43 protein-coding genes, 1 tRNA gene and 2 pseudogenes (1 of these 46 running past the window's edge) are annotated in these 57671 nt (G+C 72.3%); 19 read left to right on the top strand and 27 right to left on the bottom strand.

The features are described from left to right. The 11 genes and pseudogenes from ACIP4P_RS34480 to ACIP4P_RS34430 all read left to right on the top strand — a co-directional run. Positions 1–2457, top strand: partial view of an amino acid adenylation domain-containing protein gene (locus ACIP4P_RS34480; protein WP_400925258.1) — the 3' end only. 5004 nt of this gene lie to the left of the window's left edge; only the last 2457 of its 7461 coding nucleotides appear in the window; its start codon lies off the left edge, out of view; it ends in the stop codon at positions 2455–2457. Further along, the gene (locus ACIP4P_RS34475) at positions 2454–2657 is read left to right on the top strand and encodes an MbtH family protein (RefSeq protein ID WP_350516080.1); all 204 of its coding nucleotides are present in this window, start codon (positions 2454–2456) and stop codon (positions 2655–2657) included. The genes ACIP4P_RS34480 and ACIP4P_RS34475 overlap by 4 nt, the downstream gene beginning before the upstream one ends. Before the next feature lie 287 nt (positions 2658–2944). After that, positions 2945–3193 carry an acyl carrier protein gene (locus tag ACIP4P_RS34470; protein WP_350516079.1) on the top strand — a complete coding sequence of 83 codons (249 nt, stop codon included), beginning with the start codon at positions 2945–2947 and terminating at the stop codon, positions 3191–3193. Between the two features lie 128 nt (positions 3194–3321). Then, complete coding sequence (locus ACIP4P_RS34465) at positions 3322–4596, top strand: beta-ketoacyl-[acyl-carrier-protein] synthase family protein (protein WP_400925255.1); 1275 nt, start codon at positions 3322–3324, stop codon at positions 4594–4596. Continuing rightward, complete coding sequence (locus ACIP4P_RS34460; protein WP_400925253.1) at positions 4596–5822, top strand: beta-ketoacyl synthase N-terminal-like domain-containing protein; 1227 nt, start codon at positions 4596–4598, stop codon at positions 5820–5822. The genes ACIP4P_RS34465 and ACIP4P_RS34460 overlap by 1 nt, the downstream gene beginning before the upstream one ends. After that, positions 5819–6547, top strand: coding sequence for a 3-oxoacyl-ACP reductase FabG (fabG, locus tag ACIP4P_RS34455; protein WP_350516076.1), 729 nt, complete (start codon positions 5819–5821; stop codon positions 6545–6547). Before ACIP4P_RS34460 ends, fabG begins: the two co-directional genes overlap by 4 nt. Before the next feature lie 23 nt (positions 6548–6570). Next, positions 6571–8331 (top strand): phytoene desaturase family protein, encoded by a 1761-nt coding sequence (locus ACIP4P_RS34450; protein WP_400925251.1) that lies wholly within the window; start codon positions 6571–6573, stop codon positions 8329–8331. A 58-nt stretch (positions 8332–8389) separates the two neighbouring features. Next, a complete protein-coding gene (sbnB, locus tag ACIP4P_RS34445; protein ID WP_400925249.1) occupies positions 8390–9436 on the top strand; it encodes a 2,3-diaminopropionate biosynthesis protein SbnB in 1047 nt (348 codons plus the stop codon). Between the two features lie 153 nt (positions 9437–9589). Continuing rightward, positions 9590–10033 (top strand): annotated as a pseudogene (locus ACIP4P_RS34440) (MaoC family dehydratase); the annotation flags it as partial. Between the two features lie 177 nt (positions 10034–10210). Continuing rightward, a complete protein-coding gene (locus ACIP4P_RS34435) occupies positions 10211–11530 on the top strand; it encodes a histidine kinase (RefSeq protein WP_400925247.1) in 1320 nt (439 codons plus the stop codon). Continuing rightward, positions 11494–12138 carry a response regulator transcription factor gene (locus ACIP4P_RS34430; protein WP_350516072.1) on the top strand — a complete coding sequence of 215 codons (645 nt, stop codon included), beginning with the start codon at positions 11494–11496 and terminating at the stop codon, positions 12136–12138. The genes ACIP4P_RS34435 and ACIP4P_RS34430 overlap by 37 nt, the downstream gene beginning before the upstream one ends. Positions 12139–12528: 390 nt before the next feature. Here the strand turns inward: ACIP4P_RS34430 and ACIP4P_RS34425 are convergent, their stop codons facing one another. The 3 genes from ACIP4P_RS34425 to ACIP4P_RS34415 are packed head-to-tail and all read right to left on the bottom strand — an operon-like array spanning position 12529 to position 18607. After that, entirely contained in the window at positions 12529–14106 is a 1578-nt protein-coding gene (locus tag ACIP4P_RS34425) for an N-6 DNA methylase (protein ID WP_400925244.1), read from the bottom strand. Continuing rightward, positions 14103–15629 carry a restriction endonuclease subunit S gene (locus ACIP4P_RS34420; RefSeq protein ID WP_400925242.1) on the bottom strand — a complete coding sequence of 509 codons (1527 nt, stop codon included), beginning with the start codon at positions 15627–15629 and terminating at the stop codon, positions 14103–14105. Before ACIP4P_RS34420 ends, ACIP4P_RS34425 begins: the two co-directional genes overlap by 4 nt. Continuing rightward, positions 15626–18607 (bottom strand): DEAD/DEAH box helicase family protein, encoded by a 2982-nt coding sequence (locus ACIP4P_RS34415; protein WP_400925240.1) that lies wholly within the window; start codon positions 18605–18607, stop codon positions 15626–15628. The genes ACIP4P_RS34420 and ACIP4P_RS34415 overlap by 4 nt, the downstream gene beginning before the upstream one ends. A 262-nt stretch (positions 18608–18869) precedes the next feature. Here ACIP4P_RS34415 and ACIP4P_RS34410 point away from each other — a divergent pair, with 262 nt between their 5' ends. Together ACIP4P_RS34410 and ACIP4P_RS34405 are read left to right on the top strand one after the other, a co-directional pair. Next, on the top strand, positions 18870–20225 hold the full coding sequence (locus ACIP4P_RS34410) for an AAA family ATPase (protein ID WP_400925238.1): 1356 nt from the start codon (positions 18870–18872) through the stop codon (positions 20223–20225). Between the two features lie 110 nt (positions 20226–20335). Beyond that, the gene (locus tag ACIP4P_RS34405) at positions 20336–20977 is read left to right on the top strand and encodes an HNH endonuclease (protein ID WP_400925426.1); all 642 of its coding nucleotides are present in this window, start codon (positions 20336–20338) and stop codon (positions 20975–20977) included. 124 nt (positions 20978–21101) lie between these two features. Here the strand turns inward: ACIP4P_RS34405 and ACIP4P_RS34400 are convergent, their stop codons facing one another. From ACIP4P_RS34400 to ACIP4P_RS34390, 3 genes are all read right to left on the bottom strand, one after another. Next, positions 21102–21668, bottom strand: coding sequence for an ATP-binding protein (locus ACIP4P_RS34400; protein ID WP_400925236.1), 567 nt, complete (start codon positions 21666–21668; stop codon positions 21102–21104). Between the two features lie 148 nt (positions 21669–21816). After that, positions 21817–22551: a class I SAM-dependent methyltransferase gene (locus ACIP4P_RS34395; RefSeq protein WP_400925234.1), complete on the bottom strand. Its 735-nt coding sequence runs from the start codon at positions 22549–22551 to the stop codon at positions 21817–21819. Positions 22552–22585: 34 nt separating this feature from the next. Continuing rightward, positions 22586–23137, bottom strand: coding sequence for a hypothetical protein (locus tag ACIP4P_RS34390; protein ID WP_400925433.1), 552 nt, complete (start codon positions 23135–23137; stop codon positions 22586–22588). Between ACIP4P_RS34390 and ACIP4P_RS34385 the strand changes: the two are divergent. Then, positions 23063–24028: pseudogene (locus ACIP4P_RS34385) on the top strand (tyrosine-type recombinase/integrase); the annotation flags it as partial. The gene ACIP4P_RS34390 and the pseudogene ACIP4P_RS34385 overlap by 75 nt on opposite strands. Positions 24029–24158: 130 nt before the next feature. Here the strand turns inward: ACIP4P_RS34385 and ACIP4P_RS34380 are convergent. Beyond that, positions 24159–24232, bottom strand: a tRNA-Thr gene (locus ACIP4P_RS34380). 204 nt (positions 24233–24436) lie between these two features. Here ACIP4P_RS34380 and leuE point away from each other — a divergent pair. Further along, positions 24437–25096 (top strand): leucine efflux protein LeuE, encoded by a 660-nt coding sequence (leuE, locus tag ACIP4P_RS34375; RefSeq protein ID WP_400925232.1) that lies wholly within the window; start codon positions 24437–24439, stop codon positions 25094–25096. Positions 25097–25113: 17 nt separating this feature from the next. Here the strand turns inward: leuE and ACIP4P_RS34370 are convergent, their stop codons facing one another. The 11 genes from ACIP4P_RS34370 to bldG all read right to left on the bottom strand — a co-directional run bounded on the left by ACIP4P_RS34370 (position 25114) and on the right by bldG (position 41595). Continuing rightward, a complete protein-coding gene (locus tag ACIP4P_RS34370; RefSeq protein WP_400925230.1) occupies positions 25114–26823 on the bottom strand; it encodes an alpha/beta hydrolase in 1710 nt (569 codons plus the stop codon). A 163-nt stretch (positions 26824–26986) separates the two neighbouring features. Next, positions 26987–28153 (bottom strand): hypothetical protein, encoded by a 1167-nt coding sequence (locus ACIP4P_RS34365; RefSeq protein WP_400925228.1) that lies wholly within the window; start codon positions 28151–28153, stop codon positions 26987–26989. A 285-nt stretch (positions 28154–28438) separates the two neighbouring features. Next, positions 28439–29650 (bottom strand): DNA polymerase III subunit delta', encoded by a 1212-nt coding sequence (locus ACIP4P_RS34360; RefSeq protein ID WP_400925424.1) that lies wholly within the window; start codon positions 29648–29650, stop codon positions 28439–28441. Between the two features lie 228 nt (positions 29651–29878). Further along, positions 29879–33265, bottom strand: a complete 3387-nt coding sequence (gene tmk, locus ACIP4P_RS34355; RefSeq protein ID WP_400925226.1) for a dTMP kinase — start codon at positions 33263–33265, stop codon at positions 29879–29881. A 283-nt stretch (positions 33266–33548) separates the two neighbouring features. Continuing rightward, on the bottom strand, positions 33549–36419 hold the full coding sequence (topA, locus tag ACIP4P_RS34350; RefSeq protein WP_400925224.1) for a type I DNA topoisomerase: 2871 nt from the start codon (positions 36417–36419) through the stop codon (positions 33549–33551). Positions 36420–36868: 449 nt separating this feature from the next. Beyond that, on the bottom strand, positions 36869–37324 hold the full coding sequence (locus ACIP4P_RS34345) for a DUF3592 domain-containing protein (protein ID WP_350516066.1): 456 nt from the start codon (positions 37322–37324) through the stop codon (positions 36869–36871). 155 nt (positions 37325–37479) lie between these two features. Next, positions 37480–39012: a methyltransferase gene (locus ACIP4P_RS34340; RefSeq protein ID WP_400925221.1), complete on the bottom strand. Its 1533-nt coding sequence runs from the start codon at positions 39010–39012 to the stop codon at positions 37480–37482. A gap of 142 nt (positions 39013–39154) precedes the next feature. Continuing rightward, positions 39155–39925 (bottom strand): small secreted protein, encoded by a 771-nt coding sequence (locus tag ACIP4P_RS34335; protein WP_400925219.1) that lies wholly within the window; start codon positions 39923–39925, stop codon positions 39155–39157. A gap of 156 nt (positions 39926–40081) precedes the next feature. Continuing rightward, positions 40082–40450: a cyclophilin-like fold protein gene (locus ACIP4P_RS34330; RefSeq protein WP_400925217.1), complete on the bottom strand. Its 369-nt coding sequence runs from the start codon at positions 40448–40450 to the stop codon at positions 40082–40084. Between the two features lie 225 nt (positions 40451–40675). Beyond that, entirely contained in the window at positions 40676–41095 is a 420-nt protein-coding gene (locus tag ACIP4P_RS34325; protein ID WP_350516062.1) for an ATP-binding protein, read from the bottom strand. A 158-nt stretch (positions 41096–41253) separates the two neighbouring features. Then, positions 41254–41595: an anti-sigma factor antagonist BldG gene (gene bldG, locus ACIP4P_RS34320; RefSeq protein WP_030289397.1), complete on the bottom strand. Its 342-nt coding sequence runs from the start codon at positions 41593–41595 to the stop codon at positions 41254–41256. A 222-nt stretch (positions 41596–41817) separates the two neighbouring features. Between bldG and ACIP4P_RS34315 the strand changes: the two genes are divergently transcribed. Then, positions 41818–44181, top strand: coding sequence for a DEAD/DEAH box helicase (locus ACIP4P_RS34315; RefSeq protein WP_400925214.1), 2364 nt, complete (start codon positions 41818–41820; stop codon positions 44179–44181). Here ACIP4P_RS34315 and ACIP4P_RS34310 read toward each other — a convergent pair. The 8 genes from ACIP4P_RS34310 to ssd form a co-directional block, all read right to left on the bottom strand. Beyond that, on the bottom strand, positions 44176–44799 hold the full coding sequence (locus tag ACIP4P_RS34310; RefSeq protein ID WP_400925422.1) for an Rv3654c family TadE-like protein: 624 nt from the start codon (positions 44797–44799) through the stop codon (positions 44176–44178). The two genes, ACIP4P_RS34315 and ACIP4P_RS34310, sit on opposite strands and share 6 nt — an antisense overlap. Positions 44800–44831: 32 nt before the next feature. After that, positions 44832–45377: a TadE family type IV pilus minor pilin gene (locus tag ACIP4P_RS34305; RefSeq protein ID WP_400925212.1), complete on the bottom strand. Its 546-nt coding sequence runs from the start codon at positions 45375–45377 to the stop codon at positions 44832–44834. Continuing rightward, on the bottom strand, positions 45367–45639 hold the full coding sequence (locus ACIP4P_RS34300) for a DUF4244 domain-containing protein (RefSeq protein WP_400925210.1): 273 nt from the start codon (positions 45637–45639) through the stop codon (positions 45367–45369). The genes ACIP4P_RS34305 and ACIP4P_RS34300 overlap by 11 nt, the downstream gene beginning before the upstream one ends. Positions 45640–45774: 135 nt before the next feature. Further along, positions 45775–46371, bottom strand: a complete 597-nt coding sequence (locus ACIP4P_RS34295; protein ID WP_400925208.1) for a type II secretion system F family protein — start codon at positions 46369–46371, stop codon at positions 45775–45777. Between the two features lie 227 nt (positions 46372–46598). After that, a complete protein-coding gene (locus ACIP4P_RS34290) occupies positions 46599–47618 on the bottom strand; it encodes a type II secretion system F family protein (protein ID WP_400925206.1) in 1020 nt (339 codons plus the stop codon). 1 nt (position 47619) lies between these two features. After that, positions 47620–47826, bottom strand: a complete 207-nt coding sequence (locus ACIP4P_RS34285) for a hypothetical protein (protein WP_400925204.1) — start codon at positions 47824–47826, stop codon at positions 47620–47622. Further along, a complete protein-coding gene (locus ACIP4P_RS34280; protein WP_400925202.1) occupies positions 47823–49160 on the bottom strand; it encodes a TadA family conjugal transfer-associated ATPase in 1338 nt (445 codons plus the stop codon). The genes ACIP4P_RS34285 and ACIP4P_RS34280 overlap by 4 nt, the downstream gene beginning before the upstream one ends. Continuing rightward, a complete protein-coding gene (gene ssd / locus ACIP4P_RS34275) occupies positions 49160–50284 on the bottom strand; it encodes a septum site-determining protein Ssd (RefSeq protein WP_350516055.1) in 1125 nt (374 codons plus the stop codon). The genes ACIP4P_RS34280 and ssd overlap by 1 nt, the downstream gene beginning before the upstream one ends. A gap of 831 nt (positions 50285–51115) precedes the next feature. On the opposite strand from ssd, the gene ACIP4P_RS34270 reads away from it, so the two are divergent. Continuing rightward, positions 51116–51913: an HAD-IB family hydrolase gene (locus ACIP4P_RS34270; protein WP_350516099.1), complete on the top strand. Its 798-nt coding sequence runs from the start codon at positions 51116–51118 to the stop codon at positions 51911–51913. Between the two features lie 401 nt (positions 51914–52314). On the opposite strand, the gene ACIP4P_RS34265 is transcribed toward ACIP4P_RS34270, so the two are convergent. Next, positions 52315–53205 (bottom strand): oxidoreductase, encoded by an 891-nt coding sequence (locus tag ACIP4P_RS34265; RefSeq protein WP_350516054.1) that lies wholly within the window; start codon positions 53203–53205, stop codon positions 52315–52317. 217 nt (positions 53206–53422) lie between these two features. Between ACIP4P_RS34265 and ACIP4P_RS34260 the strand changes: the two genes are divergently transcribed. Together ACIP4P_RS34260 and ACIP4P_RS34255 are read left to right on the top strand one after the other, a co-directional pair. Then, positions 53423–54442 (top strand): ATP-binding protein, encoded by a 1020-nt coding sequence (locus ACIP4P_RS34260; RefSeq protein WP_400925199.1) that lies wholly within the window; start codon positions 53423–53425, stop codon positions 54440–54442. Positions 54443–54959: 517 nt separating this feature from the next. Beyond that, positions 54960–57335 (top strand): SulP family inorganic anion transporter, encoded by a 2376-nt coding sequence (locus ACIP4P_RS34255; protein WP_400925197.1) that lies wholly within the window; start codon positions 54960–54962, stop codon positions 57333–57335. Positions 57336–57671 lie beyond the last annotated feature (336 nt).

Raw genomic sequence — 57671 nt, 5'->3', positions numbered from 1 at the left:
GCCCGCACCGGCGCGCCCTACCTGCCGATCGACCCGTCGTACCCCGCCGAGCGGGTGCACGGGATGCTGGCCGACAGCGGCGCCCGGCTGCTGCTCACCCAGCGCTCGCTGACCGGCCTCGCCCTGCCCCCGGCCGTCGACGCGCTGGTCCTGGACGACCCCGGCACGGAGGCCGACCTCGCCGCCCGGCCCGCCACCGCCCCCGAGGTCACCGTCCACCCCGACGACCTGCTGTACGTGATCTACACCTCCGGCTCCACCGGCGCCCCCAAGGGCGTCGCGGTCACCCACCGCGCCGCCGTCCGCCTGGTGCTCGGTCTGCCGGAGCTCGCCCCCACCGCCGCGGACACCTTCCTGTACTTCGCGCCGGTCGCCTTCGACGCCTCCACCTTCGAGATCTGGGGCCCGCTCGCCCACGGCGCCCGGCTGGCGGTCCAACCGCCCGGCCCCGCCGACCCGCAGGCCCTGGCGGACTTCCTCGACCGCGCCGGGGTGACCGTCGCCTTCCTCACCACCCAGCTGGTCAACACCCTGGCCGACACCCGCCCCCGCGCCCTGGCCCCGCTGCGCGCCCTGCTCACCGGCGGCGAGGCCCACTCCCGCGACCACCTGGACCGGCTGCGCGCCGCCCTGCCCGGCACCACCGTCTTCCACGTCTACGGCCCCACCGAGACCACCACCTTCGCCACCGGCCAGGACCTCGGCCGCGCCGACGGCACCGTCCCGATCGGCCTGCCGATCGGCGACACCGGCGCGTACGTGCTGGACGAGGCCCTGCACCCGGTGCCGTACGGCGTGGTCGGCGAGCTGTACCTGTCCGGCCCGGGCCTGGCCCGCGGCTACCTGGGCCGGCCGGCGCTGACCGCCGAACGCTTCGTCGCCAGCCCGTTCGAGGACGGCGGCGCCCGGATGTACCGCACCGGGGACCTGGTCCGCTGGGACCGGCACGGCCGGCTCGTGTACGTCGCCCGCGCCGACCAGCAGGTCAAGATCCGCGGCCACCGGGTCGAACCCGGCGAGGTCGAACGCCTGCTGGCCGCCCACCCCGCCGTCGCCCGGGCCGCCGTGCTGGCCCCCGCCGACGCCGCCACCGGCCAGCGCCGACTGGTCGCCTACCTGGTCCCCGCCGAGGGCCGGCCCGCGCCCGAACCGGCCGAGCTTCGCCGCCACCTGGCCCGCTCACTGCCCGAGCACCTGGTCCCGGACGCCTACGCCGTGCTGCCCGACCTGCCGCTGAACGCCAACGGCAAGCTGGACGTCCGAGCCCTCCCCGAGCCGACCGCCGCCCCCGCCTCCACCCGCGCTCCCCGGACGGCCGCCGAGCGGCTGCTCTGCTCGGCCGTCCAGCAGGTGCTGGAGCTGCCCCGGGTCGGCCCGGACGACTCCTTCTTCGCCCTCGGCGGGGACAGCCTGAAGGCCATCCGGCTGGTCAACGCGGCCGGTCGGGCCGGCCTGCCGCTCACCCTCGGCGCGGTCTTCGAGCACCGCACCCTGGAAGCCCTGGCCGCCACCGCTGCCGCCACCGCCTCCGCCACCGCCACCGCCACCGTCCCGACGGAAGGCCACCACCTCGACCCGCTCGCCCCCGTCCTGCCGATCCGCCCCACCGGCAGCCGCCCGCCGCTGTTCTGCGTGCACGGCGGCCTCGGCTTCGCCCTCCCCTTCGCCGCCCTCGCCGAGCACCTCGACCCGTCCCGACCGGTGTACGGCCTCCAGGCCCGCGGCCTGTCCGACGACGGCCCGCTGCCCACCGGGCTCGGTGAGGTCGCCGAGGAGTACCTCGCCCGGGTCCGGGCGATCCAGCCGCACGGGCCGTACCACCTGCTCGGCTGGTCCTACGGCGGGGTGGTCGCCCACGAGATGGCGGTCCGGCTGCGCGCCGCGGGCGAACCGGTCGCCCTGCTGGCCAACCTGGACGCCTACCCCGAGGACGCCCGCGGTGCCCGGCCGAGCGACGCCGAGTTCCTCGCCGACTTCCTGGCCGAGGCCGGGGCCGACACCACCGCCCTCCCGGACGGACCCGCGGAGCTCACCCCGCACTCCGTCGCCGCCCACCTCGCCCGCACCCCCGGCCCGCTCGCCGCCCTCCAACCGGCGCTGCTGGAGCGGCTGTTGGCCGTCATGCGGAACAACCTCGAACTGTTCCAGCGGTTCACCCCGCGCCGCCTGGACGACTGCCCGATGACCCTCTTCGTGGCCACCGGCGGCCCCCGCCGCCCCACCCCGGAGGAGCGCGCCCTCAAGCTCAAGAGCTGGGAGCCGTACGTCGGTTCGGCCGTCCGCGCGCACGACGTGGACGCCGGCCACCAGCAGCTGCTGCAGCCCGGCCCGGCCGCCACGATCGGCGCCGCCCTCGACCGTTACCTCCACACCGCCAAGACCGACCCCGCCAAGACCGACAGCACCAAGACCGACCCCACCCCGCCCGGACGGACCCACAGGAGCGAACCGGCATGACGAACCCCTTCGACCGCGAAGACGGCACCTTCCTCGTTCTCGTCAACGAGGAGGGCCAGCACTCCCTCTGGCCGTCCTTCGCCGCCGTCCCGGCCGGCTGGTCGGTGACGCTGGACGCCACCGACCGGGCCACCGCCGTCGCCCACATCGAGGCCCACTGGACCGACCTGCGTCCACTCAGCCTGCAACGCCAGGACTGAACACCCGCCCGCCGCCGCCGAATTGCCGGATCCCCCGGCGAACGGCCCCGCCGACACCGCCCGCCGCACCCGTGGAGCCCCCGTCCCCCGGTGCGGCGGGCGGCCGTCTGCATTTCCCCGCACGGCCCCCGCACGACCCCCGCCCAGGCCACCCCACCAGCTCCACTCCCCGCCGCCGACTTCCGTCAGTGGACGGTCAGTTGAACGTCATCGACCCGTCATCGGCGCTGATTAGTTTTCTCGCCGGAAGCAGATTTCCGGGCATCTGGAAAACGGAGGAAACAAGCATGACGACGGTTGCGCCGGAGCGCCTCGCCCGTATCCGCGAAATCATCGCCGAGAACATCGACGTGCACACCGAGTTCTCCGACACCGCTTTGTTCGTCGACGAGTTGGGCGCCGACTCGCTCAAGCTGATCGACGTGCTGAGCGCACTGGAGATGGAGTACTCCATCGTCATCGACATGAACGAGCTGCCGAAGATGGTGAACGTGGCGACCACCTGCCAGGTGACGGCGGCCGCGGCCGGCTGGTAGCCGCCCCCCGCGCCCGCACGCACCGCACCCGAACGCCCCGCACCCGCCCACACCGCACCCCCAACGCACCGCCCCCGTACGAACCCCTCCCGCCACCCCACCGCTCAAGGAGCTCAAGGAGAGGTCCCATGGACTCCACCGCACAGTCACCAGCGGCCCCCCGGTCCGGCGCGCCGACCGGACGCCGCCGGGTCGTCCTCACCGGCCTCGGGGCGATCTCCAGCATCGGTACGGGCGTCGAGGAGTACACCGCGGGGCTGCGGGCCGGCCGCTCCGGCGCACGGCCGATCACCCGCTTCGACACCACCGGCTTCGGCCAGAACACCGCCTGCGAGGTCCCGGACTTCGAGCCGGAGCGCTGGATCCACCGGGTCCCGCTCCAGGAGATCGGCCGGGCCGGGCAGTTCGCCGTCGCGGCGGCCCGGATGGCGGTGGACGACGCCGGGCTGACCGAGGAGGACCTCGGCGAGCGCCAGGCCGTGATCACCGTCGGCACCACCGACGGCGAGTCGCACGACATCGGCCTGCTGGTCGAGCAGGAGCTCGCCGCCGGGGACCCGAAGGCGATCGACCCGGTGCTGGCCCGCCGGATCAACGCCGGCCGGCTGAGCACCGCGATCGCCCGCGAGCTGCGGATGCCCAACGTCGAGCCGACCACCATCACCACCGCCTGCGCGGCCGGCAACTACGCGATCGGCTACGGCCTGGACGCGATCCGCTCCGGCGAGGTGGACGTCGCGCTGTGCGGCGGCACCGACGCCGTCTGCCGCAAGGCCTTCGCCCTGTTCAAGCGGTTCGGCGCGCTCACCCCGGACGTGGTCCGCCCGTTCGACCGCAACCGCCAGGGCATCCTGACCGGCGAGGGCGCGGGCATCCTGGTCCTGGAGAGCCTGGAGTCCGCGCTCTCCCGCGGCGCCCACATCTACGCCGAGGTGCTCGGCTACGGCCTCAGCTGCGACGCCGCCCACGCCACCGCCCCCAACCGGGACGGCATCGCCCGCGGCATCCGGCTCGCCCTGGCCGACGCCGGGGTCGAGCGTGACGAGGTCGACTTCATCTCCGCGCACGGCACCGGCACCAAGGCCAACGACAAGACCGAGTCGGCCGCGATCCTCGACGTGTACGGCGACGCCCCACCGCGCACCGTCGCGGTGAAGTCGATGCTCGGCCACTCGATGGGCGCGGCCAGCGCGCTCGCCGCGATCGCCTGCGGCATCGCCATCGAGCACCAGTTCATCCCGCCGACCATCAACCACCGGGAACCCGACCCGGACTGCCCGTTGGACGTCGTCCCGAACCGGGCCGTGGACGCCGAGGTCCGGATCGTGGAGAACAACTCCAGCGCCTTCGCCGGCAACAACGCCATCCTGATCCTGGGCACGTACGGAGAGCGAGTCCGCTGATGACCACCGCCACCCGCTCCCCCGAGCACCCCGCGACCCCGCGGCCCGATGCGACCCCCGAGCGCCCCGGGTCCCCGTCGGCCCCGCTGGCCCCCGACACCCCCGTCATCACCGGCTGGTCGGCCGTCTCCCCGTACGGCCTCACCCGCCGGGCCTTCGCCGAGGGCCTGCGCTCCGGCGCCCGCACCGCCGTCGAGCCGGACGCGGCGTACGGCCCGCTGCCCTCGCCCGAGGTCTGCCTGGTCCCCGGCTTCGACATCAAGGGCCTGCTCGGCCCCACCGGCACCAGCAAGATGGACCGGCTCACCGCGCTCACCCTGGTCGCCTCCGACGGCCTGCTGAACGACGCCGAGGGCAACCGGGTGGTGGCCACCGACGAGCGCACCGGCGTGGTCCTCGGCATCTCGATGGGCAGCCTGGAGAACGTCACCAACTTCCTCAAGCAGTCGTACACCAACGCGCTGCCGTTCCACGTCGACGCCGGCCGGATCCCCTTCGGCAGCCTCAACCACGCCGCCGGCGCCACCGCCATCCGGCACGGCCTGACCGGCCCCAACACCACCGTCGCGGGCGGCCGGGTGAGCGGCCTGCTGGCGCTCAACTACGCCCGCCGGCTGCTGGGTCAGGGCCGGGCGACCAGGTACCTGGTGGGCTCCGCCGAGGAGTTCTCCGCCGCGCACGCCTGGTTCGAACACGCCGCGGTCGCCCCCGGCGACCCCGCGCCGCTGCTCGGCGAGGGCTGCGGCCTGCTGGTGGTCGAGCCGGCCGGCTCCGCCGAACGCCCGGCGCTCGCCGCCGTGCTGGCGGTCGAGACCCGGGTGGACGTCGACGACGACCCCGGCGCCGCCGTCACCGCCTGTGTGCAACGCGCCCTGGCCCGGGCCGGCGCCACCGCCGAGGAGGTCTGGGCCGCCGTCCCCAGCGCCGCGCCCACCGCGGCCGGCCGGGCCGAACAGGCCGCGCTGGCCGCGCTGTTGCCCGCCGAGGCGCTCACCGCCGTCCCGTCCATGACCCTGCTCGGCGACACCAGCGCGGCCTCCGCCACCTTCCAGATCCAGGCGCTGCTCGCGGTCGCCGAGACCGACCCGGCCGCGGCCGGCCGGACCGTCCTGGTCACCGCCGTCGACCGGGACGGCGCGGTGGGCTGCACCGTGCTGCGGCTCCTCGACCCGCACCGGGCCCCACACCGGGACACGCACCGGAACCCCGACCGGGACGCGGCATGATCGCCCTGGTCAGCGGCGGTTCCCGGGGCATCGGCCGGGCCGTCGTGCTGCGGCTCGCCCGGGACGGCTACGACGTCGCCTTCTGCTACCGCGCCGACGCCGAGGCCGCCGAACGACTGGTCGAGGAGGCCGGCGGCACGGGCCGCCGGATCACCGCCACCCGCTGCGACGTGGCGGACGCCGCCGAGGTCCGCGACTGGTACGCCCGCACCGAGCGCGAACTCGGCCCGGTGGACGCCGCGGTGACCTCGGCCGGCATCACCAGGGACCGCCCGGTGATCCTGATGCCCGAGACCGACTGGGACCCGGTGCTGCGCACCAACCTGGACGGCGTCTACCACGTGTGCCGCGCGGCCGCCTTCGCGATGAGCAAGCGACGCAGCGGAGTGATCGTCAACCTCTCGTCGGTGTCAGGGATTTACGGTAACGTCGGCCAGGCCAACTACGCCGCCTCGAAGGCGGGGATCATCGGGTTCACCAAGTCCCTGGCCAAGGAGTGCGGCCCGCGCGGCGTCCGGGCCAACGTGGTCGCTCCGGGGCTGATCGCCACCGACATGGTCGGCGACATGTCCGAGGCCGCCCTGGCGCGGATGCTGGGCAACGTTGCGCTCGGCCGGGTCGGCAAGCCCGAGGAGGTTGCCGATCTGGTCTCCTTCCTGCTGTCCGACCGCGCGGCGTACATCAGCGGGTCGGTCTTCGAGATCCACGGCGGCGGCACGTTCTGATGGTCCGACGAGTGGGGGCGGGAATGCGGGCAGCACAGCAGCCGACGGACGGGGGCGGCCGGGACCGCTACGACGTGATCGTGGTCGGCAGCGGCCTCGGCGGGCTGGTCAGCGCGGCCTACCTGGCCGCCGGCGGGCGCAGCGTGCTCGTCCTGGAACAGCACGACGTGGCGGGCGGCAACGCCCACGTCTTCCGCCGCCGGCGCAAGTACGAGTTCGACGTGGGCACCCACTACCTCGGCGACTGCGGGCCGGACGGGATCATCCCGGCGATCCTGTCCGGACTCGGTCTGCGCGACCGGGTGAGCTTCCGCCCGATGGACAACGAGCACGGCTTCGACCGGATCATCACCCCCACCGCCACGCTGGACGTGCCGGCCGGCTGGGCCGCCTACCACGACCGGCTCCGGGCGGCGCTGCCGGAGGAGGCCGAGGGCATCGACCGCTACGTCGAACTCGCCCGGGCGGTGTCCGCCGCCAACCGGGCCGGGCTGCTCGGCAAGTCCGTGGTCGAGCTGTTCCGGGCCTCCCCGGAGACCATGCGCTGGACCCGCCGCACCCGCACCTTCGGCCAGGCCCTGGACCACTGCGGCCTCTCCCCGAAGGCCCGCACCCTGCTGGCCGCCCAGGCCGGCAACTACGGCACCATGCCGGACGGCATCACCTTCGGCGAGCACGTCGGCATGCTCGACCACTACCTGCGCGGCGCCTACTACCCCGAGGGCGGCGGGCAGGTCGTGGTGGCCTCCCTGGTGGAGGCGCTGGAGGCGTACGGCGGGGAGCTGCGCACCCGCAGCGAGGTGCGCCGGATCCTGATCGAGCCGGGCAGCCCCGATCAGAGCGGCACCGGCGCCGGGCAGCCCCCGCGCGCCACCGGGGTGGAACTCGTCGACGGCACCCGGATCTCCGCCCCGCTGGTGATCTCCAACGCCGACTACCGCCGCACCGTGCTCGAACTCTGCGGCGGCGAGCGGGCCTTCCCCGCCGACGTGGTCGAGCGCACCCGCGCCGCCACCATGCGCGGCGCCGTGGTCGCCCTGTACGTCGCGCTGGACACCGAGCTGCCCGGCCTGCCCAACGCCAACCTCTGGTGGCACGACAGCGACGACATGGAGGCCGCGCACGCCGCCATGCTCGAACGCTGGCGGCGCGACGGCGTGCTGGACTCGCTGCCGCACCTGATGTTCTCCTTCGCCTCGCTCAAGGACCCGGGCGCCGGCGCGGTCTGCCCGCCCGGCCACAGCAACTTCCAGCTGCTCACCGGCTGCCCGCCCGGCCACGACTTCTGGGGCCTGAGCGGGGGCGCCGTCGACGGTGCCCCGTACCGCCGCAACCCCGCCTACCTGGAGCGCAAGCGCCAGGTCACCGAACTGATCCTGACCACCGCCGAGAAGGTGATCGGCCCGTTCCGCGAACACATCACCCACCTCGAACTGGCCACCCCGCTCAGCCAGGAGCGCTACACCCGCAGCTCCGGCGGCACCCCGTACGGCATGGCCAACTGGGGCACGGTCGGCCGTCGCCCCGACGTCCGCACCGAGGTCGACGGCCTCTACGTGGTCGGCCAGAGCGTGCGCTACGGCAGCGGGCTGAACGCGGTCGCCACCACCGGGATGGTCGCCGCCGGCCAGCTGCTGGACCGCCCGCTGCTGGCCGAGGTGGCGGCCGGCGCGGTGCTCGGCGACCCGGCCCGGCTGCCGGTCCGCGGCCCGGGCTGGGACCCGCTGCTGGTCTCCCGCGGCCGGGCCCGGCAGGACGCCAAGGGCCTCGCCCGGATCGGCTGACCCCCTCCTCTCCTCCCGCCCCGGCCACACCCGCCTCCCCGACAGGAGCAGTGTCCCCATGACCCATGCCGCCGCGCCCCAGGCCCCCACCTTCGCCGTGGTCCCCGGCGCCCAGGTGCACGAGGCCCTGCACGGCCACGAACAGGACGTCGTCGCCACCGTCGAGGCCGCGTACCGGCTGCACGGCGAGGGGCTGACGGTCAACCCCGACTCGTACTTCCTCCGCTTCCCGGACCGCCCGGCCGACCGGATCATCGCCCTGCCCGCCTCGGTCAAGGGCGGGGTCGGGGTGCACGGCATCAAGTGGATCTCCAGCTTCCCGGGGAACGTGGCGGCCGGCCTGCCCCGCGCCTCGGCCGTCCTCGTCCTCAACGACGCGGAGACCGGCTACCCGTTCGCCTGCCTGGAGAGCTCCATCATCAGCGCGGCCCGCACCGCCGCCTCCGCCGCGCTGGCGGCCGCCCGGCTGGCCGACGCCCGCGGCGAACGCCCGCGCCGGGTCGGCTTCTTCGGGGTCGGCCTGATCGCCCGCTACATCCACACCTACCTGGCCGCCAACGGCTTCGAGTTCACCGAGGCGGGCGTCCACGACCTCTCCGCCGACCACGCCCACGGCTTCGCCGACTACCTGCGCCGGTCCGGCGGCGAGCACCTCGCGGTCACCGTCCACGAGAAGCCCGAGGACCTGGTCCGCTCCGCCGACCTGCTGGTCTTCGCCACCGTGGCCGGCGAGCCGCACGTCACGGACCCGGCCTGGTTCGCCCACCACCCGCTGGTGCTGCACGTCTCGCTGCGCGACCTCTCCCCGCGGATCGTCCTCGACTCCTGGAACGTGGTCGACGACATCGAGCACTGCCTGAAGGCCGGCACCTCCCCGCACCTGGCCGAACAGCAGGTCGGCCACCGGGAGTTCGTGGCCGGCACGCTGTACGACGTGCTCACCGGTGCGATCACCCCGCCCGCCGACCGCCCGGTGGTGTTCTCCCCGTTCGGCCTCGGCGTGCTGGACCTCGCGGTCGCCAAGCACGTCTACGACCACGTGCTGGCCGCCGGCCTGCTGCACACCGTCCCGGGCTTCTTCCACGAGCTCAAGCGCTACGGCTGACCGCCCCCGCACCCCACCGGACGCCCGCCCCCCACCGGGCGGGCGTCCCCCTTTCCCCCACCGCCCTCCCCCTCCCCCATCCCCCTTTCCTTCCTCATCCACCGTCAGCAGAGCGTCAGTTGGCCGTCAGCCGCCAGGGCGGAGAATCACCCCATGAGATCCTTTGCCACCCTGGCCGAGTTCACCGAGGCGACCGGCGAGCACCTCGGCTACAGCGACTGGCTCGAAGTCACCCAGGACAGCGTGGACCGGTTCGCCGGCGCGACCGGCGACCTCCAGTGGATCCACGTGGACCCGGAACGCGCGGCCACCGGCCCGTTCGGCACCACCATCGTCCACGGCTACATGACGCTCGGCCTGCTGCCCGCGATGATGCGCGCGATCTTCGAGATCGAGGACGTCACCATGGGCGTCAACTTCGGCCTGGACAAGGTGCGTTTCCCGCACCCCGTCAAGGTCGGCACCCGGGTCCGCGGCGGCGCCCGGGTCACCAGCGTCCGGGAGACCCCGATGGGGCACCTGGCGGCGGTGCGGATGACCGTGGAGATCGAGGGCGAATCCCGGGCCGCCTGCGTGGCCGACACCCTCTCCCTCTTCCTCGCGACCCCCGCGCCCCTCTCCACCCCCGTCCCAACCCCTGCCCCCGCCTCCATCCCAACCCCCGTGGCCCAAAAGGGGAGTTAGTACTACCGATCTGGACCCCCCACCCCCGCCAGAATGGTTCCACGGCCACCACGGCCGGGCAGCACGAAGGCAGCAGAGAGGAGCGCGTCCATGGACCGCACGATGCAGCTCGGGTCGAACCCGGCACCGGCCGAGATCAGGGGCTTCTCCGCCTCCGCCGGACTCACCGGGCTACGGCGCGCGTTGACGCTCTGCTGGTTGTCGGTCGCCGCCCTCGGCCGCTCCCTCGCCCTCACCACCGCGATCTCCCTGATCGGCCCCGGCCTCGGCCTGGTCCCCCGGTCGATGGACCGGGTCCGGTCCCTGGCGGCCCGTCAGCGCGGCCTGGCCGAGGAGTGGTCGGGCGTACGGATCCCCGGCCCGCCCGGACCGCTGCCCCCCGCCCCCGAGGGTGCGGCCGGGACGATCGCCCGCTACCGCTGGATCATGAGCGACCGGCAGACCAAGCGGGAGTTCGCCTGGATCCTCACCGACCCGGTGGCCGGCGGCCTCCTCGCCTTCACGCCGATCGCCCTGGTGCTCAGCGGCCTCTGGGGCATCTTCCTGGCCTTCTTCGGCGTCCCGCTCTCCACCCGGTGGGACGGCCTCTGGTACCAGTTCATCCCGATCGACGGCCAGGCCACCGCCGTCCTGGCCGGCCTGCTCGGCCTGCTCCAACTCCCCTTCGCCCTCTGGGTGGCGCCCCGCGCCGTGCGCAAGCACGCGCTCTACACCCGCTCGATGCTCGCCCCGAGCGAGCAGGAGCTGATGGCCAGCCGGATCGAGCACCTCACCACCACCCGCTCCACCGCGGTGGACACCCAGATGGCCGAGATCCGCCGGATCGAGCGCGACCTGCACGACGGCGCCCAGGCCCGGCTGGTCGCGATGGGCATGACCCTGGACGCCGCCGAACACCTCCTGGAGACCAACCCGGACGCCGTCCGCGCCCTGCTGATCGAGGCCCGGGAGTCCTCCTCCAAGGCCCTGGAGGAGATCCGCAACCTGGTCCGCGGCATCCACCCGCCTGTGCTCGCCGACCGCGGACTCGCCGACGCGGTACGGGCGTTGGCCATGGTCTGCCCGGTCCCCACCGAGGTCGCGGTGGACCTCCCCGGCCGCCCCGAGATGCCGGTCGAGTCCGCCGCCTACTTCGCCATCTCGGAGATCCTCACCAACGTCTCCAAGCACTCCCACGCCGACCGCGCCTGGATCGACATTCGCTACGATCACGGCATGCTGCGCATCACCGTCACGGACACCGGCCGCGGCGGCGCGGACGCCACCCGCGGCACCGGCCTGCGCGGCATCGAACGACGGCTCGCCACCTTCGACGGCGTCCTCGCCGTCAGCAGCCCCGTCAACGGCCCCACCATGGTCACCATGGAGCTCCCGTGCGCATTGTCCTCGCCGAAGACCACTTCCTCCTGAGGGACGGCCTGATCCGCCTCCTCCAGGCCTACGGCCACGAGGTCGCCGCCGCCGTCGACAACGGCGCCGACCTCCTCCGCGCCCTCACCGACCACCAGCCGGACGTCGCCGTCGTCGACGTCCGGCTGCCCCCCAACTTCACCGACGAGGGCCTGCGCGCCGTCCTCACCGCCCGCCGCACCATGCCCGCCCTCCCGGTCCTCCTGCTCTCCCAGTACGTCGAGCCCCTCTACGCCCGCGAACTCCTCGCCAGCGGCGGCCGCGGCGTCGGCTACATGCTCAAGGACCGCGTCACCAACGGCACCCAGTTCCTCGACTCGATCCGCCGCGTCGCCGACGGCGGCACCGCCATGGACCCCGAGGTCATCTCCCAGCTCCTGGTCCGCAAGGAACGCGACGAATCCGTCGCCGCCCTCTCCGCCCGCGAACGCGAAGTCCTCGAATGGGTCGCCCAGGGCCGCTCCAACGCCGGCATCGCCCAGGGCCTCTTCATCACCGAGAAGGCCGTCGCCAAACACATCAGCAACATCTTCACCAAGCTCAACCTCCTCCCCACCGACGCCGACAACCGCCGCGTCCTCGCCGTCCTCGCCTACCTCGACCAGTGACCTCCCCCGAAAGACGCGGAAGGCCCGGTCAGGACATCCGACCGGGTCTTCCGCTTCCCTGAGCCGCCTGCGGGACTCAAACCCGCGACCTACGCGCATTACGAGCCCGACAATGATCATGCTAGCTGCTGCCAGCATCGACCACTTGGTGATGAACCCGCAGGTCAGGGCGTTGCACAGTGGTCCACGATCCCACCCGAACCAGCACGGGTTGCCGCGTCCGCTCACGCATCGCTCACGCATAGCCGTCCCGCTTCGCAGCCGGTCCTCAGGACTCTGGGTGAGGCAGGCTTCTTATCCACAGGCCGCGGCTCGAGGGCGAGGGTGGCAAGGTTGGGTAGCGCATGCGTCGGAAGGATGGTGGCCCTGCCGAAGTCTCGACAGGGACCCTCACTGCCCTTCCCGAAGCAGCGGTGTTAGCTCCACGCCCAGATCTGCTGCCAGGTTCTCCAGCTCAAGCAAGGCTTCACCTAGATCATCGGACAGTGCGAGGGTGAGTTCGGTCAGAGACTTCGCTTCTACTGCATCCTGATCATCAGGCTCGACCAATCCGATGTGAAGGTTGACATCCTCAGACGCAGCGATCTTGGCCCCGTCGAAGAACTGCAAGCGGCCCTCGCTCTTCCGTTGGGCGATCGCTTCCGCAGTCGTCTCGCATTCGCCAACGCCGAAGACACGCTTCTCGAAGTCCTCGAGGTGTTCGGGGAGGATGGGGTTCTGCTTCAGCGTGAAGCGGCTGCCAGTCCTCAGGTCGTACACCCACAGCTTCTGTGTGTGCGGTGGCTCGTCGTCGCTGCGGCGAGGCGGGGCAGCATCGAAAAAGAGAACGTTAGCCTTCACGTTGCCCGCGTAGAAGATGCCAGTGGGCAAGCGAAGCATGGTGTGCAGATTGAACCGCTTGAGCAGCTCACGGCGGATGGTTGCACCACGGCCCCCGTCGGTGAGGACGTTGTCCGGGACAATCACCGCAGCCCTGCCGTTGTCGTCGAGAAGGTTCGCGATGTGCTGGACAAAGTTGAATTGCTTGTTGGTAGTGGTCTCCCAGAAGTCCTGGCGGTGGTACGACATGTCCTCACGGCGAACCGAGCCGTCGCCGTGGGTGATCACGATCGACGACTTCTTGCCGAAGGGGGGATTGGCGAGTACCAACGTGGCCCGCTTATCCGGTCGCTTTGCCAACGCGTCCTCGACAAGGATCAGCGGCTTACCCTCTGGTCGGCCGATCCCGTGGAGAAGCAGGTTCATGGCGGCGAGGCGTGCGGTCTCCGGCACCAGTTCAGTGCCCCAGATTGCGCCGTCATCAAACCGTGCAGACTCCTCGACCGACATTTCGTCGCCGAAGGTGCTCACGATGTAGTCATGCGCAGCGAGGAGAAAGCCCCCCGTCCCGCAGGCCGGGTCAGTGATGCGGTCATCCGTAGTAGGTCGCATGCACCGCACGATGGACTCGATAAGCACGCGCGGGGTGAAGTATTGGCCAGCCCCTGCCTTGGTGTCCTCAGCGCTCCGAGCGATCAGCGCCTCGTATGCGTTGCCCTTGATGTCCTTGCTGGCCCCCAGCCACTTCTCTTTGTCAATCAGATCGACGATCAGGCGCCGTAGGTTGGCCGGGTTCTGCAGACGGTTCCGGGCACGATGGAAGATCAGGCCAAGGGTGCTCTTCTGAGAGTCCTGTTTGCCGAGGTCGGCGAGCAACTTGGTGTACTTCGCCTCCAGGTCCATGCCGGAGAGGTCAATCAGCTCCAGCCAGCCACGCCCCTCCCACTCGGCAGTGCTGGGGAGAACATGCGAGCGCTTCTGCTCGGGGAGATCCTTGTTGGCCTCTTCCTTCTCAGCGGCCATCTTGAGGAACACCAGGAAGCTGAGCTGTTCCAAGTACTCGAGGCTCGAAACCCCGTCGTCACGTAGAACGTTGCAGTAGTTCCAGAGGCGGTCAACGAGCCGGCGTGCTTCAAGATCTAGCTTCACTGAGTGAACTCCAGGGGCAGGGCAGATTGTTCGCCCTCAGGGACGGGCGCGTGAGAAGTGGGAGCAGAGGGAGAAGCGATCACGGAGGGCCGGCGCTGGGTTGCGGTCCGGCTTTTCCGTTTAGCCTGAGCAGCGGCCCGCCGAATTGTCTTCCGCTCGACCTCGGCAGCTTCGCGCTCGATCCGGATACGCTTAAGCAGGTCCTCGGCAGGCTCGTCATCTGGATCCTGCGAGACAAGTCGGCCGACAAATGCCTCGGTGAACAGAGCGCGACGGATTGCAGAGGCGCGGTCTTCTGCCCTGTCGAGAAGCCGGTCAATGACGTCGACTCGGGCCAACTGACGCTTGGCCTCCGCAATGAGGCGCCGCTGCTCGTCGATCGTGGGAACTGGGAACTCCACCGTCTTCAAGCGTGATCCGCTCAGGTGCGCAAGGCTGGTCGTGATGCGGACCTCTCGCATGAACCGTCCGGCATGCAGGTGACGACGGAACACGAACAGCGCCCAACCGGGCAGCACTCCATCGGCCGCCCGGAAGCGAAGCAGGCTATTAGTAAAGGCTACGCCCTCAGGAATGCCCTTGTACATCGCTGGACGCCCTACCAGATGAGGGCTCTGCCCCTCATTGAGCAGAATGTCTCCAGGGAGCAGCCGGTATTTGCCGAGCCCGTCGGAAAAATCCATCTCCATCACGCTCGTAGTATCGATGCGGTCTTCGAAAACGTTCGCGACGCGCAGATAAGGGCGCATTCTGGGCCCGGTGTGCCAATCCGGATGACGTGCTCGGCCAAGGTCGACCTTTCCGGCTTCGGCCACGGTCATAGCCTGCCACTCCGCGGGCCAGTCGTGAGGTTCGGGGATCAGATCGAGAAGAATTTGCCTGCGAAGAGTGGCAGCGTGGGACCGTGCGCGGGCGATGAGCCGAACGATCTTTCCCAGTCGCGCGAGCCGACTGTCTAGGGCATTTGAGATCCTACGCTGCTCTGCCGCAGGGGGCAGTGGCAAAACGATGGCTCTGAGGTCCGGCTGGGAGATATTCCTCATCGAGTCGGAGGTCCCAGTAGCCTTCGCCGTGATCGCCTTGCGCACAGCCGGGGACTTCAGCCAGTAAATGAACCAGTCCCGGTCGATCGCAGAGCCGGCCTTCAAACGGATGCTCTTGTCGCTAAGCAACAAACGGGGCCGTACATCCCCGACAAGTACCGGGGCACCCACGTGCTCAGCCGTGTTGGCACGGCTGAGCAGAAGGTCGCCCGCCTGGATCTCGTAATCGGGGTTTACCAGGGCGTCATCGAGGAGGGCCTTGTTCTCATCAGGCCGGAACTCACCCCAGGTCATGGCGCTGACCTTGATGATGCCCCACTCGTCCGGAGCTGCAGGACGGGGATCACACTTGAACGACTTGCCGGCGTCGGACCCGACGAGAATCTCGCCAACGGTAGCCCAGGCCCATCCTTCGGGGAGAGTCACCTCTGGGATTCGCTCCGGCGTGTTGCCGTCCCCCACGCCGTTGTTCACATTCACGCACCCAGTTCCCGGTCCAGTTCCTCAATCAACTCGTCCGGTGTTCGCAGACCGCCCTTGAACACCTCCCTGAACCTGCTCCAGCCGCCCTCGGCCCGGGACAGCGCGTGCTGGTCCAGTGCTTCCACGGAGACGGTCGCTGAGGTGGCGACCACGTTCACGATCCGTCGCAGCCAACTGCGCTGCTCCTCAGTGAACGTCGCCCCCGCAGTCTGCTGACGCGCGAGCCACTCGTGGAAACGTAGCTCCACGGTATCCCGATACGGGCGGAGCACGTCCCCGTCGAGTCCCAGCTCATACCGCAGCACTGAGATCAGCTCGGGCAGCCCAGCGTTGCGGCGTCGCTGCTGGCGTGCGATGCCGAGGTCGACGTATGCCTTCCACAGTTGCTGGCCGGTCCATCGCCGCTGCGGCGGACTGACCAGGCTGAGGACTTCGTCGATCTGTGCACGGACCTCACTCAGGGGTCGTCGCTCCTGGAAGGCGACGCGCAGGTCGGCGAACCGGTCCTTGCGGGCTTCCATGTACTGGTGCCAGTCGGCCACAGTCCGCTCGGCGCGCTTCAAGTCTGTCACGCCCTCGGCAATCACGCCGCCGTCTTGACTAAGGTGGTCGATCTTGATCCAGCGGCGCCGTGCGGCTTCGAGGAGCGCATCGCGCAGTCCCGCACTCTCCACGAACGGCCGCAGCGCCTCTGCCAGCGCTTCCGCGACGATCGCATCGCCATCGACCGCCAGCTGTGGCTGGGCCTCTGATGGGACCATGCCATCCGCCGTGCCCGACTCGCGGATTACTCTGGTCCGCTCTTCTGCCAGCAGGTCCGGGTCTGTCGCACGCACCAGCTCTGTCACCAGCTCGGTCAGCTTCCGACCTCCCGCGCACGCCTCGATCAACGTCAGCTGCTTCTGGTTCAACCGTTGTCCGAGCCGACTGAGGCGGCCAGCCAGCGTGGCAACATCCGTAACGCCCAAGGGCCGGCCCTCCTCACACGCCTTGAGCAACCTCTCCAAGCTAGGCAGCTCCCCTTGGTCGTCCCGGACAAGAGGCCGGGCGTCGACCATGGCATGCTCGGTCACTCCCACCACATCGACGATGACGAACCGGTCCTTGTACAACGCGTCCTCGGTGACCTTCTGTAGGTCTTCCGGTCTGATGATCCGGGCGCCTCGGCCCTTCATCTGCTCAAAGTAGGACCAGGTGCGCACGTCCCGCATGAAGACCAGGCATTCCAGGGCCGGAATGTCTGTTCCTGTGGCGATCATGTCGACGGTGACAGCAATCCGAGTCTCAGGCTCATTTCGGAACTCCTTGATCGCTTTGGTGGGGTCTGTCGTTTCGCTGTTGATCTTCTGACAGAACCGCTGGCCCGCGTTCCAGACCTTGAGCACCTCGGCCACTATGGCATCCGCGTGCCGGTTCGTGGCCGCGAAGATCAACGTCTTAGGGACTACGGTGCGCTGGTGAAGAACCTCGCCTGTGTCCGGGTCGACATCAGGTGGGAAGATCTCAGTGAACAGTCGCTCCTTGAAGGTCTGGATTACCGTGTGGATCTGACTAGTGGACTCGAATCGGTCATTGAGCTCAGCTGCCGTGTATTCCTCGTCCTCCTGCTGTTGGTGCCAGTGCTGCTCGCGGGTGACCCGATCCACCTGGGCCAGGACGGTGTTGATCTTCTCGATGCTTCCGTCGGGCGCGATTGCCTCGATCGTGGAGGGGATCGTAGAGCCCTCGCGGGTGATACGCGTCGAGATCCGGTACACGTCATAGTCGACGTTGACTTTGTCCGCGACTGCTTCTTCATAGGTGTACTGGCTGACCAGATTGTTCTGGAAAAAGGCGAACGTCGGCCCGACCGGCGTCGCGGTCAGGCCGACAATGTGCGCATCGAAGTACTCCAGGACTGGACGCCACGCTCCGTAGATGGAGCGGTGGCACTCGTCGATGACGATGAAGTCAAAGTAGTCGGGTGGCAGCTTGCTTGAGTAGCGGACTTCCGGCAGCCGGTTTCCCAGGCCGGCAGTACCACCGGCCTCGAAGCTCTGCGCCTCTTCGCTGCCGGGGTCGGGCGGTGTTCGGTCCGTCAGCATGCACCACAGCCGCTGGATCGTCGTGATGACGATCTTGTCGGAGTCCGCCAGGCCTGACCTTCCGCCAACGAGGTGCTTGAGCGGGAACTCGTCGCGGAGCGACTTACGCGAATCTGAGGGCCGGAAGCCTCTGTACTCGAGGTACGCCTGCTCGCCCAGGTTGTAGCGGTCCACGAGGAACAGCACACGATGGGCGCCTGCGTGCCGGAGCAGCCGATAGCTAGCCTGGACGACGGTGTACGTCTTTCCAGCGCCGGTTGCCATCTGGATGAGCGCCCGCGGGTTATCTGCGGCCAGAGAGTCTTCCAGACCGTGGATCGCTCGGCGCTGGGCAGCGTACAGCTGCCGCTGAGGATCTAGGTGGATTTCAGGAAGACGACGAAGCCGGGCGCGCAGCGAGGCTGCATCGGGGTTGCGCACAGCTTCGCGCTTCCAGCGCGCGACGGTAGCGGGTCGAGCCGGAGCAAAGACGTAACGACTCCGCGCTCCGCCCTGTGGGGCGTCGGGAGATGGGCTTCCGTCCAGGTCCTCGGCGTCGAGGGCGTTCAGGAAACACCAGACGTGCCCGTTGGTCCCGTAGCGAAAGGGCAGCGGGCGCTGCCGCCAGGTCCGGCGGTGATGCTGCTCAGCAATCGGTCCGGCGAGCCGGCCAGCCTCTGCCAGCAACTCGTGAGGGTCCGCCTGGGCGGCTCCTGCCACGATGAGACCGCTGAGCTCCCGGTCAACATGCAGAAGGTATACGCGTACACCCGGGAGGAGGCCGTGTGTGGTGCGAACCGCTGTTGCGCCTGGCTTGAGATCCCGTTCAGGTGGGGCGCAGACCCGCCAGCCCGCCTTGCGCAGGGCACTCTCGACCTTGTCGTCACCCGTTCGTGCGTCAGACGCGCTCACGGCCCCTCCTGTGCTCGACAGCCCTTTACCGTGGCCTTGCCTACGCAACGGCCCGCTCGCCAGCCCCGTCTATTAGACCAGCTGACGGACACGCGGAGGGCGCGTCGATCCACCTTGCTGGCAGCGGCCCAAGCCCGGTGATGGACCATGGTTGGTCAGTGCCAGTGCGTGTTCGTGAGGTGGACGGTACATTGCGACGGGCGACAGCCAGGCTGACAGGGGAAGGACCGGCGAACCGCGAACATCGAGAAGGGACTCTCCGGTGTATGTGACGAGGCTTCGGCTCGATGGCGTGCGTGGCTTCTACGGCGCTCGATGCTGCGACCTCGACTTCACACGGCCGGATGGCAAGCTCGAGGGGTGGACTGTCCTCGCTGGGCGCAACGGCTCTGGTAAGACCACCTTGCTACGGGCAATCGCCTTGGCCCTGGCCGGCCCCCGGCGAGCCAGCCAGCTGGACGAAGAGGTCGAAGACTACCTCTCCTACCGAGTGTCCCAAGGCAGAGTGGAACTCTCCCTGACCACGGACCCAGAGGCAGATCTCGGCGCTCCTGGCTCGTCCGAGCAACACACAGTGAAGGTCGTATGGGAGCCGGATCGGGAGCCACTGAACCCGGAGGATGAGCCACCGACGGGGGTGCGCTTCATCCCCGACCCAGGCGGCAAGATCACCAACTTGCTTTGGTCGCCCTCGCCACCAGCAGGCTGGTTCCACGCAGCATATGGACCGTTCCGACGGTTCGCCGGCACCGGACTGTTCGAACGCAACGCGCAAATCCCAGACCGAGCAGGTGCCATGCGCACACTCTTCGAAGAGTCCTGGGCACTAACGGAGTCGGTGGACTGGCTGATCTCCGTGTACCTGCGAGGCCTGGAGGGTGAACCCGATGCCAACGCCTTGCTAGAAGGAGTGTTGGCTCTACTCAACGACGGGTTGTTGCCGGAGAACTTCCGGGTCGAGAAGGTCACGTCGCGGGGACTCTGGCTGCGACGTACAAATGGCGACGGCCCACTAATCCCACTTCGCCGCATAAGCGACGGTCTCCGTACGGTCACCGCCTTGGTGCTGGACATTGTGCGCCAGATGCACGCTGCTTACGGACGATTGAACGTGCACCACAGCGGCAGCCTACGGTACCTGCCGTATCCAGGGGTGGTTCTCATCGACGAGGTCGATGCGCATCTCCATGTGTCATGGCAGCAGAACATTGGGGAGTGGTTCAAATCTCACTTTCCCCGCGTACAGTTCATCGTCACCACGCACAGCCCGTATATCTGTCAGGCTGCCGACCCGAACGGCCTGATCAGACTTCCCTCTTTGGACGAGTTTGCCGCGCCGGAGATTGTGGACGAGAAGGTATTCGGGACCGTCGTCTACGGCACCGGCGACGATGCTGTCCTGTCGGACTTTTTCGGCCTAGAGTCTCCATTCTCCCCTCGCGCCGAGGAACTGCGAGAGGAACTAGCAGACTTGGAGTACGAGGTTGCAGCGGGAGAAGCTGACCGCGAGACAGTGCACCGATTCCGGACGTTGCGCAGAATCTTGTCCAGTACCCAGGCAACCTACGTGGAAGATTCCAGTTTGAGGGTTAGGCGGAGGGAGGCCAACGACTCGTGATCAAGATCGTGCGACCGCGACTCTCGCCAGACCTGGAAGCGTCCCTGCTAACACTGACTCAAGAGCTCGCTGGCACAAAGCCTCTTGATCGTACTACTCACGCCGATCGAATGTGGGATCGCTCAAGTGTCCGCCGCGATGTATATCCGCCGATACGGGAAGCTCTGGAGGAGATGTCTCCCGGACTGGACTGCTGCATGTACTGCGGCAACCATATGGCTGACACAGTGGACCACTTCGTACCCAAATCTCGCTGTGCACTTAGGACGTTCTACTGGCCCAACCTGCTGCTGGCCTGCTCGACTTGCAACAGTCGCTTCAAGGGATCAAAGCATCGCAGTGACGGTCTCGTCGGCTCATTGCTGATTGATCCGACCCGCGAGAACCCCTTCGACCACCTTGATCTTGGACTCACCAGTGGCATCTACCGGCCCGTAGAGGGCTCTCCCAAAGGCAGCTGGACCATCGAGGTTCTCGGCCTGAACGCAGGGAAGCGGCCGCGAGCCCGATCAAGCGCGTGGCTGAACCTGCCCGACGATCTGATGGGTTGGGCAGATGCTCGCTCCAGCGGCGACCTCAAGGGGATGAAGCGCAAGCTCTATCGCATGCTGAATCAACCCTTCGCCGACGTGTGCTTTGCGGCGTTGCACAAGGCGGCGACCGAGGAGGCCCACCAGATTTTCGCCGAGGAGGATCCGCAGGTTCTTGAGCTGCTGCGCGACAAAGAGCTGCGGGCGGCCCTTCAGGTTTAGAGAAGGGCACGAGCCGGGCCACAGCAAGGGTGGGCCCGACCCGCTAACGTCGAGGGTCTCCGCGGACAGGTCTCATCGCGAGCTGATCGCTGGGGGCTGTCTGGGAGCGCAGACATGCCCATTTCTACAGCTCACGCAGCCCGACCAGGACTCTTCCGATCAGCACTGGGTCGGAGATCGGGCCAGTAGGTTCGGCTGGTTGCCCGCGCTCCTTGGCGTGCCCCGTGCGGCCCGGGTCGGACCGCCTGGAACCGTGAAGGAGAAGTTCCGCCCAGACGACCTTCCCGGTCGCCATGGTGGGGTAGTAGTAGCCCCAGCGGTTGGCCATCTCGCTCACCAGGAACAGTCCGCGTCCTCCGGTGGCTTCCAGGCCCACGTCGCGCCGTACTGGCGGCCGGGGATCGCGGTCTGCGACTTGGACGAGCACCCCCGTTCCTGTCAGCTGGAGCCCGAGGGTGAACGTGCTGACATCGGCGAGGCCCGGGTATCCGGTGTTCGGCGGCTCGTTGTTGGCCGAGTGGCGGACCGCGTTGGTGGCGAGCTCGGAGACGATGAGGTTGGCCGTCTCGATGACAGCGCCCGGGACCCGCCAGCGGCACATGATGTCGGCGGTGTGCCGACGGGCCCAGGGGACCGCGTTGGGGGTATCGGCGAAGGTCAGGTGGCTGACGTACGGATGGCCTTGAGACATGAGGTGCCTCACGCTCGGGGCTGCGTGGGCGTGCGGGTGCTTGCTGTTGGCGTTGATCAGGTGGTCCCGCCGTCCCGTGGTGGCCGGATCGCCGGCCACCACGAGCAGAGGTCCGATGCGCTCCCGTGCGGCTTGCTCGCGGGCGCGGCTACTTCGTGACGATCACGTAGACGCTGGCCCACTGGCGCTTCGGGTTGGCCAAGGTCGGGTCGAAGGTCCACGGCTTGACGGTCTTGAAGCCAGCCTCGGTGAAGAGCTGGGCGAGCTTCTCATGGTCATACGCCCAGTAGTGGGGGTTGTAGGTCGGGTCGTCGTCCTGGTCGCGGAAGACGTAGTTGATGAGGTCGAGGTAGGTGTTGATGTCGCCTCGGCACTTCCGCTTGGCGTACCACCGCTCGATCATCTCGGCAGCCCGGTCCGGCGGTGCCGGGTACTGGTTCAGGACGAAGGCGGCGTCGGGGACGCCGGTGAGGAGCTGCCCACAAGGGGCGAGGACACGGTGGGCCTCGTGGGCGTAGTGCTTGGCGGAGCGCGGGTAGTCGATGTGCTCCAGGAAGTGCTCGGAGAAGATCGTCTCGGTGCTGGCGTCGTCGAGCGGGATGCCCTCGCGCACGTCCCACAGGAGGTCAGCCGGCGGGACGATGTCGATGTTGAAGAAGCCGTCGATGCGGTGGCCGCCACCGCCGATCTGGACCTTGGTGGGGCCGGGCGTAAGGACGACATCGGGCAGGGCAGCGACGCCGGCCCGGTGGTGGCGGTGCAGTTCGACTTCCTTGACGGCCGCCCGGAGGGTGCGGGCGAGACCGTGCGTGGTCGCGGGTGAGTCGAGGACCTGGTCGAGCTGGGCGCACAGGGCGGCTATCTGCTGGTCGTGCGGCGTCATCGTGTCTCGCTTCCTGGGCTGCCTGGGGTGAGGATCAGATGCTGCGGGAGCTGAGCTGGTCGATCGCCCACAGGCCCAGTCCGTTGCTGGGGTGGTGCCGGCCGCTGTCCGCGAAGTCGGCGTCGAAGTGCTCGACGGGTTCGGGGAGGTGGAACGGGGCCACCTGGAGGTTGAGCGGGCGCCAATGGGTGTCCGTGGTGTCGCGGTTCTCAGTGAGGCCGACGTAGGTGGTGGTGAGCAGGTACGTCGAGCCGCTGGCGACCACGCGGTCGAGGAAGGCGAGCACCTCGTGGTGGGTGAGGTGGACGAGGCAGTCCCGTGCGATGACGAGGTCCGCTGCCGGGATGTCGTCCCTGCTCAGGTCGGCCTGCCGGAAGGAGATGCGCTCGGTGCCGTGCCGTTCCTGGTTGAGCTGGACGAGGTCGGGGACGACGTCGAGGCCGAGGTAGGCGTCCAGCCGGTCGAATCCGTCGACGTGACGGATCCAGTTGACGTCGCCGCATCCGGCGTCCGCAAGGCTCTGCGTGCCGAACTTGCCGAGATGCCGCCGTTCCGGCGCACGACCGGCGCGGCCACCCGCCAGCACATCCGGGCCACGCTCCGGACCGCCCTGAACGCCGCCATCCCCGAGGGCCTGATCACCCTCAACCCGGCCGCCCACGTCAAGCTCGACCCGGCCGCCAGGCCGAGGGCCCTGGTCTGGACACCGGAGCGGGTCGCCCAGTGGCAGGCGACCGGCGTGAAGCCCTCCCCCGTGATGGTCTGGACGCCGCAGCAGACCGGCGCGTTCCTCGACTACGTGGCTACCGACCGCCTGTACGCGCTGTGGCACGTGATCGCCTTCCGCGGTCTTCGTCGGGGCGAGGCGTGCGGTCAGCCGTGGTCCGAGACCAACCTCGACAACAGCTCGCTGACCGTGACGGCCCAACTCGTGCAGGACGGCTGGGAGGTCGAGGAGTCCGACCCCAAGACCGATGGGAGCTTCCGGACCGTGGCACTGGACGACGACACGGTGGCCGTCCTGCGGCGCCACCGCGAGCGCCAGCAGAAGGAGCGGAACGACTGGGGGCCGGCCTGGAAGGACACCGGCCGGGTCTTCACCAACGAGGACGGTTCCTGGCTCCACCCCGGCAAGGTCACCGAGATGTTCGAGCGACTCGTGGCCGCGTCCGGCCAGCCGCCGATTCGCCTGCACGACCTCCGCCACGGCGCGGCTACCCTCGCTCTCGCCGGCGGGGTCGACATGAAGGTGGTGTCCGAGATGCTCGGCCACTCCTCCATCAAGATCACCTCGGACATCTACACCAGCGTCCTGCCCGAGATCGCCAAGGACGCCGCCGAGGCTGCCGCGAAGCTCGTCCCCCTCCAGCGGAAGACCGAGGCCGAGGCTCACGCCAAGGCCGCGGCCGAGGCGGAGAAGGCGAAGCGGAAGGCCGCGAAGAAAGCGAAGACCAAGGCCAAGAAGGCCAAGGGCTAACCCAAGATCAACATTGGCGCTCACGCATCGCTCACGCAAGCGATCTTGTAGCGCACCGCTGACACCTGCTCGCGCGCCAAGGAATGGCAAAAGGCCCAGGTCATGGGCTATGTGACCTGGGCCTTCACTGAGCCGCCTGCGGGATTCGAACCCGCGACCTACGCATTACGAGTGCGTTGCTCTGGCCAACTGAGCTAAGGCGGCACCGTTGCCACGTGTGGTGGCAACGCGGGCCAGTCTACACAGGTTCGCAGGTGATCCGTAGCCGGGCCGGGCGGTGGTCGGGTGGGCGGCGGGTGGGGGTGGGGAGGGGGTGGGGAGGGGGTGGATGGTTTTCACTTCAATCGATCACCGGTACGACGTTACGATGAGCGCCCCCTCCCACCTCTCCCCACCTCCGGAGTCACCGTGTTCGGTGTCAACGACCTGGCGACGTACGTCCTCGGCGCCCTCGTGATCATCTTGCTGCCCGGCCCCAACTCGCTGTACGTGCTGTCGGTCGCCGCGCGGAAGGGCATCCGGACCGGGTACAAGGCCGCGGCGGGCGTGTTCGTGGGCGACCTCACCCTGATCAGCCTGACCTCGCTGGGGGCCGCCTCGCTGTTGAAGGCGAACCCGGCGGTGTTCGCGGTGGTCAAGTTCGGTGGCGCCGCCTACCTGCTGTGGATCGGGTTCGGGATGCTGCGCTCCGCCCGCCAGCTGTGGCGCGAGCACCGGGCCGAGGCCGACCCGGCGAACGCCGGTGCCGAGGCGGCCACGGAGTCGGGTGAGCAGCCGTTCCGGCGGGCGCTGGTGATCAGCCTGCTCAACCCGAAGGCGATCCTGTTCCTGCTGTCGTTCTTCACCCAGTTCGTCGACCCGTCGTACGGGCAGCCCGCGCTGTCCTTCATCCTGCTCGGCGGAATCCTGCAGACCTTCAGCCTGCTCTACCTCTCGCTGCTGATCTTCGCGGGCACCACGCTGGCCACCGCCTTCCGCCGCCGCCGGCGGCTGTCCGCGACCCTGACCAGCGGCGTCGCCGTGCTGTTCGCGGGCTTCGCGGCGAAGCTGGCGGTCTCCTCCGCCTGACCGGGCGGGAGCGGCGCCTACCGGTCGCAGCGCTTGCCCGGCTCCGGGGCCTCCCCGGTGAGCAGGTAGCGGTTGACGGCGCCGTCCACGCAGGGGTCGTGCCGCCCGTACGCGGTGTGGCCGTCGCCGTCGTAGGTGAGCAGTCGGCCGGACTCCAGCTGTCCGGCCAGGGAGCGGGCCCAGTCGTACGGGGTGGCCGGGTCGCGGGTGGTGCCCACGACGACGATCGGGGCGGCTCCGGCGGCCCGGACGGTGTGCGCCGCACCGGTGGCCCGGACCGGCCAGTAGGCGCAGGTCAGCGCCATCCAGGCCATGTCGCGCCCGAAGTGCGGGGAGACCCGCTCGAAGTCCGGGAGCGCCCGCTGGACGTCCTCCGGCGAGCGGAACGGTGCGGGCAGGTCCAGGCAGTTCACCGCCGTGTTGGCGAACATCAGGTTGGGGTAGGAACCGTCCGCCTCGCGCCCGTAGTAGGCATCGGAGAGCTTCAACAGCCCGGTACCGTCGCCGGCCCCGGCATCGGTGAGCGCGGTGCGCAGCTTGGGCCAGAGGAACTCGGCGTACAGGGCCTGGACGACGCCGGTGGTGGCCTGGGCCCCGGTGAGCCGGCGTCCGTTGTCGGTGCTCGGCAGCGGGTGGGCGCGGACGGCCGCGAGCAGGGCCGTGAGCCGGTCGCCGACCTGCTGCTCGGTGCGGCCGAGCGGGCAGTCCTCGCGCCCGGCGCAGTCCCGGGCGAAGGCCGCCCAGGCGGTCTCGAAGCCGCCGGCCTGGGTGCGGTTGCCGGTGACGGCGTCGAGCGACGGGTCCATGGCGCCGTCCAGCACCACCCGCCCGACCTTGCTCGGGAACAGTCCGGCGTAGGTGGCGCCGAGGAAGGTGCCGTACGACTTGCCGACGAAGTTCAGCCGCTCGTCGCCGACCAGGGCACGCAGCACGTCCATGTCGCGGGCCGACTCGACGGTGCTGAGGTGGCCGAGCGCGGCCCCGGCCTGCTTGCGGCAGCCCTCGGCGAACTCCTGGTCGACGGCGACCAGCGCGTCGATCGCCCGCTGGTCGCCGGGGGCCAGGTCGGTGGCGGTGAAGGCGTCCATCCGCTCACCGCTCAGGCAGTTGACCGGATTGCTGCGGCCCACCCCGCGCGGGTCGAGGCCGATCAGGTCGTACCGGGCGCGCACGGTGCGGTCGTACGTCCCGGCGACGGCCTCCAGGTACTCGATCGCCGAGCCGCCGGGCCCGCCCGGGTTGAGCAGCAGCGAGCCGAGCCGGGAGTCGCCACCGGAGCCGCCGCCCGAGCCACCCGAGCCGTCAGAGCCACCCGAGCCACCGGGACCACCCGGTCCGGCCGTCGCGCGGGCGGCCGAGAGGGTGAGGTCACCGTCGCCGGGGTGGTCGTAGTCCATCGGCACCCGGAAGGTGGTGCACTCGAACCGGCCGTCGCAGGGCTGCCAGGTCGGCCGCTGCGCGTAGTACGGCGCGAGCGCGGCCGGGACGGCGGCGGGCAGCGGCTCCAGCGGGGTGGCGGCGGTGTCCGGAGCCGCGCCGGAACGGGTCGGGCCGGCACCGGTGGTACCGGTCCCACCGGCCGGTTCCGGGGTGTCCCGGCTGCACCCGTCCGCCGAGACCGCCAGCAGCCCGACCAGCACCGCCACGGCCACCATCCGCGCCCGCGCCCGCACCGGCACCCCGGCCCGAACCGGCGCCGACACCCGACCCCGCCCGAAGGCCCTCATCCGCTTCCTCTCCACCACTCCGGGAAAGCACGAGAACGTACGCGAACCTATGCGAAAGCACGCGAACGTACGAGAACGTATGCGAACGTACGAGAACGAAGAAACGCCGCTGCCCGGTACCCACCCCGGGTACCGGGCAGCGTATCGCCGGCTCGGCCGACGCTCAGGACGCCTTGGCCAGCGCGTCGGCCAGGAACTGTGCCGCCTGCCGCACCAACCGCAACCGCTCCCGGTCCGCGGTGTAGTCCTGCACGTTGTCCGAGATCCGCACCTCGGCCTTGGCCGCCGGGCCGGCGCCGGACTTGAGCGCGCTCTGCAGCTTGCGGGCCGCGTCCAGCCCGGCGGAGTCGCCCTTGGCGGCGGCCAGCAGCAGCTTGGCCGAGCTGCCCGCCGGGGCCTCGGCGCCGGTCTGGGTGAGCGCGGCGGCGTCGTACCGGCCGGAGACCGCGGCGGCCGCACCGTACAGGTCGGGGCGGGCCAGTCCGGCCGCGGCGGCGCACGGCGCACCGCCTTCGACGCCGAGGGTGCCCCAGGAGGCCGGGCCGGGCGGGAGGGTGCGGAAGGAGGCCGCGACGGTGTTGCGCAGCGTCGCGTCGTCGGCGACGGCGGCCGGGGCCGCGGCGACCAGCTCGCAGGGGTGCGCGGTGCCGTTCGGGGCCTCCGGGGCGACCAGGATGAACGGCCGGGCGCGACCGGCCTGGAGGGCTGCGCCGACACCCTCGAAGACGTCCGGCACCTCGGCGTCGGCGGTCTTGCCCGGGGTGGCGGCGTGCATCACCACGACCGGGAAGCGCGCGTTCGGCTCCTTGGCGTACTGCGCGGGCAGCCAGACCCGGACGTTGCGCGGCTTCCCGTCGGGTCCGAGCACGGCGGACTGCAGCAGTTCGCCGCCGCCCGGGTGCCCGACGCTGTCGAAACGGCTGGCCGCGGCCGGCGTCGCGGTCGCGCCCGCGGCGGCACCCGCCCCCGCACCCCCCGCCGCAGCCGGATCGGTGGCGGCCGGCGGCGCCGGCTGCTGCCGACCCGCCCCACCGGAGGCCCAGGCCCCCGCAGCCGCCGCGTCCACCGCGGGCTCCACCCGGTCCGTCCCCTGCCCGCCGTGACTCAGACCGCCGAACGCCCCGAGCGCGGTGAGCACCGTCAACGCGGTGACGCACACCCCGCAGACCATCGCCCCGCCCGCCCGCGCCAGCATCGGCCAACGGTCGCCCGCCAGTTCGTAGGTCGCGGCGGCCTGCAGGTCGCGCCAGCGCTGGAGCGCGCCGCGCGCCAGCCAGATCCCGCCGACAGCGGCGGCCAGCAGGGGAATGACGAGGAGCGGACGAACCACGGAACGCACCACCTCGGACGAGGGCCGGCGCCGGACCGGACCCGGTGCCGTGCAGGAGGCGACCGCTCCGGCGGTGGGCCCTCCCGGTGGGGAGGCCGGGTACGGCCGGGCGCGGTCGGCCCCAGCGTGCACAACGGGCGCGCCGTCACACGCGGGTGTGCCCGGCGAGTATCGCCCGTTCACTCGAAGGTGGGACGCCGGGCCGACCCCGGACGACTCCGGGCGGCGTACCGGCCCGGACGGCGTACGGGCGGCCTCGACCCCCGGGCAGGCCGCAGCCGGACCTCAGCCCGCCCGCAGCGCCACCGTCATCGCCTCGACCGCGAGCAGCGGGTCCACGTTGCGGTCCAGCGCCTCCCGGCAGGCCAGCACCGCCTCGATCCGGCGCAGCGTGCCCTCCGCCGTACTGTCCTGGGCGACCCGGTTCAGCGCCTGCCGCTGGTCCTCGTTGGCGAGCGAACCGGTGGAGCCGAGCTGGACCGCCAGCACGTCCCGGTAGAAGCCGAGCAGGTCGAGCAGCGCGACCCCGAGGGTCTCCCGGCGGGTGCGGGTGGCGCGGCTCTTCTGCCGCTTCTCCAGTTCCTTGACCGCCCCGGCCATGCCGCGCGGCGCCTTGCTGCCCTCGGCGGCGCCGTAGGCGGCCTTCAGGTCGTCCGTCTCCTTGGCGTCCTGGGTCTCGGCGAGCGCCTCGGCGTCGGCCTTGGCGGTGTCGACCAGGCGCTGGGCGGCGGTCAGGCAGCCGCCGATGTCGGCGACCTCCAGCGGGATCCGCAGCACCTCGGCCCGGCGGGTGCGGGCCTGCTCGTCGACGGCGAGCCGGCGGGTGCGCTCGATGTCGCCCTGCCCGGCGAGCGCGGCCAGCCGGGCGGTCTCCGGGTCAACGCCGTCGCGCCGGACCAGCATGTCGGCGACCGCCTCGGCGGCCGGCGTGCGCAGCACCAGCAGGCGGCAGCGGGAGCGGATGGTCGGCAGCACGTCCTGGACGGAGGGGGCGCAGAGCAGCCAGACGGTACGCGGGGAGGGCTCCTCCACACCTTTGAGCAGCGCGTTGGCGGCGGCCTCGGTGAGCCGGTGCGCGGCGTCCACCAGGATCACCGACCAGCGGCCGCCGGTCGGGTAGCTGGATGCGCGCAGGACCAGGTCGCGCATGTCGCCGACACCGATGGACAGGCCGTCGGTCCGCACGTACTTGACGTCGGCGTGGCTGCCGGCCAGCACGGTGTGGCAGCCGTCGCAGAAACCGCAGCCGGGCGTGCCGCCCAGCGCGAGATCGGGGCTGGTGCACTGGAGGGCCGCGGCGAAGGCGCGCGCGGCGGTGACCTGGCCGGCCCCGGGCGGGCCAGTGAACAGCCAGGCGTGGGTCATCAGGGAGGCGTTGCCGCCCTCCACCGGGACGGCGCCGCGGGCGGCCGCGACCGTCGCCCCGGCCGCCCGGGCCGCGGCGGTCAACTGGTCGACCACCCGCTCCTGGCCCACCAGGTCGTCCCAGACGGCCACTGCTGCTCCCAAGCTCCGTACGGCAGCGCTCCCGGCGCCGATTCCCCGCCGTCGAGCATACGTCTCCGCTCCGACAGCCACTGCTCCGTCCGGGTCACGCCCGGCCACGGGCCCGGGCCACGACACGCCTCCCGTCCGACGGACTCCCCGTATGACGAACTTCCCGTACGACGAACGGGCGGCGCCACCCGGGGCCACAGCCCCAGCGACACCGCCCGCCCGTACGACTCAGCCCCGACGGCCCCAGCGCCGGCCCTTGCCCTTGCCGCCGTCCTCGCCCCGGTCGTCCCCGCCGCGCCGCTCCCGGCTGCCCTGGTCGCCGTGGTCGCCCTGGTCGCCCTGGTCGCCGTGGCCCCAGCGCGCCCACTCGTCACGCGAGCCGAGCAGGGTGTCGGTCAGGCTCGGCAGGTCGTCCATCGGCGTCTCCTCGGCCCACTCCGGTCGGGGCCGGTCGGCAGCGGGCTGCGGCCCGCCCGACCGCGGCGCGGCAGGCTGCCCACCGTCCACCACCGGCAGCTCGCGGGTGCTGTCCAACGGCTCCTCGGACACCGGCGCCCCGGGCCTCGACGCCCCAGGCACCGGCGCCCCGGGCCGCCCGGACTCGATCCGCGGCAGCACCGCCGTCTCCTCCACGGCCGGAACCCGCGGCAGCACCGCCGTCTCGTCCACCGCCGGAACCCGCGGCAGCACCGCCGTCTCGTCCGCGGCCTCCGCCGCCCGGACCGCCGCCTGCCGGTCCCGCAGCGTCAGCTCCCGGGTCGCCTCGTCACCGAGGCCCCCGGCCGCAGCCCGCGGGGTCTCCGGGACCGACCGCAGCTGCGTCGTGGCCGCGTCCCCGCCCGCAGGCCGTTCCCCGGCCCGCTCCGAAGCAGCCCGCTCAGAACCAGCCCGCTCAGAAGCGGCGCGCTCCGAAGCCGTCTCCGCCGCCGCAGCAGCCGCCGCCAGCGCCGCGGCCTGCGCCAACCGGGCCTCCTCGGCCCGCTGCAGCGCCTCCTCCGCCCGGCGCCGCTGCTCCTCGCGCGCCAGCTCCCGCTGCCGCTGCAGCTCCGCCTGCGCGGCCGCCTCGTCCGCGAGCCGCTTGCGCTCGGCGGCCTCCACGGCCAGCCGGGCCTCCTCGGCGGCCCTGCGCTTCGCCTCCTCCTCGGCCCGACGGCGGGCTTCCTCCTCGGCCCTGCGCTTCGCCTCCTCCTCGGCCTTGCGCCGGGCCTCGGCGGCGACCCGCTCGGCCTCCTCGCGCGCCAGCCGCTCCTGCTCCGCCTGCTCGGCCCGCAGCTGCGCCAGCACCTCCTGCCGCTTGCGCTCGGCGGCCTCCTCCTCGGCCTTCTTGCGGGCCTCCTCGGCGGCGCGCCGTTCGGCCTCCTCGCGGGCCAGCCGCTCCTGCTCGGCCCGCGCGGCCTTCTCCTGCTCGGAGAGCGGCAGCTCGCGGTCGAGCCGGTGCCGGATGGCGGTGGTGACGAAGCCGGGGGCCTGGCTGCCGTCGACGACCAGGTAGCGCGCCGGGTCGGCGGCCGCGAGGGCGAGGAAGCCGGCCCGGACCCGCTGGTGGAACTCGGTGGGCTCGGACTCCAGTCGGTCGAGCGCCTCGGTGAACCGCTCCCGGGCCCGGGTCGGGTCGACGTCCAGCACCACGGTCAGGTCGGGCAGCAGCCCGCCGGTCGCCCAGCGGGAGATCCGGGCCACCTCGGTGGCGGCCAGGTCGCGCCCGGCGCCCTGGTAGGCGATGGAGGAGTCCATGTACCGGTCGGTGATCACCACGGCGCCGCGGGCGAGGGCCGGCCGGATGACGTTCTCGACGTGCTCGGCGCGGTCGGCGGCGTAGATCAGCGCCTCGGCGCGGTGCGACAGGCCGGTGTTGCCGACGTCCAGGACGAGTCCGCGCAGCCGCTGCCCGACCGGGCTGCCGCCGGGTTCGCGGGTGAGCACGACCTCGTGGCCCTTGCCGCGGATCCACTCGGCGAGCGCCTGGGCCTGGGTGGACTTGCCGGCGCCGTCGCCGCCCTCCAGGGCGATGAAGAAGCCGGTGCCGGCTCCCCGGTGCGGCACCGGGCCGCCGGCGCCGCGCACCGCGTCCACCAGGTCCCGGCCGAACGGCACGGTGCCGCGCCGGTCGTCGGTGCGCAGCAGCACGACGGCGGCGAGCACCAGGGTGAGCAGCCCGGCGGTGGCGACGGCGAGGGCGCCGCCGCCGTGGATGAAGGTGAAGGAGCCGGGCTCGACGGTGCCGTACTCGACGTCCCCGTACCCGGCGGCGATCAGCGGGACGGCGACCAGCGCGGCCGCGACCACGACCCGGAGCACCGCGTACAGGTGCTCGGTGACCTTGGCCAGCCGGGCCTCCTCGACCTCCTGGGCGAGCAGGCCCCGCCCGGCCGAGACGACGATCCCGGCGGCCAGTCCGGCCAGCACGCTGAGCAGCAGGACCAGCACGAAGTCCAGCACCAGCCCGGCCAGGATCAGCGCGACGCCCTCGGTGAGCAGCGCCAGCGCGAGCAGCCGGCGGCGGGAGAGCGAGGGCAGGGTGGCCCGGGTGAACCGGGCGCCCAGCGCGGGGGCACCGGCCGCGGCGAGCACGACCAGGCCGTAGCCGATCGGCCCGGCCCGGTGCTCGACGGCGGTGAGCAGCGCCAGGGCGGCGACGCCCGCCATCGAGGCGAACCCGGCGGCGACGGCGAAGGTGAAGTACGGGGCGCTGCCGGTGCGGCCCTTGCTCAGGGCGGGGCCGGGGGCGGCGTCGGTGGGGGCCCGCAGGCCGGTCAGCGGCGAGTGCGGGGCGACCGACACCGGACCGCCGGGCAGCTGCTGGAGGTAGCCGCGGACGGCCGCGGCGGCGAACAGACCGGCGGCGCCGAGCGCCGCGAAGGTCAGCTGGTGGGCGCGCAGCCAGTCCGAGCCGACCGCCGCGCCGATGTTGTTGACCAGGGTGAGGACGATCAGCCCGAGCGCACCCAGCGGCACGGTGACCCAGCCGGTGAACCGGTCGATGCTCCGGACGGTGTCCAGGTTGGCGGCGGCGGGCCGCTGCTCGGCGACGGGGGCGTACGGGTTGGCGGGCGGCAGCAGGCCGGGAACGGCGGCGGCCTTGGCGATCCCCCGGACCCGCTCGGCGGCACCGGTGAGGAACACCGTGGCGAGCAGCACGTAGGTGGCCGCGCCGGAGGGCTTGGGGCCGGAGCTCAGCCAGACCGTCCACCAGGGTGCGACGGCGATCAGCAGGGCGCCCAGCACGTCCGCGCCGAACAGCGTCCAGCGCCGGTCCAGCTTCCCGGCGACCAGCTGGTGCACCGGCTCCAGCAGCGCCACGCCGACCAGCCCGGTGGCCGCCACCCGGACGGCGAGGACGGCGGCGGTGGCGAAGGCGAGGCTGCGCGGCAGGTCACCGAACCGGCCGCCCTGGGCGGCGGCGATCACGGTGAGCGCGAGCAGCACCATCAGCCCGAGCCGGTCGGCGGTGCCGCCGATCAGCTGGGTGGTCCACAGGCGCCGGTAGGACCTGGTCCGCAACAGCGCCCGGGCCCGGTCCACGGGGGTTCCGGCGGGCGCGACCTCGGGCAGCTCGGGCCCGGTGGCTCTGTCGGCCGGGGCGGCGCTGGGGGTGGGCTGCTCCTCGCTCGTCATACGGTCAGCGTAGCGGTCTGGGCTTTGCCCGATTGAGACGAACGGGGTTCCGGTTCGCCGTCATCACCGGCCCGTGACGATCCCTGCACAGAGCCGTGGCCGTCCGGCACGGCCGGGGAGACCCTCCGGCACGGATCCGGAGACCCCCCGGTACGGATCCGGCGGCCGTCCGGTGAACGACTCGGGCCCGCGCCCCCACCCGGGGAGCACGGGCCCGCTACCGCCGACGACCTACCGACCTGTCGACGACCTGTCGACGACCCACCCCCGGGCCGCCGGCCGATCAGCCCTCGTCGGTGGCGGCGGTCTTGGCGGCCGCGGTCTTCTTCGCGGCCGTCTTCTTCGCCGTCGCCGTCTTCGTCGTGGTGGTCTTCTTCGCCGCCGTCTTCTTGGCGGCCGTCTTGGTCGCCGTCGCCTTGGCGGTGGTGGTCTTCTTGGCCGCCGCCTTCTTCGCCGGGGCCTTCTTGGCCACCTTCTTCACCGGCCCGCGCGCCCGCTTCTCGGCGAGCAGCTCGTAGCCGCGCTCCGGCGTGATGGTCTCGACCTCGTCGTCCTTGCGCAGCGTGGCGTTGGTCTCGCCGTCGGTCACGTACGGACCGAAGCGGCCGTCCTTGACCACCACCGGGCGCTCGCTGACCGGGTCGGTGCCCAGCTCCTTGAGCGGCGGGGCGGCGGCGGCCCGGCCGCGCTGCTTGGGCTGGGCGTAGATCGCCAGCGCCTCGTCCAGGGTGATGGTGAAGAGCTGGTCCTCGCTGGTGAGCGACCGCGAGTCGGTGCCGCGCTTGAGGTACGGACCGTAGCGGCCGTTCTGCGCGGTGATCTCGGCGCCCTCGGGGTCGCTGCCGACCACCCGCGGCAGCGCGAGCAGCCGCAGCGCGTCCTCCAGGGTGACGGTGTCCAGCGACATCGTCTTGAACAGCGAGGCGGTGCGCGGCTTGACCGCGTTCTTGCCGGTCTTGGGCGTGCCCTCGGGCAGGATCTCGGTCACGTACGGGCCGTAGCGGCCGTCCTTGGCGACCAGCATGTTGCCGTTGACCGGGTCCGGGCCGAGCTCGAAGTCGCCGCTGGGCTTGGCCAGCAGTTCCTCGGCCAGCTCGACGGTCAGCTCGTCCGGCGGCAGCTCGTCCGGGATGTCGGCGCGCTGGCCGGGCTCGCCCTCGACGGTGGAGGCGCGCTCGACGTACGGGCCGTAGCGGCCGACCCGCAGGGTGATGGAGTCGCTGATCCGGAACGAGCTGATCTCCCGGGCGTCGATCGCGCCGAGGTCGGTGACCAGTTCCTTCAGCCCGCCCAGGTGGTCGCCGTCGCCGTTGCCGGCCTCGGCGGCACCGCCGGCCGCGCCGTCGCCCTCGCCCTCACCGAAGTAGAAGCGCTTCAGCCACGGCACGGACTTCGCCTCACCGGCGGCGATCCGGTCGAGGTCGTCCTCCATCTTCGCGGTGAAGTCGTAGTCGACCAGCCGGCCGAAGTGCTTCTCCAGCAGGTTGACCACGGCGAAGGAGAGGAAGGAGGGGACGAGCGCCGTGCCCTTCTTGAACACGTAGCGGCGCTGGATGATCGTGTCGATGATCGACGCGTAGGTGGAGGGGCGGCCGATCTCGCGGTCCTCCAGCTCCTTGACCAGCGAGGCCTCGGTGTAGCGGGCCGGCGGCTTGGTGGCGTGGCCCTCCGGGGTGATCCGCTCGGCGGCCAGCGGGTCGCCCTGGGTGACCTGCGGCAGCCGGCGCTCGCGGTCGTCGAGCTCGGCGTTCGGGTCGTCGGCGCCCTCGACGTAGGCCTTGAGGAAGCCGTGGAAGGTGATGATCTTGCCGGAGGCGGAGAACTCGACGTCCCGGCCGTCGGCGGAGGCACCGCCGACCCGGACGGTGACCGACTGGCCGACCGCGTCCTTCATCTGGGAGGCGACGGTGCGCATCCAGATCAGCTCGTACAACCGGAAGTCGTCGCCGCTCAGCCCGGTCTCGGCGGGGGTGCGGAAGCGGTCGCCGGAGGGGCGGACGGCCTCGTGCGCCTCCTGGGCGTTCTTGACCTTGCTGGCGTAGGTCCGCGGGGCGTCCGGCAGGTAGTCGGCGCCGTACAGCTGGGTGACCTGGGCGCGGGCGGCGGCGACCGCGGTCTCCGACAGCGTAGTGGAGTCGGTACGCATATAGGTGATGAAGCCGTTCTCGTACAGCTTCTGGGCCACCTGCATGGTCCGCTTGGCGCCGAAGCCCAGCTTGCGGCTGGCCTCCTGCTGGAGCGTGGTGGTGCGGAACGGCGCGTACGGCGAGCGGCGGTAGGGCTTGGACTCGACGCTGCGGACACCGAACGCGGTCTGCTCCAGGGCGGCGGCCAGCTGACGGGCCGCCTGCTCGTCCAGGTGCAGGGTGTTGGTGCTGCCGGCCTTGAGCCGGCCGTCCGAGCCGAAGTCGCGGCCGGTGGCGATCCGCTTGCCGTCCACCGAGGCCAGCCGGGCGCCGAAGGTCTCCGGGTTGGCGGCGTCCGCCGGGGTGCGGCCGGTGCCGAAGGTGCCGACCAGGTCCCAGTACGAGGCGGTGCGGAAGGCCATCCGCTCGCGCTCCCGCTCGACCACCAGACGGGTCGCCACGGACTGCACCCGGCCCGCCGACAGCTTCGGCATGACCTTCTTCCACAGCACCGGCGAGACCTCGAAGCCGTAGAGCCGGTCGAGGATGCGACGGGTCTCCTGGGCGTCGACCAGACGCTGGTTCAGCTCACGCGGGTTGGCCACCGCCTCCTGGATCGCCGACTTGGTGATCTCGTGGAACACCATCCGGTGCACCGGCACCTTGGGCTTGAGCACCTGCTGGAGGTGCCACGCGATGGCCTCGCCCTCGCGGTCCTCATCGGTGGCGAGGAAGAGCTCGTCGGACTCCGCGAGCAGCGACTTCAACTTGCTGACCTGGGACTTCTTGTCCGCGTTGACCACGTAGATGGGCGCGAAGTCATGATCGACGTCGACCCCGAGACGGCGCACCTCGCCGGTGTACTTGTCCGGCACCTCGGCCGCGGTGCTGGGCAGGTCGCGGATGTGCCCGACGCTCGCCTCGACGATGTAGCCGGGGCCAAGGTAGCCCTTGATCGTCTTCGCCTTGGCCGGCGACTCGACAATGACGAGTCGCTGTCCGTGCGCGGTCTCGCTGCTCGGGGACACCTTCGCTCTTCTCTCCCGGTCCTTATGTGGCTGGTCGGCGCCGGCAGCACGGGCTGCGCTCCGCCCGTCCCCTCCACCGTCCCGGGGTCGCCGCTGTACGACACCCCACCAGCGGAGTGTGACCGTACCCCGGCCACCCTTGTCAAACGGACGGTTACCGCTTTTTCGCTTGCCGGGCTCACCGACGCCACTCGAACGGTAACCCGATGACGGAGGTTCGCGCCCCGTGGAGGGTGGCATCGGCAGGTTCCGGAGGATGGAATGACGGATTTCAAGATCTGTCAACGGAAAAATCGGCGCGCTTGCGGTACCGCACCCTCCGGATCACGCCGGGGTGCCCGATATGAACCGGTACGCCCGGTGCGGCTGTCCGGCCCGGTGCGGACCGGTACGGCGAAAAATCGTCGGCACGGCCGGGTACGGCCGGTCCGTCCGGTCCGCCCGCGACCTCAGCGGCCGATCGCCGCCAGCAGCCCGGCGCCCGCCCCGAGACACGCCACGCCCAGGACCGTCCAGAGCAGGTCGACGACCGCCGGCCGGGCGACCTCGCCCGCCGCCAGCACCGCCCGGCTGGGGCGGTCCGGGTCGTAGCGGATCCGCACCGAGGCGCCCGGCGCGAAGCGCTCCGGACGGCGCAGCGGGGTGTGCCCGCGCGGCCGGGTGAGCACGAGCTCCGCGACCTTCGGCACCGCGCCGCCGACCGTCGGCAGCACGGAGAAGGAGAGCAGCGGCGCGCTGTCGAGCTGACCGTGCACGTCGTTCTCGGCGACGACGGTGGCCACCGCCGCCACCCCCCGTCGGCGCACCCGGTGGCGAAGGCGCACTTCGGCGGCGCACCAGAGCAGCAGCACGCCACCGAAGAGGGCGAGCACCGACCCGCCCACGGCCGCCGTCGTCGTGTCCACCCCTGGCCCCCGGCTCCCCAACTCTGTCCACAGCCTGTGGACAGAGCCTCACAGCATCCGACCAACGGCGGACGGCCGGACGGGGACCGCCTGACGAACCACGGGGTACGGGCGGGTGAACCGGAACCGACCGGGCCGGGCCACCCGGACCCGCCTCACCGCACCGGGTCGATGAACCCCTGCTCGGTCAGCAGCCGGAGCGACTCCGGCACCCGGTCCCGCAGCACCACCCGGTCCTCGCCCAGCAGGTGCGCGATGGCGTCCACGATCTCGCCCGCCGACAGCGTCCCGTCGCAGACCCCGACGAACCCGGCGCCCACGGTGTCCACCTTGGTGGCCCGCCGCATGCCCCGGTTGTGCCGCAGCACCACGTGCTCCGGGTCCTCCGCCCCCGGCGCGCCGACCTGCTCCTGGACCACCTCGTCGGCCAGCACGTAACGGGCCGCGAGCAGGCCCGCGTCGTCGTGCGAGCGCAGGAAGTCCTGCCGGTCGAACCACTCGTCGATGTGCGGGCCGAGCGGCTGCTCCACCGGGTGCGGCCACTCCTCCACCCGGACGGTCGGACGCTCCGCGCCGCTCGCCCGCAGGGTGATCCAGCCCATCCCGATGCCCTCGACCCGGCCCGCCTCGAAGGCGTCCAGCCACTCGCCGTACCGGGCCTGGTAGTCGCCGCCCGGACCGCGGTGGTCACCGCCGTCGCGCAGCCACAACTCGGCGTACTGGGCCACGTCCTGGACCTCGCGCTGGACGACCCAGGCGTCCAGCCCGGTGCCCGCCACCCAGCCGGCCAGCCGCTCGTGCCAGTCCTCGCCCTTGACGTGCTGCCAGTTGGCGAGCAACTGGCAGTAGCCGCCCGGCTCCAGGTGGTCGGCGGCCGACCGCACCAGGCTGCGGCACAGGTCGTCGCCGGCCATGCCGCCGTCACGGTAGGTGAACCGGCCGCCCGGCGAGATGACGAACGGCGGGTTGGAGACGATCAGGTCGAACCTCCGCTCCCCGACCGGCTCGAAGAGGCTCCCGGTGAGCACCTCGGTGGTGTCGAACCCGGAGAGCGCCAGGGTCAGTTCGGTGAACCGCAGCGCGCGCGGGTTGAGGTCGGTGGCGGTGACCCGCCCGGCGTGCCGGGCCGCGTGCAGCGCCTGCACGCCGGAGCCCGAACCGAGGTCCAGCGCCGCCCGGACGGGGCGACGCACAGTGATGTTGGCCAGCGTCGTGGACGCCCCGCCGACCCCCAGCACCAGGTCCTTGCGGGCCACCCCGTGGGCGGTCTCGCCGGAGCCGATGCCGCCCGCGCCGCCCACCGCGCAGCCCAGGTCGGAGACCACCCAGGCATCCGAACTGGGCATCCCGGCCACCTCGTTGGCGTACGGCCTCACGTCCACCGTGGCCCGCACCAGATCCCCGTCCGGGCGCAGCCAGCCGTCCGCCAGGCAGTCCTCCACCGGCAACGCGGCGGCCGCCGCCTGGTACGGCACCGGCTGCTGCAGCAGGAACAGCCGCACCAGCGTCTCCAGCGGGCTGCCGCCACGCGTCGCGCGCAGCGCCGGGACCGCCTCGCTACGGGCCAACGCCGCGTAGCCGGTGGGCCCCAGCAGGTCCAGGCAGCCGTCGGCGGTGAACGAGGCGGCCAGCAGCGCCTCGCGCAGCTTGGCCAGACGGGTCGGGTCGAGAACGGGGCTACTGATCACCCCGCCATTGTCCCCCGGCCGACCCCACCCCGGCCCCACCCCGGCCCCACCGGCCGGACCGGGACACACCCACCGCCCACAACGCAGCGGGCCGGGGCCGCTCCTTCGAGCGACCCCGGCCCCTGCTGCTTCCCGCCCTCGATCAGCTCGCGCTGGGCGAAGGCGCCGCCGGGGTCGAGGCCGACGCCGCCGGGCTACCGGCGCCCGCCGAGGGGGTGGCCGCCGGGCTCGTGCTGTCCGTCGCGCCCGGCGCGGGGGTGCCGCTGGGGGCGCCGGCCGAGGCGGACGCGCCGGCGCTCGGGGACGCGCTGCCGCCCCCGGCGGCCGGGGAGCCGCTGGCACCGCCGCTCGCCCCCGCCGCGGCGGGGGTGGCCGGGGTGGGCTTGCACCCCTCCTGCTTGGCCATCGCCGCGCCCAGGTCGCCGTGCTGCAGCTTGCTCTGCGCCTGGGTGGACAGCGAGGACAGCTGCCGCATCTGGTCGGCGACGCTGTTCAGCCCGTCCGCGAACTTCGCCTGGTCGTTGTTGGGCAGCGCGTCCAGCTTCTTCTGGACGTCCAGGTAGCCGTCGGCCGCCTTCTTCAACTCGTCGACGGTGTCCTTCTGCAGGGCCGCGCCGTTGTCCACCTTGGGCGCACCGGCCGCGTCGATCGCGGCCGCGATGTCCTGGTTGGTCTTGGCCAGTCGCCCGATGTCCGCGGAGAGCCGCTTCTGCAGGTCGGCCGGGCCCTCGCCGGTCTTCACCTGGGCGGTGTCGGCGAGCGCGCTCTGCGCCTGGGCGATCGGGTCCTTGGCCGCGCCGCAGACGTTCGACGCCCAGGACTCCAGCTGCTTGCTGTTGTCGTCGCCGCAGCCGACGGCGCCGAACGCGAGCAGCACGCCGAGGGCGGGTACGGCCAGCAGTCGCTTGTTCACCGGGAGATGCCTTTCGGTTTCGGTCGTCTTCGGTCGTCGAACCTACACGGCCGTCACCGAACGCCCGGTTCCCGGCTGCTCCACCGCCGGCCCGCCCGCAACCCGGCCCGCCCTGCCCCGACCCGTCCCACGACTCCCGCCACCGCTCAGGCCGACTCAGGCCAGCTCGACCCGGATCGGATCGCCCGGCCGGACGGTGCGCAGCACCCGAGGGTCCCCGTCCAGCAGGCCGAGGACGTTGCAGGGGCTGGCCAACCGGCACTCGCCGGCCCGCGAGACCGGGGTCGGACCGTACGGCAGCGCGAGGCTGTCACCGTCGGTCCAGAACGCGACCGTGCCCGGCTCGACCACCTGCCGGGCGGTGGACTCCCGCGGCACGCTGACAGGCGTGCCGAAGTAGACCTCCTCGCCCCAGGTGACGGCCGTCGAACTGATCGGCAGCTCGGCCCGGAGCGCCTCGGTGGTGGGGGTGGCCGCCAGCGTGGCGGTGGCCTGCCCGGCCGGCCACAGGATGCGGATCCGCATGTGCTTCCTCTTCCGCGACGAGGTCCGATCGTGGATCGGACCCGGTCGTGCCGGAAGCAGCGAACCGCCAGGTTCAACAGGTTGTCAACGAGCGTCCGGAGAGCGGAATCCGGACCACGCCACAGGAGCGGCCCTCACACGCCGCCCGGGCAGGCCGTACCCGGGCGGACCGCCGCCCGGGCAAGCTGCGGCCGGGCAGGCCGCGACCGGAACCGCCCGACGAGGTCAGACCGCGACGGAGGCGACCGAAACCGGCCAGCTCATCCGGATCACGCCACCGTCGGCGCCGTTGGTGACCTCCAGGTCCTCGACCAGACCGGTGATCACGGCGAGGCCCAGGGTGTCCTCGTCCGGGTCTCCGCCCTCGGCGGCACCGGCCGTCGGAACGGCAGCGGGGCCCGCCTCGTCCTCGACCTCGATGAGGAAACGCTTCTCCTGGTCGGTCAGAGCGACCCGGACCGTGCCGCCGATGCCACCGCGCTGGTGCAGACCGACCGCACGGGAACAGGCCTCACCGACCGCGAGCCGGACCTCGTCGAGCACCGACTCGTCGACCCCGGCCCGTCTCGCGACGGCCGCGGCGACCAGCCGGGCCGTCCGCACGTGCTCGGGAAGCGCGCTGAATCGAAGTTCGACGGTTGCCATCTCTCCCCCTCGGGGTGCTCCGACCGGGGCCGACGACGCGGCCCCGCGGACCGGCTCGACCGGCCCTGAGGCGCCCGGGAGCGACGGGGCCGCGCGGGCCCCGGCGCCCCTGGACGCATGGAACGGGCGGGCCGGCCGCAGGGGCCGGCCCGGACGCGTCAGTCGGTCGCGGAGACCGCGTCGTCCACCGAGGTGTGGATCGGGAAGACCTTGGTCAGACCGGTGATCCGGAAGATCTTGAGAATGCGCTCCTGGTTGCACACCAGGCGCAGCGAGCCCTCGTGGGCACGCACCCGCTTCAGACCGCCGACGAGCACGCCGAGGCCGGTCGAGTCGAGGAAATCGACGCCCTCCATGTCGACGACGAGGTGGTACTTGCCGTCGTTGACGAGCTCGACCAGCTGCTCCCGCAGCTTCGGGGCGGTGTACACATCGATCTCGCCGCCAACCTCGACGACCGTACGATCGCCGACTGCACGGGTCGACAGGGACAGGTCCACGGAACCTCCAGCACCTTGCCTTGCTACGTCATGTGCGATCCTCGGCCGGACGGCCGCCACCGCATGGTCGCGAGCCCGGACGCGCCAAGCCAACGCGTGGCAAGCCTCAGCGCTGCGACCCACGGCCGTACGGCCGTCACGGCCACATTCAACCACCTGCGACCATGCCCGCACGATGGCTTACGACGATTCTGCGTCACGCCGGTGACACACTGGGTCCTCATGCCGCCCCGACACAGCCTGCCCGAGGCACTGCTCACGACCCTGTCCACCAGTCGGGGGCGGGCCGACCGGCTCACCCATACGGAGCACCTTCCCGCCCGACCTGCGCGTTATTCACCGTGGCCCGACTCGATCCGACCGGAGATCGTCGCCTCGGCCCTGGACGTCGGAGTGGAACAGCCCTGGGCGCACCAGGCAGAAGCGATGAACCTGGCCAAAAGCGGCCAGACTGTGGTGATCGCCACAGGCACCGCCTCGGGCAAGTCGCTGGGCTACCTGGCACCGGTGCTCAGCGACCTGCTGGAGGGCACCGAGGCCCGCAACGGCCGCGGCGCCACCGCGCTCTACCTGGCCCCGACCAAGGCGCTCGCCGCCGACCAGCGCCGGCGCGCCGCCGAACTCGCCCCGCCGAGGGTCCGGGCCGCCCTGTACGACGGCGACACCCCGCCGGAGGAGCGCGAGTGGGTCCGCCAGTACGCCTCCTACGTGCTCACCAACCCGGACATGCTGCACCGCGGCATCCTGCCCGCGCACGCCCGTTGGTCCTCCTTCCTCAAGGTGCTGCGCTACGTGGTCGTCGACGAGTGCCACAGCTACCGGGGCGTGTTCGGCTCGCACGTCGCCCAGGTGCTGCGGCGGCTGCGCCGCCTCTGTGCCCGTTACGGTTCGTCACCCACCTTCCTGCTCGCCTCCGCCACCACCGCCGACCCGGCCGCCACCGCCCGGCGGCTGACCGGCCTGCCCGCCGTGGCCGTCACCGAGGACGCCTCGCCGCGCGGGCCGATGGTCTTCGGCCTCTGGGAGCCACCGCTGACCGAGAACGTCGGCGAGCACGGGGCCCCGGTGCGCCGCACCGCCACCGCCGAGGCCGCGCACCTGCTGACCGATCTGGTCGAACGGCAGACCCGGACGGTCGTGTTCGTCCGCTCCCGCCGGGCCGCCGAACTCGTCGCCCTGCAGGCCCAGGACCAACTCGGCCGTCCGCTCGCCGACCGGGTGGCCGCCTACCGCGGCGGCTACCTCGCCGACGAACGCCGGGCCCTGGAACGCGATCTGCACTCCGGCCGACTGCTCGGACTCGCCTCCACCTCCGCTCTCGAACTCGGCGTCGACATCTCCGGACTCGACGCCGTCCTGATGGCCGGCTATCCCGGCACCCGGGCCTCGCTGTGGCAGCAGGCGGGCCGGGCGGGCCGCGAGGCCCAGGGCGCGCTGGCCGTCCTGATCGCCCGGGACGACCCGCTGGACACCTACCTGGTGCACCATCCGGAGGCGCTGTTCGCGACCCCGGTCGAGGCCACCGTGCTCGACCCCGACAACCCGCACGTGCTCGCCCCGCACCTGTGCGCGGCCGCGGCCGAACTCCCGCTCACCGACGCCGACCTGGAGCTGTTCGGCCCCTCCACCGCACCGTTGCTGCCGGTGCTGGAACGGCGTGGTCTGCTGCGCCGGCGCTCCGACGGCTCCTGGTACTGGACCCGCCGGGAGCGTGCCGCCGACGCCGTCGACCTGCGGGGCAGCGGCGGCAGCCCGGTGCAGATCGTCGAGGCCGACACCGGCCGGCTGCTCGGCACGGTGGACGCCGCGGCCGCCCACACCACCGTCCACACCGGGGCCGTCCACCTCCACCAGGGCCGCACCTACCTGGTCCGGGAGCTCGACCTGGAGGACTCGGTCGCCCTGGTCGAACCGGCCGACCCGCCGTACACCACGGCGGCCCGTGACATCACCTCCATCTCCGTCCTCGACACCGACACCACCGTCCACTGGGGCGAGGGCCGGCTCAGCTTCGGCTCGGTGGAGGTGGTCAACCAGGTGGTCGGCTACCTCCGGAAGCGGATCTCCACCGGGGAGATCATGGGCGAGAGCAAGCTCGACCTCCCGCCCCGCACCCTGCGTACCCGCGCGGTCTGGTGGTCCGTCACCGAGGACCAACTGCTCGACGCCGACCTCCCGCTCGACCAGCTGCCCGGTGCCGCCCACGCCGCCGAGCACGCCTCGATCGGCCTGCTCCCGCTGTTCGCCACCTGCGACCGCTGGGACATCGGCGGCGTCTCCGTCCCGCTGCACCCCGACACCGGGCTGCCCACGGTGTTCGTCTACGACGGCCACCCGGGCGGGGCCGGCTTCGCCGAACACGGATTCCAGCGAGCCGTCCAGTGGTTGACCGCCACCCGGGCCGCGATCGCCGCCTGCGAGTGCGAGCGCGGCTGCCCGTCCTGCGTCCAGTCGCCCAAGTGCGGCAACGGGAACGACCCGCTGGACAAGGCGGCCGCCGTCCAGCTGCTGGACGTCCTGCTGGCCGGGGCACCTGCGGCGGACTCCGCCGCCGAGTCGGCCGGTGGAGCACCGGGCGCCTCATGAGACCACCTCCTTCCTGAGGCCCGCCGCCGTTCTGAGGCCCGCCGCGACCGCGACGAACCCCGACTCCGTGACGACCGCCGAGCCCTCGGCCGCCGGCGCCGTGGCGCCAGCCGTGGCACCCCCGCCTCGCACCTCGGCGGAACCGTCCTCGGCCGTGGTGGCCGGGGCCCGGATCGGTCCGGCCCGGGCCCTCGCCCGCGCCGGACCGACCGGCAGTCGCAGCGGGATCCGGCCCACCGGCACCTCGGCCACCACCTCGACGGCGTCCGCCGAGCGGTCCACCGCGCAGGACACCAGACCGGCCCCCTGTGCCATGGCGACCCCGGCGGCCCGACCGCAGCCGCCGTCCGGGTCCAGCAGCAGCCGGTCCGCGGCCGCGAGGGCCGCCAGATCGGCGGCCGACTCGGCCCGGTGCCGGGCGGTCACCACCGCGCCAACCGCGATCGTCGCGGCGAAGACCACCGTGCCCAGCATCGCCAGGGCGAGCAGCCAGACCGTCGCCGAACCGGCATCCGGCCCGTACCCCGCCCCGGGCTCGCAGGGCTCGCCGCGCCCACCCCGCCGACCGGGCCAGCCAAACCGACCGGGCCGACGAGGCCGACGGGGCCGTCCGGGCATCACGACCCGAGCGGTACGGACCCGAGCGCCGCTCAGGTGGGCCATGAGCTACCACCTCCCTCCGTGATGCCGCCCAGCACGTCCTCCCGCGCGGCCACGGCCGTCGCACCGACCCGCACCGCGAGCAGGCCGCCCAGCCGGCCCGGAGCCGCGCAGGGGGCGTCCACGTCGATCCGCACCGTGTCCGCCGCGACCGCCATCCTCACCCGTGCTCCTGGCGGAGCCGCCGCCCTGGCGAGCTCGACGGCATCCGGCTCCCCGCGCGCGGCCGCCCTGGCGCCGATCCGCGCCGCGTCCACGCAGGCGATCTGCGCGGCCGCCGCGAGCACGGCCCAGATCAGCATCGCCGCCAGCAGCACGAGCGCGGGCAGCACCACTGCCGTCTCCGCCGTGACGAAGCCCGCATCCCCGCGCCGCGCCGGCCGCCGGACCTCCCGGCCGTGCTCCGCCTCCGAACTCCCCTCGACCTCCCGGGAGTCGGGCGCGGCACCGCCGGTACTCCCACAGAGCGAGGCGGCGGGCCGAACCCCTGCGGCACGGATCCGGAAGCCGGAGCTCGGCCGCGCGCTACGTCGCATGGAGCGCCCGCTCCAGCATCGAGGTCAGCGCCCCGGTGATGGCCTCGCTGGTCACCACCTTGTACAGCCCGGCGGCAAGGGCACACGCCGCCAGCGTTCCGACGGCGTATTCGGCCGTCGTCATCCCCGCGTCCGACCGGCCCCGGCGCCGCACCACCGTGCGCGCCCGGCCCACGGCCCTGAGGCCCTTCCGTCGCCACGCCCCGGCCAACTGCCCTTGCGGGTAACCGATGCACGGCCTGATCGCGATCACTGCAGTCATGGTTCTCTCCTGTCCGATCTCTTCTGGTCGCTACTGGTCTTTCCTGGTCATCTCCGGTCGGCCCTGGACTTCTTCGAAGCCCATCGGACCTGTTCTGGCTCCTCCGTCTCCCCCACCGGCTGCTCAGACGCCCACTCACCTCGCCTGCGTGAAAAGGCTGGTGAGGCCGATCACCACCGGCACCACCCCGATCAGGACGAACGCCGGGAGGAAGCAGAGCCCGAGCGGCGCGGTGGCGAGCACCGCGGCCCGACGGACCCGGGTGTGGGCCGCCCGGGCGGCGGCCGTCCGCTGGGCCTGGGCCAGCCCGATCAGCGGACCGGCCACGGGAGCCCCGCCGAGGCTCGCCCGAACCAGGCAGCGCGCCAGCGGTGCCAGCGACGGATGCTGCTCGCCCAACCTGGTCCAGCACAGCTCCGGCGGTGCGCCCAGGGCCAGTTCGGCCCCGATCGCCACCAACCTCGGCCCCAGCGGTGCGCCCACGCTCCGGCCCACCGCCACCACCGCCACCGAGGGCAGCGCCGCGGCCCCGAGGCAGGCTGCCAACAGCTCAGCACCCAAAGGGAGTTGCCTGATCAGCAGCTCCTCCGCCAGTGCCGCACGGCGGTCCGTCGGCGACCGAGCCCGGGCCGACCACCGATGGAAGCCCACCGCCGCCAGCGCCCCGGCCGCCACCCCGACGCCTCCGCCGACCAGCACCGCCACGGCCAGCCCCACGCCGACCGCGGTCACCGCGCTTCGCCGAAGCCCGGCACCCGAGGCCCCCCACCGACGCCTCCCCCGCGCCGATTCCTGCGCCCGTGGGCGTGCCCGTGACCGGAAGCGAGCCCGCCCCCAGGGGGACACCCGCCGCCCGACCCTGCGCCACGCCCCCACTGCCGCCGCCACCAGCACCGGCGCCACCAGCACCGGCGCCACCGTCGACAGCAAGCCGACCGGCACCCACTCGACGCCCCGCATCACCCCACCCCCGCTCCGACGCCGACCCCCCGCGCCCACCGGAGGCCCCGCCGACCGCCCTCGCTCCCGCCCGGCCCTTCGACACCCCCGCCGGAAAGGCCGCCGAAGCCCCGAGGAGCCTCCAGCGCGCCCCGAGCCGCTCCCCGGACGATCCGGGCCGTCCAGAGCACTCCCAGCCCCTCCAGGGCCGCTCCCACCCCGAGGCAGCCGAGCCCGGCCGAGGTGTGCAGCAGGACCTCCAGCGGGCGGGCCCCGAGCGCCCCGCCCAGGAGCAGCCCCGCGCCCGGCAGAGCGGCCAGGACCGCGATCGTCGTACGCGGCCCGGCCAACTCCCCGGCGATCTCCTCCGCCAGCGCCCGCTCACCGCGCAGCGCCTCCGCGACCCGGTCCAGCGCGGCGGCCAAGCCCGACCCGCCGTCGGAGGCGACCCGCCAGCAGGCCGCGACCGCCGCCGCCCCACTGCCGCCGGGCAGTTCGGCCAGCAGGTACAGCGCGCCGGGGACGTCCCCGCCGTAGCGCCCCGCCGCCAGCCGGGCCACCGGCTCCGCCCCGAGCCGGCGCAACCCGTCCGGATCCGCGGCGAGCCGCGCGGTCACCAGGTGCAGGGCCTGCTCGGGTGTCGAGCCGCTGCGCAACTCCGCTGCCAGAGCGGCACAGAGTTCCAGTACGGCGCCGGCCCGCTGCCCGGCCTCCACGGCCAGGCGCCGCCGGAGCCGCCACCGCCGAAGCGGCAGGACGGCCAGCAGGCCCGCGAGCACCGGCACCGGCGAAGCGGTGGCCTGCCCGACGACCAACCCCGCGGGAAGAGCCAGCAGTTCGGGCGCCAGCAACTCCCGGATCCGGCGCCTCGCCCGCCACACCACCTCCGACCCCGCCCCAACCACCGGGGGCCCGCTGCCCGCCACCACCAGCCTGCAGCGACGCCCACCCGGCAGCTGTTCCTGAACGGCCCGCCATCCGGCGACGGTCAGCAGACACAGCACCACCGCCCAACCGAGCACGATCTGACTCTGCGTCATGTCATCCACCTCCACGCCCTCGTCCCTTTCGGTCCCACACCCCGAGCAGTGCCACCGCACCCGCCGCACACCCGGCCAGCAGCAGCACGAACCCGATCTCCACCAACCTCAACTCCCGTGCCGCCTGGCCCGCCGTCGCCAGCGGCAGCACGGACACCACCACCGCCAACCCGGCCGACACCGCCACCGCGACCGCCACCGCGCTCATGGCGCCCCCGCCCCGAGCACCACCCCGCGCGCGGCGAGCAGCCCGACCAGCCGCTCCCAGCCCGCGCCGGGGACCAGACCGCCCGCTGCAGGGAACTCCACCGCCGGAGTGGTCACCGCCATCCCGGCGCCGTCCCCGGTCAGCGTGTGGATCTCCGCCACCCGGCGACGCCCCGAGCCCGGATCCCGGACCAGGTGCACCACCACGTCCAGCGCGGCCCGCAGTTGGCTGTGCAGAGCAGGCCGGTCGAGCCCCGCGAGCGAGCCCAGTGCCTCCAGCCGGACCGGCACGTCCGCCGCCGTGTTGGCGTGGACGGTGCCGCAGCCGCCCTCGTGCCCGGTGTTGAGCGCGGCCAGCAGGTCCGACACCTCGGCCCCGCGCACCTCGCCGATCACCAGCCGGTCCGGCCGCATCCGCAGGGCCTGCCGGACGAGGTCCCGAAGGGTGAACTCGCCCAGCCCCTCCTGGTTCGGCGGCCTGCTCTGCAACCGGACCACGTGCGGGTGGGCCGGCCGCAGCTCGGCGGAGTCCTCGGCGATCACGATCCGTTCGTCCGGCCCGACCAGGCCGAGCAGGGCCGCGAGCAGGGTGGTCTTGCCGGAGCCCGTCCCACCCGAGACCAGCAGCGAGAGCCGCGCCCGTACGATGCCGGCCAGCAGCTCGGCACCCTCCGGCGGCAGCGCGCCGCCCGCCGTCAACTCTCCGAGCGTGAAAGGCCTGGGCCGACACACCCGCAGCGAGATGTGCGTGCAGCCCGCCGCGATCGGCGGCAGCACTGCGTGCAGCCTGGTGCCGTCCGGCAACCGTGCGTCCACCCAGGGCCGGGCGTCGTCCAGCCTCCGCCCGGCCGCGGTGGCCAGCCGGTGGGCCAGCCGCCGCACCGCGTCGGCATCCGTGAACCGGACCCCGGTGGCCCGGTGCAGGCCGCCGCCACGGTCGACCCACACCTCCTCCGGACCGTTCACCAGTACGTCCGTGACGTCGGGCGCCGCCAGCAGCCGCTCCAGCGGGCCCGCACCCACCAGTTCGGCGCGCAGCGAGCGCACGGTGTCCAGCACCTCGTCCCCGCCGAGCGGCGGCCGGGTGGCCCGCAGCACCGCCGCGACCGAGCCCGCCGTCGGAGCCGCCCCCGACTCGGCCAGTCGCAGCCGGACCGCGTCCACCAGCTCCGCCGCCCGCTCCTCGCGGGCCGTCCGGCCGTACGGACAGGGCTCGTGCCCGGCCTGCGTCTGCCCGCCGGGCGGCGGCACGCTCCTGAGCAGCCGGTGCTCCCGCGCACCGTCGCCCGGGCCCGGCGCACCGCCCCGCATTCCCGTTCTACGCAGACGGACCATCAGTAAGCACCTCCTCCGACCGCCGACACCGGCGGCAGCACCTCGTTCAGGAAGGTCGCGCAGAAGCGCGCGAGCGGACCGCCGTCCCGCGTACCGGGCGGGACGCCCTTCTCGACGTCCTCGGCGAGGCCCGGTTCCGGTTCCAACTCCCCGGCCAGCTCCAGCCGTAGCCCGCGGGCGATCCGGGGCGCCGGGAGCCCGCCGGCCCGCAGTGGCCGGACCACCGCCCGGACGTCCCCGAGCCGCATCCGGGCCGCCGCCGCGACCCGGTCGGCGGCCGCCACCGCCCGCAGCTCGGCCGGGACGACCAGCAGGGCCAGGTCGGACTGCTCCAGCGCCTGCCCGGCGGCCGCGTCCAGTTGGCGCGGCACGTCGACCACCACCAACCCGCCGCGGCGGCGGGAGGCGGCCAGCACGCTGCGCATGGCCTCCGGGGGCACCGCCAGGGTGTCGCCGCGGTCCCAGGACAGGCAGGACAGCGCGGGGAGCCGTTTCAGGGCCGGCAGCGCCCGGATCAGTTCGGCCCCGTTGACCCGCCCGCGCGACCCGGCGAGGTCGGGCCAGCGCAGCCCGCGGGCCGTCTCGCCGCCGAGCAGGATGTCCAGGCCCCCGCCCAGCGGGTCGCCGTCGAGGAGCACCGTCCGCCGCCCCGTCCGCGCGGCCGTGACCGCGAGGGCGCAGGCCAGGGTCGAGGCCCCGGCCCCGCCCCGGCCGCCGAGTACGGCGACGGTGAGGGCCGGGGAGCCGACGCCCTCGGCGGCGTCGGCGATCCGGTCCAGCAGCCAGGCCTCGGCGTCGGGCAGGAACAGCACGTGCTCGGCGCCGAGTTGGACCGCTCTGACCCACACGCCGGGGTCGTCGAGGTCCAGCCCGAGCAGCAGCACCCCGGCACGCCTGCCCAGTCCGGCGCAGTGCTCCGCCCGGTCGTCCCCGACCAGGACCAGCGGGGCGCCCTCCCACAGCTCGCGGGGCGGCGGCGCGCCCCTGATCAACCTCGGCTCGGCGCCGGCTGCCGCGCAGACCCGCAGCAGGTGCTCGGCCAGGCCCTCGTCCCCGGTGACGACGAGCGGCCCGGCGGCCGCGGGGCCTTCGGTGGTGATGTGGTCGGCGATCGGCGTCGACATGGTGTGCTCCCCTCTGCGCCGTCGGCCACCTGGGCGGCCGCGGCGCGCGTCGGACGGTTCCGGCGGACGGCCGCCAGGCAGACCTCTGGGAGAGGAAGGGGGATGAGGCCCTTGCCCGGCGACCGCCGCCGACCATCACGGTGGGGGGAGATCCGGATTCCGTCATCCGGGTTCCGATTGCCTGTGGATAACTCGGGGGTTGTGGATGAAAACGTTCACCCGGGCGGGGGGCTAATCGGCGAAGAATTGACGGAAGGGGGTCACCGAGATGAACCGGCCGTCCGTCGACGCTCGACCGACCACCGCCCCCGCACCCCCGCTCGGCCTGTTCCGCACCCCGCCGGGACGGCTCCGCGGACCGGGTCGGATCCAGCCGCGCGCGCCGTGCGCGTCATGAGCAAATGGCAACGCAGAGTGACGAAAGGTGGTGGACGGACGGAGCCGTCGACACCACCTGTAGACCGTCGGCGAGACCCTCGCGGAAGCCCCCGCAGAGGGCCTTCAAGCCCTGAAAATGGCCCCGGACGTGCGACGACCCCCGCCGGGGGGGAGAGCGGGGGTCGTCTATCCACAGCCCGACTCGGGGGGGAGGAGCCGGACCGGGTTAGCACGGTCGCGAACGATCCGTGACTTCCATGGTGTACCCGAGCGGCCAGAAACACAAACCCGCACGCCCACGAGTACGCCGAATGGCGGGGTGTTTTGTGGCTCCCTCTATCCTCGGTTCCCGTGGACACCACCGAGAACGCCGACGACCACGCCGACGAGTCCCAGGGCGACCGCACCGGGCCCGAGGAGCAGGGCGCACCCGCCCGCCCCCGGCCGAACGGACTGCGCACCGCCGCCTTCTTCGACCTCGACAAGACCATCATCGCCAAATCGAGCGCGCTGGCCTTCAGCCGCCCGTTCTACCAGGGCGGCCTGATCAACCGTCGGGCCGTGCTGCGCAGCGCGTACGCCCAGTTCGTCTTCCTGGTCGGCGGCGCGGACCACGACCAGATGGAGAAGATGCGCGAGTACCTCTCCGCGCTCACCCGGGGCTGGAACGTCCAGCAGGTCCGGGAGATCGTCGCCGAGACGCTGCACAACCTGATCGACCCGATCATCTACGACGAGGCCGCCTCACTGATCGAGCAGCACCACGCGGCCGGCCGGGACGTGGTGATCGTCAGCAGCTCCGGCTCCGAGGTGGTCGAGCCGATCGGCGAACTCCTCGGCGCGGACCACGTGATCGCCACCCGGCTGCGGGTCGAGGACGGCTGCTACACCGGCGAGATCGAGTACTACGCCTACGCGGAGAACAAGGCCGCCGCCATCCGGGAGTTGGCCCGCACCGAGGGCTACGACCTGGCCGCGTCCTACGCGTACAGCGACTCCTCGACCGACCTGCCGCTGCTGGAGGCGGTCGGCCACCCCTCCGCCGTCAACCCGGACCGCGCGCTGCGCAAGGAGGCGCAGGCCCGGGAGTGGCCGGTGCTGGTCTTCGACCGGCCGGTGCAACTGCGACGGCGGCTGCCCGAGTTCTCCGCGCCGAGCGGTTCGGTGCTGACCGCCGTGGCGGTCGGGACGGCCGCGGTGACCGCCGGGGTCATCTGGTACCTGGCCCGGCGCCGCCGGCCCGCCGCCTGAGGCACCCACCCCGGGCACCGACTAGCACGAAAGCCCGCAAAACGGGCAATCGACACAGACTTCTCGTTTCGGGTTCCCCTTTCGGGCGAAACGCGATACAAATGAAGCAACGGCCCGCGAGACCCGGTCAGGACCGAAGAGGTCAAACCGACAACGCAGTTCAGGCCCCACGGACCGCGTGTACAGATATCCGAGCACCCACATGCAGCCGACCCGCTGTCGGGCCGCCGGACCAGACGAACGGGCAGGATCCCCGTCTGATCGGCACTTCCGGTGCATGCTTGGTCACCCGGTATCTGCACCAGCGGCGGCACCCAGCAGGATCAGGTGCCGCCGCATCTCGCTTTTCCGGCCCGTTCCGTGCGGGCCGTCCGGGCCCGTTCCGTTCCGGCCGACCCAGGTCAGGCCATCCCGCGCTGCATCGCCTCGCAGACCGCCGTGCTCTCCCGGACCCCGAGCCGCAGCGCCCGCCCGCAGTGGGCGATCCAGGCGGCCATCCCCTCGGCGGTACCGGCCAGGTAGCCGGCGAGGGCGACCCGGTAGGCGTCGGTGCCCAGTTCGGCCAGGCCGACCTCGGCGGGGCAGATCGACTTCGGGTCGAGGCCCTCGGCGATCAGCACGATCCGCTGGGCGGCCCGCGCGATCAGCCCGTTGTGGCTGCCGAACGGCCGCAGGGCGAGCAGCTCGCCGTGCACCACCGAGGCGACCACCAGGGCCGGCGTGCCCACGCCGTGGCCCTCCGCACGGGCCACCAGCAGCCGGGAGAGCTGGTCCAGCCGGGCCGCGACCTCCTCCGCGTCCGGCGCCGGCGGCAGCACCGGCAGCGGTCCGACGACGGCCTCGACCTCGACGCTCTCCACCGGTTCGAGGTCCAGCGGGAACAGTTCCTCGGCGCGCTCCCCGGCCCGGCGCGGCCGACCGGCGGCCGGGTCGGCGTCACCGACCGCGAGCAGGTGCAGCCGGGCCAGCACCTGGAGCGGCGAGTGCCGCCAGACGCTGAGCAGCTGGCCCGCCTCGGCGGCGATCCGCAGGGCCGCACCGACCGTACGGGCCTCGGCGTCGGCACTGAAGTCGGTGCGCCGCCGGACCTCCTCCAGCGGCCAGTTCGCCCCGGCCACGGCCGCCGAGGCACGGGCGCCGCGCAGCGCGGACTCGGAGGTGACCTCGGCCGCGCGGCGACGCATCACCCGGTGGCCGTAGAGCCGGTCGACGGCCTTGCGCACCTCGGCCACGGCGTCGGGCACCCCGGGGAGCTGGGCCAACGGGGCGAGGGGATCTGTTCCAGTGCTCACCTACCCGAGAGTAATGAACAGCCGGCCCCTCCCGGAACAGCAACCCCGCATCACCCGTTAGAGGCAATCCTCTCTTCCCTCCCCCGGCGGGACCCAAACCCCGGCTAGCATGACCACTATCGGAGACGATAACGATTTCCACTTAGGGGCGCCCCCGCACGCGCGCCCCGAGCACGCGGCCCCTCCCCAGGGCCCAGAGCGAGAGCCGGAGCCCCAGATGAAGATCGCCTTCGTCGGCAAGGGCGGCAGCGGGAAGACCACGCTGTCCGCACTGTTCATCCGCCACCTGGCCGCCATCGGCCGACCGGTCATCGCCGTCGACGCCGACATCAACCAGCACCTCGGCCCCGCCCTCGGCCTGACGGACGCCCAGGCGGCCGAGCTGCCCTCGCTGGGCGCGCACCTGCCGGAGATCAAGGAGTACCTGCGCGGCAGCAACCCGCTGATCCGTTCGGCCGACGAGATGATCAAAACCACGCCGCCCGGCCGTGGTTCGCGCCTGCTGCGGATCGTCGAGGAGAACCCGGTCTACGCCGCCTGCGCCCGCCCGATCGCACTCGACGAGGGCTCGGTCCGACTGCTGGCGACCGGCGCGTTCACCGAGGAGGACCTCGGGGTGGCCTGCTACCACTCCAAGGTCGGCGCCGTGGAGCTGCTGCTCAACCACCTGCTGGACGGGCCGGAGGAGTACCTGGTCACCGACATGACGGCCGGTTCGGACTCCTTCGCCTCTGGCCTGTTCACCCGCTTCGACCTGACCTTCCTGGTCGCCGAGCCGACCCGCAAGGGCGTCTCGGTCTACCGCCAGTACAGGGACTACGCCCGGGACTTCGGGGTGCAGCTGCGGGTCATCGGCAACAAGGTGCAGGGCCCGGACGACCTGGCGTTCCTGCGCCGCGAGGTCGGCGACGACCTGCTCACCACCTTCGGGCAGTCGGACTGGGTGCGCCGACTGGAGCAGGGCGCCGAACCGCCGCTGAAGTCGCTGGAACCGGCCAACCGGGCCGTGCTGGAGGAGCTGCGAGCCGAGGCCGAGACGGCGTACGGGCTGCGCGACGCGCACCGCTACACCGAGCAGGCCGTCCTCTTCCACCGGCGCAACGCGGAGAGTTGGGCCAACGCCAAGGTCGGCATCGACCTGGCGACCCAGGTGGACGAGGACTTCGTCCTGGGCGGGTTCCCCGGCGAGTTCGCGCCCGCCGCCGCACCGGCCACCCCGGCGGGCGCCACCGCCTGACCCCTCCGCAGACGGCACCGCCACGGACCGGACGGGCCGCGGCCTCCCCCTCACCCCGGGGAAGGCCGCGGCCCGTTCGCCGTGTCGGCCCGACCCGACCGCCCGGCCCCCGACCCGACCGCCCGACCCCCGGCCGGATCGCCCCCGAGCCCCGGCCGCATCGCCCCGAACCGCGCCCACCAGCAGATTCCCGTCGGTTCGAACACCACCCAATGGGGTGAACCCGGGATATTCCGCTTCCCTCCGGGAGCGACGTTGTGCAAAGCTTTCATTACTCTCGGTTTACCGAATCTTGATGACCCGCCCCAACGGCCCACGGTGAGAATCCCGCACCTCGCCTTGGCCCTCGGCGGGTCCAGATGGTCGACGCCGGCCGGTGACACCCGCACTCCCCCGCCGCGCCCACGCCATCCCGCCACACCGTCGCGACCCACGACAGCCGATCCGCCCCCGAGCCCCACCCCGGACTCACCGCCGGACCTGACTGCGTTCGTTCCCCCGGACAGACGGGAAGACCATGACCCTCGACATCTCCAGCGCACCCATCGCCTCCGACACCACCGACCACGCGCCACCGGGCCCCAGTGCCCGGGCCCGCTGGGGGTGGGACCTCTCCGCCTCCCTGGTGGTCTTCCTGATCGCCGTGCCGTTCTCCCTCGGCATCGCGCTCGCCACCGGCGCCCCGTTCACCGCCGGTCTGGCCGCCGCGGCCGTCGGCGGCATCGTGGTCGGGCTGTTCGGCGGCACCCCGCTCCTGGTCAGCGGCCCGTCCGCCGCACTGACCGTGATCACCGCCGGGCTGATCGCCCAGTACGGCTGGCGGGCCACCTGCGCCGTCACCGCCGCCGCCGGGCTGCTCCAACTCCTGCTCGGTGCACGCCGGGTGGCCCGGACGGCACTCGCGGTCTCGCCCGCGATCGTGCACGGCATGCTGGCCGGGGTCGGGCTCACCATCGCCATCGCACAGCTGCACGTCGTCCTCGGCGGCTCCCCGCAGAGCTCGGCGATCGCCAACATCCTCGCGCTGCCGGGGCAGTTGGCCGGTCCGCACCCACCCGCGCTGCTGGCCGGCACGGTGACCGTGGCCGTGCTGCTGGGCTGGTCCCGGCTCGGCCGACTCCCCGGCCGCGCGGGCGAGTTCGGCGCCCGACTGGCCAAGGTGCCCGGCCCGCTGGTGGCGGTGGCCGTCGCGACCCTGCTCGCCCTCGCCCTGGACCTCCGGCTCGCCCACATCGAACTGCCCGCCTGGCAGCCGAGTTCGCTCGTGCCCGCGCTGCCGCACGGTCCGCTCGCGGGGGTGCTCGCCGCCGTCCTCACCGTCACCGCCGTCGCGAGCGTGGAGTCGCTGCTGTCCGCCGTGGCGGTGGACCGGATGTCCCAGCGCACCGGTGACCTCGACCGCGAGCTGCGCGGGCAGGGCCTCGCCAACCTGGTCAGCGGGCTGGTCGGCGGACTGCCGATCGCCGGCGGCGCCGTCCGCAGCACCGCCAACATCCGGGCCGGCGGGCAGACCAGGTGGGCCTCGGTGCTGCACGGCGTCTGGGTGCTCGTCGCCGCGCTGGCGCTGACCGGCGGACTGCGCCGGATCCCGCTCGCCGCGCTGGCCGCGCTGGTGCTGGTGGTCGGCCTGCAGATGGTGAGCTTCGCGCACATCCGCAACGTGCACCGGCACCGCGAGTTCCCGGTCTACCTGACCACCCTGCTCGCCGTGGTGGCCTTCGGGGTGCTGTGGGGGGTCGGCCTCGGCGCCGGCACCGCCGTGCTGCTCGCGCTGTACCGGCTGACCCGCGCCCACGTGGACGTCGAGACCGGCCCCGACGGCTCGGTCACCGTCCAGACCCACGGGCCGCTCACCTTCACCGCCGTCCCCCGGCTGAGCCGGGCGCTGACCGGGATCCCGGCGGGCGCCGAGGTCACCGTGGTGCACGACGGCTCCTTCCTGGACCACGCGGCCTACGAAACGCTGCACGACTGGCGGACGGGGCACCAGGCCGCGGGCGGGCGGGTCTCGTTGGTGACCCGGCGCCAGGACGACGAGGTGCTCGACCCCGACGGCACCGTGCGCGCCGGCAGCTCGCCGGCCCCCCACCGCTGCCGGGCCTGGACGCCCTGGGTCGGTCACCACTGCATCGAGCAGCAGGAGGATCCGCACGGCCGGCTGCTGGACGGCGTCCGGGTGTTCCAGCAGCACACCGCCCCGCTGATCAGGCCCGAGCTCGCCCGGCTGGCGCGGGAGGGGCAGTCGCCCTCCCAGCTCTTCCTGACCTGTGCGGACTCCCGGATGGTGACCAGCATGATCACCAACAGCGGCCCGGGTGACCTCTTCACCGTCCGGAACGTGGGCAACCTGGTGCCGGCCCCGTTCGAGCCCGGTGCGGCCGACGACTCCGTGGCCGCCGCGGTGCAGTACGCGGTCGAGGCGCTGGAGGTCCGCTCGATCACGGTCTGCGGCCACTCCGGCTGCGGCGCGATGAAGGCCCTGCTGGAGGGGGTGCACGAGCGCCCCGGGCCGCCCACCCCGCTGACCCGCTGGCTGCGCAACGGCCGCGGCTCGCTGGACCGGCTCCGACGGGCCCCGGCCGAGTTCGCCGACCGGCCGGTGGTCGACCTGGCGGAGCAGCTCTGCATCACCAACGTGGTCCAGCAGTTGGATCAGCTGATGGCGAACCCGGCGGTGGAGCGCCGGGTCGAGGAGGGCAGCCTACGGCTGGTCGGGATGTACTTCGACTTCGCCACCGCCCAGGCCTACGTCCTCGACCGCGCCGCCGGGACGTTCAGCCCGGTCGAGGCCCGCGCCACCGGCCGACCTGACGACGATTCGGCCGAACGGGTGAGAAACGACAGCCGGGTTTCGGTCGACGGCGGCGAGGAGGGCCCCCAGCTGGCCGCCTGAGAGCCGGGTCCGTGTCTCCGCCGGGCGGGCCGGGGCACGGGCCCACCGGCCACCGCGCGGCCTGCCGTCCCGATCGGCGGGCTGCGCGGTCGGTCGTTCGACGATCGGTCAAAGGTCTACACCAATTCCAAGGAGCCTCTTGTCAACTGGCCCGTTCGCCTGGTGAGCTTGTGCGCTGGGACACACGGGACAATCCCCACGCACGGGATCGCCCCAGATCATGAACTCGATGAGGAGTGCGCGTTGAGCAACGAGAGCCTGGCCAACCTGCTCAAGGAGGAGCGGCGTTTCGCCCCGCCGGCAGAGCTCGCCGCAGCCGCCAACGTCACCGCGGCC

It is taken from the genome of Kitasatospora sp. NPDC089509, from assembly GCF_044749365.1.
Classification (GTDB): domain Bacteria; phylum Actinomycetota; class Actinomycetes; order Streptomycetales; family Streptomycetaceae; genus Kitasatospora.
The sequence above is the reverse complement of the archived record's forward strand: the minus strand, read 5'-3'. Positions and strand labels throughout refer to the sequence as shown.

Excerpts from the sequence above, each read along its gene's own strand:
- ACIP4P_RS34435 (WP_400925247.1), top strand. The coding sequence starts at position 10,211 with ATGGACCGCACGATGCAGCTCGGGTCGAACCCGGCACCGGCCGAGATC.
- ACIP4P_RS34260 (WP_400925199.1), top strand. The coding sequence starts at position 53,423 with ATGAAGATCGCCTTCGTCGGCAAGGGCGGCAGCGGGAAGACCACGCTG.
- sbnB (WP_400925249.1), top strand. The coding sequence starts at position 8,390 with ATGACCCATGCCGCCGCGCCCCAGGCCCCCACCTTCGCCGTGGTCCCC.
- ACIP4P_RS34470 (WP_350516079.1), top strand. The coding sequence starts at position 2,945 with ATGACGACGGTTGCGCCGGAGCGCCTCGCCCGTATCCGCGAAATCATC.
- ACIP4P_RS34330 (WP_400925217.1), bottom strand. The coding sequence starts at position 40,450 with ATGCGGATCCGCATCCTGTGGCCGGCCGGGCAGGCCACCGCCACGCTG.
- ACIP4P_RS34370 (WP_400925230.1), bottom strand. The coding sequence starts at position 26,823 with ATGAGGGCCTTCGGGCGGGGTCGGGTGTCGGCGCCGGTTCGGGCCGGG.
- ACIP4P_RS34315 (WP_400925214.1), top strand. The coding sequence starts at position 41,818 with ATGCCGCCCCGACACAGCCTGCCCGAGGCACTGCTCACGACCCTGTCC.
- fabG (WP_350516076.1), top strand. The coding sequence starts at position 5,819 with ATGATCGCCCTGGTCAGCGGCGGTTCCCGGGGCATCGGCCGGGCCGTC.
- ACIP4P_RS34255 (WP_400925197.1), top strand. The coding sequence starts at position 54,960 with ATGACCCTCGACATCTCCAGCGCACCCATCGCCTCCGACACCACCGAC.
- ACIP4P_RS34310 (WP_400925422.1), bottom strand. The coding sequence starts at position 44,799 with ATGCCCGGACGGCCCCGTCGGCCTCGTCGGCCCGGTCGGTTTGGCTGG.
- ACIP4P_RS34280 (WP_400925202.1), bottom strand. The coding sequence starts at position 49,160 with ATGGTCCGTCTGCGTAGAACGGGAATGCGGGGCGGTGCGCCGGGCCCG.
- ACIP4P_RS34460 (WP_400925253.1), top strand. The coding sequence starts at position 4,596 with ATGACCACCGCCACCCGCTCCCCCGAGCACCCCGCGACCCCGCGGCCC.
- ACIP4P_RS34465 (WP_400925255.1), top strand. The coding sequence starts at position 3,322 with ATGGACTCCACCGCACAGTCACCAGCGGCCCCCCGGTCCGGCGCGCCG.
- ssd (WP_350516055.1), bottom strand. The coding sequence starts at position 50,284 with ATGTCGACGCCGATCGCCGACCACATCACCACCGAAGGCCCCGCGGCC.
- ACIP4P_RS34450 (WP_400925251.1), top strand. The coding sequence starts at position 6,571 with ATGCGGGCAGCACAGCAGCCGACGGACGGGGGCGGCCGGGACCGCTAC.
- ACIP4P_RS34290 (WP_400925206.1), bottom strand. The coding sequence starts at position 47,618 with ATGACGCAGAGTCAGATCGTGCTCGGTTGGGCGGTGGTGCTGTGTCTG.
- ACIP4P_RS34305 (WP_400925212.1), bottom strand. The coding sequence starts at position 45,377 with ATGCGACGTAGCGCGCGGCCGAGCTCCGGCTTCCGGATCCGTGCCGCA.
- ACIP4P_RS34400 (WP_400925236.1), bottom strand. The coding sequence starts at position 21,668 with ATGTCTCAAGGCCATCCGTACGTCAGCCACCTGACCTTCGCCGATACC.
- ACIP4P_RS34285 (WP_400925204.1), bottom strand. The coding sequence starts at position 47,826 with ATGAGCGCGGTGGCGGTCGCGGTGGCGGTGTCGGCCGGGTTGGCGGTG.
- tmk (WP_400925226.1), bottom strand. The coding sequence starts at position 33,265 with ATGACGAGCGAGGAGCAGCCCACCCCCAGCGCCGCCCCGGCCGACAGA.
- ACIP4P_RS34300 (WP_400925210.1), bottom strand. The coding sequence starts at position 45,639 with ATGACTGCAGTGATCGCGATCAGGCCGTGCATCGGTTACCCGCAAGGG.
- ACIP4P_RS34405 (WP_400925426.1), top strand. The coding sequence starts at position 20,336 with ATGTGGGATCGCTCAAGTGTCCGCCGCGATGTATATCCGCCGATACGG.
- ACIP4P_RS34395 (WP_400925234.1), bottom strand. The coding sequence starts at position 22,551 with ATGACGCCGCACGACCAGCAGATAGCCGCCCTGTGCGCCCAGCTCGAC.
- ACIP4P_RS34475 (WP_350516080.1), top strand. The coding sequence starts at position 2,454 with ATGACGAACCCCTTCGACCGCGAAGACGGCACCTTCCTCGTTCTCGTC.
- ACIP4P_RS34325 (WP_350516062.1), bottom strand. The coding sequence starts at position 41,095 with ATGGCAACCGTCGAACTTCGATTCAGCGCGCTTCCCGAGCACGTGCGG.